Here is a 57,348-nt window from a genome sequence, read left to right as displayed (position 1 = left end):
GTTGTCGAAACCGCCGTGGCTGGTGCTCCGACTGAGGGGGTTGCGGGTGTCTGCCACCACCAGGGTGCTGCCGGACGGCTGCTGGGGCGGTTGGAATTTCTGCATCCCGAGCAGCGGCACCCGCCGCAGCTTGTCTTCCAGCGCGTTGGAAACCAGATACAACAGCGATTTGCGGTAGGCCCCGGCAACGTTGTCTTCCTGCTCGGCCTGATCCGACAGGACGAGCAGGGTCTGCTGGCGAATGCCCTTTCCCAGCGCCTTCAGGAAGGTCGATTGGTACAGGTCCAGTGTGCAGGCCGGTGCGAACAGCACCAGGTTGTCGATGACCGGACCACCCAGCGCCAGCCAGCTCCGCAGCAAATGGGCGTGCCAGATGGAACCTGCGCTGTGGCCTACCAGGTGGACCTTCGGCGCCCCGGCACCCTGTGCTGCCAGCCAGCCCAGCAGACGTTTCAGCACCAGCTGCCCGGCGGCGCGGGGCTGGAACGCCCGCTCGGCGTCCAGCTTCATCTCCTGCCAGAGGGCAAAGCCCAGTGGCTGGACCAGGCATTCCATCTGGTTGTCCCACCAGGAACTGACCCCGCCAACCCGCTCACCCACCAGCGGCAATTTGCTCAGCAGGATGTCGCCCAGCTCGGCCAGCAAGCCGGTTTCCCAGATGAAGTGCAGTTCGTGGACGCCGTTGTCACGGAAGGCCGGCCGCCACTTGAAGGCCCGCATGGCCGAACCGTTCACGCTGTTCAGGCCGCCATGGGCGTAGAGCATCAAGTGCCTCGGTTTGCTGTGCTGCAATTCTTCGATGATGGCCTCCACCTGCGCCAGATCGGAGGCGTATTGGCCCAGGCCGTCGAACTGGCCGTTGTCGATATGCAGGTAATGCAGGTAGATCGCTTCCTGCGGCGGCCCGACCAGCGCGAGGCGCGCGGTGCCGCCGTCGGCAACGTATCGCGTGGCGGTGTTGGTCACGTCGTGATTGACGCTGACTCCCAACTGCGCGACCCAGACATCCCAGACATTGCATTCGAAGTCCGCGTAGCTCCACAGCGCAACGCCGGCGTGGGTCTGCTTGTCGCGGCTGTAGCCACCCCAGTCGCTGCCCCAGGAGTTCTGCACAAGGAAGCCGTCGCGGGTGTAGCCGACGATGGCGAAGGCGTGCCCGCCGCCCACATCCAGCGCATCCGGCTTCCAGTCGATCACGCCCCGACGCGGCGAGCGCCAGCCGTCGTGGGTCCTGGCCGACGCGAAGAGCACCCCCACGTCGCGCAGCGCCGCCTGTACATCGTTGATGCGCGAGAAGACCCGGAAATAGGCGCCCAGTGGGATATCCAGTGCCTCCTGCTGGATGACCGGGTTCAAACCACCCTTGCGCTTCAGCGGCCAAGTCGCTTCCAGGCAGACACCGTGCTTGTGCCAACCCTTCATCGCACCCCGCGCGCTGCTGAAGTCGTAGTTCTCCCCCGGCCACTGGTCATAGCGCCGCGCCATGGCGAAGAGCATCGCCGGGCTGGCCCGGCCGGGCAGCGCGCGTCGACTGCGCAGGTAATTGACCGTCGCCGCCAGGCCGAAGCCCGTGCACGCACCTTCTTCACCCTGGTCGAGGATGTGCAGCAACGGCCAGTCCGGGAAGAGTTCGTCGGGCAAGGGCGCCAGGGATGCGGAATAGGTGAGGTCACGAAAATCCATGGAGTCGCGGCGGACATCCAGTTGCCTGGGCGCAGCTTTCCTGCGGGGCTTCGTCGTGGTGGTGCGCTTGGCCATGCTGACCTCCCTGTCCGGGTCCGGGCGACACAGGAAGGATTGACCGCTTTCAACGCCTGGGAGGGATTGCTGACGAATGGCGATGCGAGGCGATTCGCCCGCTGTGAGCGAAGATGCGCCTGAAAAACCTGCAAGGCACTGATTGAAAAAGGCTTTTTACATCATCAATAGCGTCGATGTTCTCTATCTAGAGTGATCACTTTTTAATCGACCCTCCATCCGTAAGATTGGCTCCGTACCCAGTTTCAGCCCCTATTGAGGAGCCCACGATCATGAAAACCCACGCCTTCGCCGCCCTGTTCATCGCCAGCCTGAGCACCAGTGTCTTCGCCCTGCCGTCCGACTCCCAGCCGGTGCTGGGCGAGTCGAAGGAAGGCGCTTACATCCAGGTCGTCGAGCCGGTTGCCGCCGAAGGCAGCTTCATGGTCCTGGACCGTGTGGCCGAAGGTGGCTCTGATCGCCTGCTGCAAGCCCAACGCGCCAGCTGATCGCCGTACGCGGCCTTGTAGGAGCTGGCTTGCTAGCGAAAAAGGGCCATTCGCTGGGCAAGCCAGCTCCTACGGGCAATGCAGCTACTTGCCCGCGTAGCGGCCTGTAGGTTGGTCCGAGCGAAGCGAGGCCCAACGAGGCAACGTCCAATCCCGCATTGAGGCTCAGAACAGGCTCAGCTGATCCTGTCCGGGCGCCGCTGCCGGCGCTGCCGCGGGTGGGTTGTCGGCCTGTTCAGTCACGCCCAGGCGCTCCGCCAGTCCGGCCGCCCGCTCGGCGCGGGTCGATACCGCTTCCGTCAGACGTGCCGGCAGTCCCCAGATCTCCACCTTCTTCTTCGCCCGGGTGATGCCGGTGTAGAACAGCGCGCGGCTGAGCAGCGGGCTGGGCTGCTCCGGCAACGCCAGCAGCACCTCGGTGAATTCCGACCCCTGGCTCTTGTGCACGGTCATGGCGAAGGCGCTGTCGTGGCTAGGCAGCCGCGCCGGCGCGAAGGGGCGATAACCCTCGTCGCCTTCGAAGAACACCCGCAGTCCGTTGGGCGTGGCCAGGCACAGGCCGATATCGCCGTTGAACAGGCCGAGGGCGTAGTCGTTCTGCCGCACCATCACCGCCCGGCCGGGGTACCAGCGCTCGCGGGACGGTACGCCCAGCCGACGCTTGATGCGGGCCTCCAGGGTCTCATTGATTCCACCCACACCCCAGGGACCTTCGCGCTGGGCGGTCAGGGCGCGGAAACCGTTGAAGGCGGCGAACGCGGATGCCGGGTCGGCGGCGCGCACAGCCGCGAAGTAGGGCGCATAACCCACCTCCAGCCGCTCCAGCAAGGCAGCCGGCGTAGGGCCGGCGTTCCAGACCAGGTCCGGATGGCCGCCACGCAGCAGCTCCAGGGTGCCCCGGGAATCGCCGCCATTGATGCGTCGCGCCAGTTCGCCGATGCCGCTGTCGCCGGCAAAGCGGTGGCTATGGGTCAGCAGCACCACGGCATCGCCCAGGCGCGAACGGGGTTGCTCCACCGGCACTGGCTGGCCGGTGATGCGCGTGAGATCGGCCGCCGCCACGGAATCCAGGCCGCGTCCTTCGCAGAGTTCGGCGAACACAGCACCGGCTTCCACCGCCGCCAGCTGGTCCTTGTCGCCCAGCAGGATCAACCGGGCGTTGGGGGGCAGGGCCGCGAGCAGCTTGGCCATCAGCGCCAGGTCGACCATGGACGCTTCGTCCACCACCAGTACATCCAGGGGCAGCGGATTGTCAGCGTGATGACGAACCTGCGGCGTATCGCCCCGGCTACCGAGGAGACGGTGCAGGGTCCGCGCCTCTTCGGGAAGGGCTGCCTTGATGGCGTCGCTCACCGGCAGTTCGGCCTTGGCGTTTCGGATGGCCTCGGCCATGCGCGCGGCGGCTTTGCCGGTGGGCGCCGCCAGGCCGATGGCGAGCCGCTCGCCGCCCGGCTGTTCCAGCAAGGCGGCGAGCAGACGCACCACCGTCGTGGTCTTGCCGGTGCCGGGGCCGCCGGAGATCACCGCCAGGTTACGGCGCACCGCCTGGGCTGCGGCCAGGCGCTGCCAGTCCGGTTGCTGCGTATTGCGGGCGAACAGCCGCGCCAGGGATTCACTGAGCTGCGCTTCGTCCACTTCCGGCCGCGCGGATGCCCGTCGCAGCAGGTTCTCCGCCAGCTGTGCCTCATAGGCGTGATAGCGGCTGAGGTAGAGGCGGGCACCATCCAGGGTCAGGGGCGCATAGCCGCCGGGCGTCGCCACCAAGGGCGATGCCTGCAGCGCGGTGAGCCAGTCGGGCAGGGCGGGGGCCTGGACACCGGGGCCGCTCTCGACGAACAGCGATTGCCCGGCCCAGCGCGCCAGCGGCAGACAGACATCGCCTTCCCCCAGCGCCTGGCAACACAGCGCGGCAGCGGCCAGTACGCAGTCCGGCGCCTGCGGGTCGAGGCGTTGCAGGCTCTCGGTGAAATGACGCTCCAGCGGCCCCAGGGACCAGTCGGCCAGGCCCATCAACGGCCCTCCTCGAACAGCAGGTCCAGCGCATCCAGCAGGCTGTCGGCAGGACGATGGAAGAACACACCCGCGTCCGGCATTCCACGCAGGAACAGGTACAAGGCACCGCCCAGCTGCTCGCTGGAAAAGCCGTCCAGGCGCTGGCGCAGGAAGCGTCTCAGGGCCACCAGATATATCAGGTACTGCAGGTGATAGTGCTCGGCGGCAATGGCTTGTGTCAGCCGCTCGCCGCCGTAGTAGCTGGCATCCGGGCCCAGCCAGTTGGACTTGTAGTCGGCAATGTACCAACGGCCGTCATGTTCGAAGGTCAGGTCGATGAAGCCCTTCATGAAGCCTTTCAAGGTGTCGAACTCCAAACGCTCGGCGGCCACGCGCATGGCATCCGGGAGTGCGTGGACAGGGTCGGCGAGGATCGCCCGCAGACGTAAGACATCCAGCCCAGCCACCGGGAAAGTGAAGCCCAGCTCCGGCAGTCGGCGGTGGGCGGCGAGGGCGGACAGGCGCAGGCCCCTGCCGTCCAGATCGGCATCCAGCACCAGCTGTAGATGGGCGCTGGCGATCTCCGCCCAGCTATCCGGCAAGCCGTGACCCTGCAAATGCCTCTGCACCAGAACCGGCAACTCGCTTTCGCCGCGCATCCAGTCTTCCAGCACCGCGTGCAGGCAGGTACCGGCACGAGCGCCACGGGGAAAGGCGAAGAAGCCGCTGCCCGGCTCGGTGGCCGGCGGTATCACCAGACCATCGCGATCGGGCGCTTCCATATGCAGGCCAGCGGCAAGTCCCGAGAAGCTGCCCACCCGCCAGGCACTGGCCAGCGTTCGCTCCAGGGTGGCGAGATCGGCCGGGGGCAGGGCACGGGACTCGCCCTGGGCGCTGGCCTCTTCGTCGCGCGGTGCGACAACGGCGATCTGACCTTCGCTGGCGGCGGCCAGGGTTTCCAGCTCGACGCGCAGGGCAGCGCCGTCGCGACTGGCCAGATGCTGGGCGAGGGCGGCCAGCACATCGGCTTCGTCCAGTTCGCGGCCATGCAGCAGCCAGGCGAGGGCGCAACTGTGCAGGCCGTCCTCCGGCAACTCGCCATCCTTTTTCGCCTTGGGCAGCGCGACAGGGCCCCAATGCAGCCAGAGGCGATCGCGGGCGCGGGTCAGGGCCACGTAGGCCAGACGCAAACGCTCGGCAAAGCGTTCGCGACGGGCAGTGGCGCGGTGGCTGTCGAAATCCTCGCCACCCAGGTCGAGCAACGGCGTGCCGTCCTCGGCATGGCAGGTGATGTCCTCATCGCGGCGCAACAAGGCGCCGTCCCAGAGGTAGGGGCAGAACACCAGCGGATACTCCAGGCCCTTGCTGGTGTGCACGGTGACGATCTGCACCCGCTCGGCATCGCTTTCCAGGCGCAGCAGCGCATCGTCGCCATGGCTCTCGGCGGCACGCTGGGCGTTGAACCAGGCCAGCAGCGGCTCCAGGCCGGGGCGCTGGAGACTTTCGGTTTGCAGCAATTCGGCCAGGTGGAGGAGGTTGGTCAGCCGGCGCTCGCCGTCGGGCAGGGCGATCAGGCGTTCGGCCACGCCCTGCTCATCAAGCCAGGCGCGGAAGGCACGCATGAATCCCTGTTGCTGCCAGAGCTGGTGATAGCGCTCGGCGTTCTCGCGCTCCTCGTCCCAGGCGTGTTCGTCGTCCTGGCAGCGCGCCAGTTGCTGGGCGTCGCGGCCCAGCAGGCGGGTGGACAGGGCGTAGCGCAGCACGCCTTCGCGCCCCGGCTCGGCGTAGGCAGCCAGCACCGCCGCCAGCTCGTCTGCCTCTTCGCTGTGCCAGACGCTGTCTCGCCCCCGGCGCACGCTGGGTACGCCACGGGCGGCCAGTTCGGCGGCCACATCACCTGCCTGGCGGTGACTAGCCACCAGCACGGCGATGTCCCCACCCTTGAGCGGCGAACAAACACCCTCCTCATCGAAATAGGCCTCACCGCGCGCACTCGCCGCCAGCAAGCCGGCGATACGGCGCGCGGTATCCGTGGCCACGGCGCAGCCCGCTTCACCCTTGCCGAGCGGCTCATCGCCCAGCCACACGAGCTCCAGCGGTGCACCGGCTTCAGGCAGCACCAGTTGGGCGCGCGCCTTGCTGCTGGCGCCCACCGGCGGGTAGTCGAGACCGGGTTCTGCGAAGGGCAGGGGTCGGTCGAAGACCCGGTTGAGGGCCGCGATCAGTTGCGGCGTGGAACGGTGGTTGGTGTCCAGACTGTATTGCCGCGCAGCCTCGTCGCGGGCCTTGAGGTAGGTGGCCAGGTCGGCTCCACGGAAGGCGTAGATGGCCTGCTTGGGATCGCCGACGAAGCAGAGGTCGCCCTGTTCTTCGTATACCCGGTGGAAGATCGCGTACTGCACCGGGTCGGTGTCCTGGAATTCGTCGATCAGCGCCACCGGGTAGCGCTCGCGCAGAGCCTCGCCCAAGGCGTCGCCGGCCGAGCCACGCAGGGCATCGTCGAGGCGATTGAGCAGATCGTCGAATGCCAGCAGGCGCTGGGCCGCCTTGCGCGCCGGCAGTTCGCGATTGAGGGTGTCCAGCAGGCGGACCTGCAGATCGATCAGGCGGGCCTCGCCGGCGGGAGCGGCTTCGGCCAGGGCATCGAAGAGCCGTTGCAGCGCGGCGCAGACGGCATGGTCCGGCGCATCGAAGCCCTTTTTGGTGGCCTTCTCCAGTGCCTCGGTGCCGAGCTTTTCCAGGCCCGTGGGTGCGGCGAAGAGGGCGGCCGGATCGGCGAAGTAGGCGTCCAGTTCGGTCTGCCAGAGCGCGAACCTGGCAGCGTCGTAACTGCGCTTGTTGAGTCCGTCGAGCTGGGCGAGGAGGGCCACGCATTCGGGACCCTGGCGCTGCCAGAAACCTTGCGCATGGCTCCAGGCTTCACTCGCGACGGACAGGTCACCCCCCTGCAGTTCCCTCGGCTCGATCCGCAGGTAGGGTTTGCCGAGGTGCGAACGCAGGCGCTGGCGCAATGAAGCAGGGGTGATCCGCTTCTGCGCGAGGAAGCGCGCCCAGGCCGGTTCGGCTTCCGCCAGCTCGCGCCGCCAGAGATCGGCGAGCAGCGCATCCAGCACCTCGCGGTCGTCGGTGGCCAGTTCGCTGTCGAAGTCGCCTCCGGCTTCGAACGCGGCGTCCTGCAAGGCACGTTGGCAGAAACCGTGGATGGTGAAGATCGCGGCCTCGTCGAAACCATGCACCGCGAGCAGCAGGCGGCGGTGGGCGTCTTCGCCGGGGTACTGCGCGTGGAGCCCGGCCAATACCGGATCGGCGGCCGGCGCGCCCTCGTACATGGCGAGCAACGCCGCGAGTCGCGCGCGAATGCGCTCACGCAGTTCAGCGGTGGCGGCGGTGGTGTAGGTCACCACGAGAATCTGCCCGACGCCGAGCTGGCGCTCCAGCAACAGGCGCGCGTACAGGGCGGTCAGGGTCCAGGTCTTGCCGGTACCGGCGCTGGCCTCGATCAGGCTGCGGCCGGTGAAGGGGTCCTTGAGCAGGTCGAGGCTCATGGGCGTTCCTCAGTCGACAGGCCTGCGGCCTGCTTCGCGAATGAATTCGCCCCCACAGGGTGAACACCTGATTCAGCGAGGCACGGAGAAAGCTCCCTCTCCCTCGGGGAGAGGGCTGGGGTGAGGGCGATTTGTGTTGGCACGGCATCACTCCTCATCGTCATCTCCCGACAGGGCATCCAGTGCCGGGCCGTAGAGGGTTTCGGCCAGTTGTTCGAAGCGCTCGCCCAGGGGTTCGCGGTCGCGGAAGGCGAGGGCGTACCAGGGGTCCTGGGATTCGCCGAGCGGGCCGAAGTCGATCCCGTCCCAGGCCACCCGTGCCTTGGAGCGGGCAGCCTCGATCGGTTCCTTGCGGCCGGGTTTGCGCAGACCGTGGGCGAAGCCGTAGCTGGCCTTGGTCAGCAGCGGCAGCGGCGCGCAGAGGGCTTCGCGATAAGCGTGCAGCCAGGGCTCCAGCAATTCTCGGGCGTTGGGCAACGGGCCGGCCTGCCAGTCGCCAGCCGGAGAGAGCAGGCGGCTGTCGCGCGCTATGCCCGGCGTGGCGGCGAGGTTGAGGAGCAGGTGGCGCAGCCAGAACGGGGCAAGCTCCCATTCGCCGAGGCGGTTCAGGCGCCAGCCGAAGAGGCCCTCGGGCGTCACCCCGTCGAGCCAGCCGTGGATGCGCACCCCGGCCAGTTCGATATCCACCAGCAACGGTTGCGGCACAGCCTCCGGCCGCGCTTCGAACAGGCGCGGCGCGAAGGCGCGTACCGGGCCTCGCAACTGGCCCCACAGGGCGTGGCCCAGTTCGCCGACCGGCAACCAGCCGGCGGCGCGGGCGATGCGTTTTTCGTCGGACTCTGACCAGTCGCGCTCCACCGCATCCAGGGCGAGCTGACGCAGGCCGCGCCAGGCCGGACCTTCGAGACTGAAGGGTTCGTCGCTGGCCAGGGCTTCCTCCGTGTCCGCCAGGCGCAGGCCCAGACGTTGCTCGAGCAGGAAACGCGCCGGGTGGCGGAAGCACTGGATCAGCTGTGAGGGCTCCAGGGTCAGCCAATCGGCATCGGGTTCCGGCAGCGGCAGCGCAAAGGGCGCGGCGGCCGCTTGCGGTGTTTCCGCCAGGCGCTGCGCCGCGCGGAACCAGGGTGCGGCAAAGCCGACCTGCTGGCCCCCGGCGAAGTTGCCCGAGGCGAAGGGCTGCAGCGGATGCATCACCAGCACGCGCTCGCTCGCCTTGTGCTCACCGGCGATGGCGGTGAGGTCGATGGTTTCCAGCAGTTCGCTGACCAGCACGGAGGGCGGCAGGTGCGCGTTGTCGCGCGGGTCGCGGCCGACGAAGCTGAGGTAAAGGCCATCGCGCGCCGATTGCAGGGTTTCCAGCAGCAGGTAGCGATCATCCAGACGCCGGGCGCGGTCACCGCGCCGGGGTTTGCGGCTGATCAGATCGAAGCCGGCCGCCGGGGTGCGGCGCGGGAAGGCGCCGTCGTCCAGGCCGAGCAGGCAGACCTGGCGGAACGGCAGGCTGCGCATGGGCACCATGGTGCAGAAGGTCACCGCGCCGGTCAGGAAACCGGAAGCGCCGCTGCCCTGGTCCAATGCCGCCACCAGGTGCTGGCGCACCAGGGCCAGTTCCAGAGGGCGTTCGATGCCGGCGGCTTCGGCCTGCTCGCGCAAGGCACCGCAGGCCTGGGACAGCAGCAACAGGGTGTCGCCGGCTTCGCGCTCATCGAACAGCAGGTCGATCAGCCCCTGCAGCGTCTCCGCCCACTCCGCCAGCGGTCGCGGCCGGGCCATGTCATCCGCAAGGACGCCAAGGCGCTGGACGAAGCCCGCCAGACGGCCAAGCAACTGCGCGCGTGCCCCTTCCAGGGCATCCAGCGGCCAGTTGTCACCAAGCAGGGGCGGGGCATCCCCGGCCAGTTGCGGTGGCGCGGCGAAACCCAGCAGCAGGCGGTCCAGCCCCTGCCGCCAGCTGAAGGCGCCTTCCTCCGGCAGGCCAAGGCGCGCGCGGTGGGCGCCATCGCGGCCCCAGCGCACGCCGGCGTCGCGCAGCCAGTCGCGTAGCAGGGGCAGGTCTTCGTTCTCGATGCCGGCACGCGCGGCCAGGGCCGGCTGTTCCAGCCAGGCCAGCAGTTCCTCGGCGGCGAAGCGGCTTTGCGGCAGCTCCAGCAGGGCGAGGAAGGCCTCCACCAGCGGCAGTTCGGCGCGCAGGCTGCGGTCGGCCAGGCTGAAGGGGATACGCGGCACGCCTTCACGGGGGGCGAAGACCGCTTCGATATAGGGGGCGTAGCGCTCGATGTCCGGCGTCAGCACCACCACCTGGTCGGGGGTAAGCCCAGGGTCGGCCTTGAAGCGCGCCAGCAGCTGATCGTGCAGCACCTCCACTTCGCGCAGGGGCGAGTGGCAAAGGTGCACTTCCAGGGAGCGGTCGTCCTCACGCAGGCTCATGCGCTCGTCGGGGTGGCGGGTACGCAGGCGCAGGATGTCGTTCTGCACGGCGCGCAGCAGGCTGCTGTCGTGCAGGTCGTCGTCCTCGGCATAGACGCCGATGTCCTGGCCGCCCAGGGTGAACAAGGCGTCGAAGAAATCGCGGCCCTGCTTGCCGAGGCTGGCCAGCAGCGGGTGGCCGACGTCCAGGTACCAATCGTCGATGCCCGGTTCCGGCAACCTGGCCAGCTCGCGGATGTCGCGAATGTCGCCCCACGCCTCGCGGCACGGGTTGAGGGCAAAGAGGATCACCTGGCAATGCCGTGCGAGGCCTTCCAGCACACGCATGTGATGCGGCGGCAGGCTGCTGATGCCGAACACCACCAGGCGTTCCGGCAACCCGGCGATGGCGTCGCCGGCGTGCAGCCGCGCCAGGAGGTCGCCCAGCAGGCGCGCACGGTGCGGATGGCCATCGGCGGTGAGTTCACGCCAGAGCAGGGCCTGCCACTCTTCATCGGCGCCCAGTCCCAGCAGCTCGCCGCGCTCCCAGGCGTCCAGCCAGTCGTCGCGATAGAGCAGGTACTGGTCGAAGACATCGGCGATACGCGAGGCGAGAGTCAGGCGGCGGCGTTCGTCGCCGCCCTCCAGGTACTGCGCCAGGCGGGGCGCCTGGGCGAGGTTGTCGGGTTCGCAGAGCCAGTCGTAGAGGCGCCAGCCCAGGGTGACGGGGTTGAACGCGGATTGCGGCGGCAGCTCGCCCAGCACCAGGCGTGTGACATCCCAGACGAACCGCGCGGGCAGCTGGATATCCAGGTGCATGGCGATGCCTTGCTTGCGCGCCAGCTGCAGGGTCAGCCAGCGGCCCATGCCCTGGCTCGGCACGACCACCCGCGCAGGCGCCAACGGGTCTTGCTGCGGTTGCGCGAGCAGCGTGCAGGCCAGCTCGCCGAGGCTTTCCAGGTCGTTGGCGTGGTAGAGGTTGAGCATGGGAGCGCCGATGTCTGAAGGTGGGCACAGGTTAGCAGCCGACCCGGCCGCAGGTCGCCCCCGTCACAGGTGACGCGCATCTGCGAAACCCCATTGAAATCACCTCAGCTTGCTGCGCCAAGCCATTGATCGGTAATGAGCAAAATGTCCTGAAAGCGTCTTTACTTGTCATCAGGTGCCATACCAGTCAGGCAAATAGCTGCAATCAGCCCGGACCATGAAGGTCCAAAGACAATCGTGTTACCCAACGCCTGACCGCGCCGCCGTTTTCCTGCGCATGGATACGGCGGCCTTCAAGATCGCCAGGAGGGCCACCATGCTGACGCTGCTCAATCTGCTCTCGGCCGTCGCCTTGCTCATCTGGGGCACGCACATCGTGCGAACGGGCATCCTCCGCGTATACGGCGCCAACCTGCGCCGTCTGCTCAGTCGCAGCGTGCACCGCCCGCCCATGGCCTTCGCCGCCGGGATCGGCGTCACGGCGCTGGTGCAGAGCAGCAATGCCACCGCCCTGCTGGTCAGCTCCTTCGTCGCCCAGGGGCTGATGATGCTGGCCCCGGCGCTGGCCATCATGCTTGGCGCCGATGTCGGCACGGCGCTGATGGCGCGGGTGCTGACCCTGGACCTGTCGTGGCTGTCGCCTTTGCTGATCTTCTTCGGAGTGATCTTCTTCCTCTCCCGCAAACAGACCCGCCTGGGGCAACTCGGGCGGGTCGGCATCGGGCTCGGACTGATCATCCTCGCCCTGCAGCTGATCATCGCCGCCGCCGAACCCATCACCACCGCCAAGGGCGTGAAGGTGCTGTTCTCCTCGCTGACCGGCGATGTGCTGCTGGACGCCTTGACCGGCGCGCTGTTCGCAATGATTTCCTACTCCAGCCTGGCCGCCGTGCTGCTCACTGCCACCCTGGCCGCCTCCAAGGTGATCTCCCTCAAGGTGGCGCTCTGCCTGGTGATCGGCGCCAACCTCGGCAGCGGCGTCCTCGCCCTGCTCAGCAGTAGCCTGCAGAACCCCGCCGGGCGCCGCGTGGCCGTGGGCAGCCTGGCGTTCAAGCTCGCCGGCTGCATGCTCGTGCTGCCCATGGTGGGTCCCCTGGCCAGCTGGATCGACACCTGGCCCATCTCCAACGCCGAACTGGTGATCGCCTTCCACCTGCTCTACAACAGCGTGCGCTGCACGCTCTTCCTGCCCCTGACAGTGCCGATGGCGCGCCTGTGCAACTGGCTGCTGCCGGATCGACCGCAGCCGGACGATGTCGCCAAGCCACGGCATCTCGATCCGGCAGCCCTGGATACCCCTAGCCTGGCCCTGGCCAATGCCGTGCGCGAAACCCTGCGCATGGGCGATATCGTCGAGCAGATGCTGAACAATCTGCTGCACCTCCTGCGTGGCGGCGACCCGGGGCTGGGCAAGGACATCCACCGCCTGGATGACGATATCGATGCGCTCTACACCGCCATCAAGCTCTACCTGGCACGCATGCCCCGCGAGGACCTGGGCGAGCGCGACAGCCGGCGCTGGGCCGAGATCATCGAGCTGACCATCAACCTGGAACAGGCCGGCGACATCATCGAGCGCATGCTTGACGACGTGCAGAGCAAGAACAGGGCCCAGGGCCGCGCCTTCACCGACGAAGGACTGGGAGAGATCGTCAATCTCCACGACCAGGTGGTGGAAAACCTGCGCCTGTCGCTGTCGGTGTTCCTCAACGGCGACCTGGAAAACGCCAAGCGCTTGCGCCGGGCCAAGCAACGCTTCCGCATCCTCGAACGCCGCTATGCCCACGCCCACGTTTCGCGGCTGCACCAGCAGGTGGTGCAGAGCATCGAGACCAGCGCCCTGCACCTTGGCCTGATCAGCGACATGAAGCGCATCAACTCGCTGTTCTGCGCCATCGCCTATGCCGTACTGGATAACCCCGATGCTCAGGAAAACGTGGAGGAAGAACGTCTGCTGGAAGAGCCGCAAGCTTATTTCGAACCGCAGATCGGCTCCCATCGCTGAGGCTCGCTCTTCCCAGCGTGCGGGCCGCTTGGGCAGAATCCGGGGATGACGCCACACGACCCCTCCAGCGCCTCGGTCAGCGCCAGCCTGACCCAGGCGATCCTGCACGCCGCAACCCAGCTCGGCCTTGGCCGCGACGAGTTGCTGCGCGCCAGCCAGCTCGACGAAAAACGCCTGGCCGACCCGGATGCCCGCATCCCCTTCAGCACCCAGGAGGCGCTCTGGGCGACTATCCACGCCCGCCTGCCGCACCCCGAACCAGGCATTGCCATCGGCCGGGCCCTGGCCCCCGGGCAGTTCAGCGTGCTCGGCTACCTGTTGCAGAGCAGCCCGACCCTGGGCGAAGCCCTGGAGGCCGAGCTGCGCTACCAGCGCCTGGTGGGAGAGGGCGGCAGCCTGGCGCTGGAAGTGCGCGGCGATGAACTCTGGACCCTGTACCGCCCGCTGCACCCGAAACTGCCGGCCACCCGCGCGCGGGTGCTGGCGCTGATGGTCTTCTGGCTGGAACTGATGCGTCCGCTACTGGCGGACTTGCGCCTGCTGCGGGCCTGCTTCGTGCACCCGGCACCGGCGGACACCACGCTCTACCAGCAATGCTTCGCCTGCCCGCTGCAGTTCGACGCGGAGGATTACGCCCTGGTGCTGCCCCTGGCGCTGCGCTCGGCCCCGTTGAAACAGTCCAACCCGCCTCTGCAGGCCGTGCTGCGCCAGCACGCCGAAGCCTTGCTCGCGCGCCTGCCCAGCGAAGGGCTGCGGGCGCGGGTGGTCGCGCTGCTCGGCGCGCAACTGGCGCGCGGCGAACCCGACCGCGGCGCCCTGGCGTCAGCCCTGGGAATCAGCGAACGCACGCTGCAACGGCGCCTGGCGGACGAGGGCAGCAGCTACCAGCACCTGCTCAACGACACCCGCCGCCATCTCGCCGAACGCCACCTGCAGGAAGGCCGCCTGCCCATCGCCGATATCGCCGTACTGCTCGGCTACTCGGAGCCCAGCGTGTTCTTCCGCGCCTTCCGCCAATGGACCGGGCTGACGCCGGGCGAGTATCGGCAGAAGCATCGGGACTGATCGGCTCCCGTTTTGCTCTTTGTGGGAGAGAATTCATTCGCGAAGCAGTCCGCATGACTGCCAACAACCCGGGGCCACTGCGTGGCCTTTTCGCGAATAAATTCGCTCCTGCAGGAAAGGCGTCACTCTGCGTTCGCGCTTATCCCCCGCGCCTTGAGAAATGCCAGGAACGCCTCGCGGCTGGAGTACTTCGGCCGGTAGCCGAACTCTTCCTTGAGCCGACGGTTGTCCAGCACCGGGCGGTAGCGAAGGAAGTCCAGCTGCTCCGGGCCGTACTGGGTCAGACCCAGCGGCTTGAGCAGTGCCAGGGCGGTGCGCAGCAATCCCGCAGGGAGGGGGCGGTAGGGTTTGCCAAGGATGTCGGCGATCTCCGCCATGCTCAGTGCGCCATCGCCGGCGAGGTTGTAGATCCCCCCGGCGCCGCGCTCCAGGCCTTCGCGGATGATCGCCACGACGTCCTGGTCCCAGATGAACACGAAGCGGCTGTCATGCCCCTTGATGCCCAGCACCGAACGTTTCTGGAACAGTTCGGTGATCTGGTTGTTCACCTGCTCGCCGAGGATGGTGCCGGGGCGCAGGACGAGCTGGCGCAGCTGCGGATGTTGCTTGCGCGCGTCGGCCAGCAGCAGTTCCACCTCGCGCTTGTGACGGGCATAGGCGAAGAGGTCGTGGCCACGCAGCGGATGCTGTTCGTCGATCCACTCCGCGTTCTCCGGGTAATAGCCATAGGCAGCGCCGGAACTGGTGACGACCAGTTGGCCTGTGCCGTGGGCGACCGCCGCATTCAGCACGGCGCGGGTCCCACCGACGTCGATGGCGTGCAGGCGCGCCTCGCTCATCCCGCGGGGCGGAGTCACCACCGATGCCAGGTGGACGATGGCGTCGGGTTTCCAGCGCTCGACGCAAGCGTCCACTTCGCGGGGCAGGCTGATATCCAGCGACACCGGCTCGATGTTGGGCTTGAGCCCTTGATGGCTCAGCGGGCGGATGTCCGCAGCCACCAGGGTCCAGTCCGGGTGACGCGTGGCCAGGTCGTTCAAGACCTGCTGGCCGATGAAACCCGCCGCCCCGGTAATCAGGACGCGCATGGCATTTCCTCCTGGACACGGGGTGCGCGGCGCCGCCAGACGACCACCAGCAACAGACCGGAAATGATGTGCCAGATCCCCCAGAAGCCGGCCACCAGGGCCATGTCCAACTGGCCGCCGAACTGGGTCAGGATCAGCCCGAGGGCGAGCCCGGAGTTCTGCATGCCGACCTCGATGGTCAGCGCACGACGGTCAGCTTCGGCCAACCCGGTCAGGCGCGAGGCGCTCCAGCCCAGCAGCAGGGCGGAGGCGTTGTGGCCGACCACCACCAGCAGGACCAGGCCGGCGTTGGCCACCAGCAGTTGCCAGTTGCCCGCTGCCGCCACCACCAGGAACACGCCGAACGCGAGCAGGGAAAAGCGTTTGAACCAGGGCAGCACGCGGGCACTGAAAGCCGGGGCCAGGTTGCCCACCAGCATGCCCGCGAGCAGCGGCAGCACCAGCAGGACGACCAGGCCGCCAATGATGCCGCCGGCATCGACATCCAGGCTGCTCATCTGCCCATGTAGGAAGGCGGCGGTTTCCGGGTTGAGGCTGGCGGTGGCGGCGAAGTTCAGCGGCAGGCTGATGATGGCCAGCAGGCAGGAAAGGCTGGTGATGCTCACCGACAGCGCGGTATTGCCACGCGCCAGATGGGTGATGACGTTGGACAGGTTGCCGCCGGGGCACGCGGCCACCAGCAGCATGCCCAGCTCCAGGCCGGGGCGCAGGTCGAGGAAGAGGGTGACCACCAGGGTCATCCAGGGCAATAGCAGGCACTGGCAGAGCAGCCCCACCAGGGCCGGCAGCGGCCGTTTCAGGACCAGGAGGAAATGGGCCAGGCGCAGCTCCAGCGCCACGCCGAACATCAGCGCGGCGAGCACCAGCCCGAGAATCAGTTGCTGACTGCTGTCGTAGTTCATCGATGGGTTCTCTTGTTGTTCTTCTGCGGCCATTGGCAGGCGCAAGGCGAGAGCAGCTTAGCCGCCCGACCTGGCGGCAACAGTGGCCGACATCGCCAGCGCGAGTGGCCAATCGCGACAACTGATGCGGATCAATATTTGCCCACAGTCTCGTGGATAAAGTTGATGGCCAATTGACATCAGGTCGCCCCGCCATGCCACCCATCCTCCCGCCCCTGCTGCTGATCAGCGATGACCGCGTGCTCGCCGACCAGGCGCGCCAGCTGCTGACATACAACTTCCTGGAATGCACCGTGCTGACCACCAGCAGCGACTGCTCGAGGGCGCCACTATGCCGCTGGCTGAAGGACGCGCCGCTGAACCATGCCGGGCGAGTGCATGCCCTGCTGGGGGAAGCGGTGGAGGTGCTGGAGCGCACCCGCCACGCCTTCCGCTCCAGTGAACTGGGCCGCCTGCGCAAACGCCTCGAACAGGCACTGGGGGAGTTGCCGCCTCCCGAGGACTGAGGTAAAAACGGGGCCGCAAGGTTCCGCCAACGCGGAAGCCGGCTTTGCCGGGCAGGACGCTAGGGGCCTGCAAGACAAAGCGCCGTGATCAGCAACTCCTCCGGGGGATGCCGATCACGGCGCTTTTTTTATGCCCGCAGAAAACATCCAAGGGAGGATGCATGGGCCTGGAACGACAACTCGAAGGAATGCTCGACCGCATCGGCCTGTCACGCGCGGAAGTCACGATGCGCTGCCGCTACCTGGACTGGCAGGACAAGGACGCGGCGCACCTGGCCAGCCGGGGCGCGAGCCTGGATCACTGCCACCAGGCCTTCGTCGAACGCCTGTACGACCATCTGGCGCAGTTCGAGTCCATCGCCGGCATCCTCCACGATCCCGTCACACTTCAACGTCTCAAGCACAGTCAGCTCGACTACTACCAGCGCCTTTGGCGCGGCCCCTACGACCGTGGCTACGTGCTCGACCGGTTGCGCGTGGGCCTGGTGCACCAGCACGTGGGGGTGGACCTCAAGTGGTACCTGGGCGCCTACCGCCTGTACCTGGACCACATGCTCGGCGCAGTGCTGGGCGAAGACGAGGACCAAACGATCTACGCCAGCCTGCTGAAGGCGGTGTTCTTCGACATGACACTGGCCATCGACACCTACAGCAGCGCACAACGCCAGGCCCTGGAGGACAGCGAAGCGCGCTTCGCCCGGGCCCTGCGCGGGGCCAACGACGGCCTCTGGGACTGGGACCTGGAAACGGACCGGATCTACCTCTCCGAACGCTGGGCGGCGATGCTCGGCCTCGGCCGCGACAGCCTGGGTGAAGGCAGCGCCAGCTGGTTCGGCCGGGTTCATCCAGACGACCTGCCGGGCCTGCGCCAGTCGGTGGATGCCCACCTGCGCGGCGACACGCCCTGGCTGAATCACGAGTACCGTATCCGCCGTCGCGACGGCGCCTACCTCTGGGTACTGGTGCGCGGCGTGGCGGAGGAAGGGCGCATGGCCGGTTCGCAGACCGACATCAGCCAGCGCAAGCTCTCCGAACAGCAACTGCGACACGCCGCTCGCCACGATCCCCTGACCGGCCTCGCCAACCGGCTGCGCCTGGATGAATTGCTGCAACAGGCACTGCAACGGCGACAGCGCCCCGGGGCAAGGGAGGCTGGGCTGCTGTTCATCGACCTCGACCGTTTCAAGTTGATCAACGACAGCCTCGGCCACGCCATGGGCGACCGCGTGCTGGTGGAGGTGAGCCAGCGCCTTTCCCGCTGCCTGCGTCCGGGAGACCACCTGGTGCGGTTCGGCGGTGACGAGTTCGTGGTGTTGCTGGACGACCTGGCGTGCCTGGCCGACGCCGAACAGGTGGCCCAGCGCATGCTCGACAGCCTGCACCAGCCCCTGCACCTGGACGACCACAGCCTGGCGGTCAGCGCCAGCATCGGTATTACCGGGCTGCTGGCCGAGGGACAGGCAGTGGATACCCTTCAAGCGGCCGACCTGGCCCTGTACCGCGCCAAGGAAGCCGGCAAGGCTCAGTTCGCCCGCTACAGCACCGAACTGCAGGCCGCTGCGCAGAAGCGCCTGGACCTGCACAACGCCCTGGCCCGCGCGCTGGCCCGCGAAGAATTCGAACTGCATTACCAACCGATCTGCCGCATCGATGGCAGCCGGCCACAGGTCACCGCGGTCGAGGCCCTGCTGCGCTGGCGCCGGAACGGTCGGCTGGAATCGCCACTGCATTTCATTCCCGCGCTGGAGGAATCCGGCGAGATCATCGCGGTTGGCGACTGGGTGCTGCGGGAAGCCTGCCGGCAGACCCGCCGTTGGCAACTGGCCGGCCAAGAGGACCTGAGTTGCTCGGTGAATCTCTCCAGCCGACAGCTGCTACAACCGGGATTCGCCCAGCGGGTCGCTGCCATCCTGCGCGAGAGTGGGCTGCGGCCCACCAGCCTCGTGCTGGAGATCACCGAGAGCCTGCTGATGCAGGACAGCGCCGAGACCCTGGCGTGCCTGCGCGAACTGGCCGTGCTCGGGGTCCGCCTCGCCCTGGACGACTTCGGCACCGGCTATTCCTCCCTCGGCTACCTCAAGCGCTTCCCGCTGCAAATCCTTAAGGTGGACCGCAGCTTCATCGGCGGCGCGCCGGACGACCCCGAACTGAACGCCATCTCCCGAGCCATCATCGGCCTGGGCCGCAGCCTCGGCCTGGAAGTGGTGGCCGAGGGCGTCGAAGACCCGGCGCACCTGGACTTCCTGCTTGGCCAGGACTGCCGCTACGCGCAAGGGTACTGGTTCAGCCGCCCACGACCACCGGATTTGCTCGAACCGCTGCTGCAGGGCGAGGAGGGGTTCGAAGGCGAAGGATGCCTGCCAGGCCCGGCCACCAGGACCCGCGAAGATAGCCAGGGGAGCAGCCGATGAAGATCAATTTGCCGGTCAGCGGCCGGGCGGTCGAGTTCGACGCCAATGCCAACATCCTCTCCACCACGGACCTGAAAGGGATCATCACCCACGTCAACGACGACTTCCTGGCCATCAGCGGCTTCGACCGCGAGGAACTGCTGGGGCGCAGCCACAACCTGGTGCGTCACCCGGACATGCCGCCGCAAGCCTTCGCCCATCTCTGGCAGACCCTCAAGGGCGGCCGCAGCTGGATGGGGCTGGTGAAGAACCGCTGCAAGAACGGCGACCACTACTGGGTCAGTGCCTATGTCACGCCAGTAGTGCGAGACGGCAAGGTGGTGGAATACCAGTCGGTGCGGACCCGCCCCGACCCCGATCAGGCCGCGGCTGCGGAACGACTCTACGCGAGCCTGCGGGAAGGGCGCCAGCCAGGCGCCCTGCGGCGCCCGCTCCTGAGCCTGCGTGCACGCCTGCTGGCGGGTTGCGGAGCCGCCGGCCTCTCCGGCCTTGGCCTCGCCCTGATACTCGACGGCATGCTGCCCTTCGCCGAGGTTCCCGCTGCCCTCGCTAGCCTGGGGGCCTGTGGTGCCTGGATCCACTGGCAGCTGCGCCCCCTGAGTGCACTACTGGACAAGGCCAGGCGCATCGCTGACAACCCTATCGGCCAGTGGCTCTATTGCGGCCGGACCGACGAATTCGGCGAGCTCGACTTCGCCATGCGCATGCTGGAAACCGAAGCGGGCGCCGTGGTCGGGCGTATCGCCGAATCCGCCCGGCAACTGGCGGGCCATGCCCGCCACCTGGCGTCGTCGGTGGCCAGCACCAGCCAGGCGACTCGCCGCCAGCAGCTGGATACCGAGCATGTCGCCAGTGCCATCGAGCAGATGGCCTGCAGTGTCCAGGAAGTGGCGCGCAGTGCCCAGCAAGGCGCCACCGCCGCCGACCAGACCGACGCCGCCGCAAGCGTTGGCCGGGAGGAAGTGGATGCCACCCGCCTGCACATCGCCAGCCTCGAAGAAGAGGTTCGCCAGGCCAGCAGCACCGTGCAGGCACTGCGCAGCCACAGTGGCGATATCAGCCAGATCCTGGAGGTGATCCGCAGCATTGCCGAACAGACCAACCTGTTGGCCCTCAACGCCGCCATCGAGGCGGCCCGCGCGGGCGAGGCCGGCCGGGGATTCGCGGTGGTCGCCGACGAGGTGCGTGCCCTGGCGTCGCGGACCCAGCACTCCACAGCAGAAATTCACACACTGATCGCCGGACTCCAGCAGGGCGCCGGCGTTGCCGTGGAAGCGATGCAACAAAGTTGCCGGCAGGCATCCGAGAGCCTGCAACAGGCGTTGCGCGCCAGCGACTCCCTCGCCCTGATCAACGGCCAGGTCAGCGAAATCAGCAGCATGAGCCTGCAGATCGCCAGCGCGGTGGAGCAGCAGAGCGCCGCCAGCGAGGAAATCCAGCGCAGCCTGGCGAGCATCCGCATCGCCGCCGACAGCAATGCCGAAAGCGGTGGACACAGCCAGCACAGCGCCCAGCAAGTGGCCGAGCTGGCAGCGGACCTGCAGGCGCTGGCCCAGCAATTCTGGGAGAGGCGCCACCGGCACGGTTGAGGCATTGCCAGACAACGAGACGTGGGCGAGAGTGCCAGCTCTTTCCGGGAGCAGGTGCCCATGTCGATCAGGAAACTGCGCATCAGCGATATCGAGGCCTTGCACCGGCTGCTCGCCGAGGTCAGCGCCGAAGGCGAGTACCTGTTGCGCGCCGAGGCGCCGCCCCTTGAGCAGATGCGTGCGCTGCTCCTGCGCTCACTGCCGCTGGACCTGCCGCAGTTCGTCGTCGACGCCGAAGGCGACCTGCTCGGTTCCATCGAAATCTTCCCGGCCAGCCTGTGCTACATGGAAGACGGCTCGGGGGAAGACTTCGGCGTGCTCGGCATGCAGGTGAGGAAGGCCCATCGCGGCCGGGGCCTGGGTGGGCAGTTGATGGAGGCGGCCCTCGCGCATTACCGTCGACAACACATGCGCCGCGTGGAGCTGGCCGTGCTGAAATCCAATGAAGCGGCGATTCGCCTCTACCAGCGCTTCGCCTTCCATTGGGTCGAAGACCTGCCTCCCGTCACCTTGCCCAACGGACGCCCCGACCAGCCACAGAAGATGCGCTTGCTGCTGGACTGAGCGGCAGGCCGTCAGCGCAAGTCCAACGCGCCTTCTCAGGGCTTCCGGCGGACAGTATCCTGCCCGCCTCCCCCACGTCCTGTTGCGACCGATGCTGCTGTCCACCTTCAAACCCCACGTGCTGAAGCTCATCGAGCTGCTGCAACGCCATCCCCGGCTGATCGCGCTGTACGGCTTCTGCTCCGGCATGGCGAGCTTCTTCCTGGTGGAGCGGGGTGCGCGGGTGGCCAAGGTGATCGCCATCCTGCTGCTGGTGAGCTGGCTCTGGCTGATGCTGGAGAACATTTTCCGGCGCGGCATCGAGCGAGTCTTCGGCGTCGAGCTGCCACCCCCCTTGATGCGTTTCCTGACCCAGCTGATCCACCAGGAAAGCCTGTTCTTCGTGCTGCCGTTCTTCGCCATCACCACCAGTTGGAACAGCGGCCAGGCCTTGTTCACCGGGCTGCTGGGCGTGGCGGCGATCTGCTCGATCACCGACCCGATCTACAACCGCCATCTGGCACCGCGCCGCTGGCTGTTCCTCGCTTATCACACGCTGACCTTGTTCGCCGTGCTGCTCGCGGCGTTGCCGCTGATCCTCCAGCTGACCACCGCGCAAAGCTACCGTTGGGCACTGGGCACCGCCGTCGCGCTGTCCTTCGTCAGCCTGTTCGGGGTGATCCGCGGGCAGCGCTGGTGGCGCGTCGTGGGGCTGCTGGGATTGACCCTGGCCCTCGGCGGGCTGGGCTGGGTCACGCGCATCTGGGTGCCGCCCGCGACCCTCTGGCTGACCGAAGTGGCGGTGACGCCGGACCTGGATAACCACCAGCGCACACCGGGCGATGGTGTGGAAGAAGTCAGCGCCGCCGAGCTGCGCAGCAAGGGGCTTTACGCCTACACCGCCATCAACGCCCCGCGCGGGCTGAATGAACGCATCTACCACGTGTGGCGCTTCAATGGCCGCGAAGTGGACCGCATTGCCCTGAACATCCACGGCGGCCGCGAAGCCGGCTACCGCGCCTGGACCCACAAGCAGAACTTCCCCGGCAATCCGGCGGGGCGCTGGCAGGTTCAGGTGCTTACCGAGGCGGGGCAGATGATTGGCACCCTGCGCTTCAAGGTCACGCCCTCCGAGCTGCCGCCCAAGCCGCATTGAGGGCCAAACTTGTAGGAGCGAGCTTGCTCGCGAACGGTCCGAGCGCGGTCTTTCGCGAGCAAGCTCGCTCCTACACAAAGCGTCACCGCCAGCGGTAACCCACCGGTCAGCCAAAGAACCAATAGCAGACGCCGATGGACGCGATGACGCCGGCCAGGTCCGCCAGCAGGGCGCAGCCCACGGCATGGCGGGCGCGCTGGATGCCCACCGAGCCGAAGTACACGGCCAGGACGTAGAAAGTGGTTTCGGTGCTGCCCTGCATGGTGGCGGCCACCAGCGCGGGGAAGCTGTCGACGCCCTGGGTCTGGATCGTCTCGATGAGCATGGCGCGGGCGGCACTGCCGGAGAAGGGTTTGACCAGCCCCGTCGGCAGTGCCTCGACGAAGCGGCTGTCCAGTCCCAGTCCTTCGACCACCCAGCGGATCCCGTCGAGCAGTTGATCCAGCGCGCCCGAGGCCCGAAGGGCACCCACGGCGCAGAGCATGGCGACCAGGTATGGCAGGAGGTTCTTCGCTACGTCGAAGCCTTCCTTGGCACCTTCCACGAAGGCTTCGTAGATCGGCACCTTCTTCAGCGCGCCCATCACCAGGAAGCTGAGGATCAGCGCGAACAGGGTGAGGTTGCCGAGTAGGGAGGACAGCGCCGTCAGCGCGGTCGCCGAAAGACCGGCCAGCACCGCCATGAAGCCGCCGAGCAGCAGCGCAGCGCCGCCGAACCAGGCGAGCAGAACCGGGTCGGTCAATTTGATCCGCTGCATGAAGGCCACCGACAGCAGCGCCGTCATGGTGGAGATCGCGTTGGCCAGGAGGATCGGCAGGAATACCAGGGCGGGGTCGCTGGCACCGGCCTGGGCGCGGTACATGAAGATGGTCACTGGCAGCAGCACGAAGGAGGAGGCGTTCATCACCATGAACAGCACCTGGGCGTTGCTCGCCGAGGTGCTGCTGGGATTCAGCTCCTGCAACGCCTTCATCGCCTTGAGGCCGATGGGCGTGGCCGCGTTGTCCAGGCCAAGGCCGTTGGCGGTGAAGCTCAGGGTGACCAGGCCGAGCGCCGGGTGGCCACGTGGCACCTCCGGCATCAGGCGTGCGAACAGCGGGCCGAGCAGGCGCGCGAGAATATCCACCAGGCCGGCCCGCTCGGCGATGCGCAGGAAACCCAGCCACAACGTCAGCGTGCCGAACAGCAGGATCATCACATCGACCGAGAGCTTGGCCATGGCGAACAGGCTTTCCACCATCGCCGCCCAGACACCCGGATCGCCACCGATCCAGCGTCCCAGTGCGGCCACCGCCGCCACCAGGAAGAAGCTCAGCCACAGGCCGTTGAGCATTTGCAGTCCCCCAGAAAACAGTGAGGCGGATTCTAGCGGGGCAGCCCGTACAGCGGCGAATTCAATCTGCCTTCAAGTCCGTGCAATACCTATCAACCCTCACCCCCGGCCCCTCTCCCAAAGGGAGAGGGGTGACTCGCGATTGGCAAATTCGTGTCAGCCTGCACGATCAGCTCCCTCTCCCTCTGGGAGAGGGCTGGGGTGAGGGCAGTCGAGCCCCCGCTGGAATTTGAGCCAGCACCCACAAAAAAGCCCCGATCAAGTCAGGGCTTTCTCATTCAGCGCGGCGCGATCTCAGTCAATGACCGCACGCCCCTTGGGCGAAACTTCGGCGCTCGGCAGAGATGCCAGGTAGCGCTGGCCCTTCTCCGCGTCGTACATGCCTTCCCACTTGGCAATGACCAGCACGGCCAGGGCGTTGCCGATCACGTTCAGGGCAGTACGGGCCATGTCCATGATGCGGTCGACGCCGGCGATGAAGGCCAGGCCTTCCAGGGGGATGCCGACGCTGCCCAGGGTGGCCAGCAGGACGACGAAGGAAACGCCCGGCACGCCCGCGATGCCCTTGGAGGTGACCATCAGGGTCAGCACCAGCAGGAGCTGCTGGCTGATGCTCAGGTCGATGCCGTAGAGCTGGGCGATGAAGATGGCCGCGATGCTCTGGTACAAGGTCGAACCATCGAGGTTGAAGGAGTAGCCGGTGGGGACCACGAAGCTGCTGATTGCACGCGGTGCGCCGTAGGCTTCCATCTTCTCGATGATGCGCGGCAGCACGGTCTCGGAGCTGGCGGTGGAGTAGGCGAGGATCAGCTCGTCCTTGAAGATGCGCATCAGCTTGATGATGGAGAAGCCGAACAGGCGAGCCACCAGGCCGAGCACCATGAAGGCGAAGAAGGCGATGGCGAAGTACACCAGCACCACCAGCTTGGCCAGCGGCAGCAGGGAGGCGAAGCCGAAGTTGGCCACGGTCACGGCGATCAGCGCGAACACGCCGATGGGGGCGTAGGCCATGATCATGTGGGTGACCTTGAACATGGTCTCGGAGACGCCCTGGAACACCTTCACCACCGGCTCGCGGGTCTCGCTCGGCAGGCTCGACAGGCCAAGGCCGAACATCACCGAGAAGAAGATGATCGGCAGCATCTCGCCCCGGGCCACGGCGGCGAAGATGTTGGAGGGAATCAGGTTCAGCAGGGTCGAGATCAGCGCGTGGTCGTGCTGCACTTCCTGGGCGGTCTGCTGGTACTTGGAGATGTCCACCGTGCCCAGGGTGCTCATGTCGATGCCGGCGCCGGGCTGGAAGAAGTTGGCCAGCAGCAGGCCGACGACGATCGCCACCGTGGTGATGATCTCGAAGTAGAGGATGGTCTTCAGACCAATACGTCCCAGCTTCTTCGCGTCACCCACGCCGGCGATGCCGACGACCAGCGAGGCGATGACGATCGGAATGACGATCATCTTGATCAGGCGGATGAAGATGTCACCGGCCGGTTGCAGGACGTTGGCAATCCACCAGGCCTTCTCGGCACTGAAGTGGTTGAGCAGGGCGCCAATGGCGATACCCAGCACCAGCCCGATGAGAATCTGCCACGCGAGGCTCAGTCTGGCCTTGGTCATAGTCGTCACCCTCTGATTTCTTTTGGAAGTCGGGAGTACGGCACCGTCCGGGATGGCCGAGCGGGCCGCAAAAAGGGGCGACATGATTCATAGGGAGCTATCGATCGTCTAATGCCGGAACCGCCTACCCCATGCCGAATCGGCATAGCCAAAACGAGATGGAACCATGGTTCCAGCGTGATCCAACTGACATTTCCGGCATGGCAATTTCCCGCCAAGGGCGGCGGCAAAGTGCGTGCATGCCATCTAGGCTCACTGGGTCCGGCCCGATCGGGCTGCCAGTCTGCGGATGAATGGAGAGCGGCAATGAAGAAGGTCCTGGTGCTGTATTACTCGATGTACGGTCATATCGAACGCATGGCGGAATCCGTCGCCGAAGGTGCCCGTAGCGTGTCCGGGGTGGAAGTGACCCTCAAGCGCGTGCCGGAAACCATGCCCGAGGATGTAGCCCGTAAAGCCGGCGCGAAGCTGGACCAGGCCGCACCCGTGGCGACCCCGCAGGAACTGGCGGACTACGATGCGATCCTGTTCGGCACGCCGACGCGCTTTGGCAACATGAGCGCACAGATGCGCAGCTTCCTCGACCAGACTGGCGGTCTCTGGGTGAAGGGCGCACTGATCGGCAAGATCGGCAGCGTCTTCACCTCCACGGGTACCGGCGGCGGCTCGGAAACCACCATCACCTCGTTCTGGCACACGCTGGCGCATCACGGAATGCTGCTCGCCGGGCTGCCTTACTCGGCACCCGAGCTGAGCGATATCAGTGAGCTGCGAGGCGGCTCGCCCTATGGCGCGGCCACGGTGGCCGGTAGCGACGGCTCGCGCCAACCCAGCGCCAAGGAGTTGTCCCTGGCGAAATTCCAGGGCGCCCATGTGGCGACATTGGTAAGCAAGATGAAATGAGGCGAGACCTTTGTGGGGGCGAATTCATTCGCGAAGGGCAACAGGGTTGCCCCCTGGGAACCTGTCGAGCAGTCCTTCGGCCTGCATAGCGATTGAAATCGCCCCCACAAAAAGAAGGCCGAAGCGTTCATTCCGATGAGAAACTCTCCGCTGCCCACCGGGAGCTGGAGTAATTCCAGCTCCCGGCAGCAGCTCACCCGACCTGGCCCGCTGGGTTGCGGAGGCACCCCTTCTGCCCCTGGGTCACGCCGCTCCAGAAGACGCGGAACAACCCGGCCCCTTGGTCAATCGGCCCGTCGCCAGGCCTTGATCCTTCGAGTCCTCAGTACCAGTTCGGGTCCGCTTTCAATTGCTCGTCGAGAATGCGTCGGACTTCTTCGTCCGGCTCGCCGAGCCAGCGGTAACTGGCATGTCGACTGGGCGACTTGTCGGATGGCAAGCCGTCCGGCAACTGCACATAGAGTGCCCAGGCGTCTTCCTTGTTCCAGCTGAAGGCAACATAGAGTCGCTGGTTGAAGCAGTTGTTGGCTTCACACAGTTCACCCACTAGAAACTTGTCGCCCTCGTCTTCCACCGCCTTCATTGGCGATGCAGTACCTGAAAGGTTCATTACCCATTCGGGCAGCCGGCTTTCGTCTCGCACCAACTCCTGCCAGGTGTCCTGATACTCAGGGTCGCTGCCGAGCAGTTCGTTGAGTCGGTGCTGCGCATCCGTGTCGGCGGCCAGCGCTTGAGCGCTGGCCAGCCCCAGGAACAAGGCGGCAACCGCCTTGATCGAGTTGTCCATGAAACCTCCTCAAGGGGCTCGCCGGCCCATGATGAAGGACACCACGAACAGCACCAGGAAGACGACGAACAGTATCTTCGCGATACCCGCGGCGGTCCCGGCAATACCGCCGAAACCAAGCACGGCGGCGACGATTGCGATGACCAGGAAAGTAAGTGCCCAACTCAGCATGGTCTTTCTCCTTTGTGGCTTCGGTGTTGTCTGCGCAATTGCGCAAGAACCACCGGCACGACGCAGGACGCAGCGTCGGTGGGTGTTGCACACTGTTGGCGAACGCTGCGCAACATGGCGATGCAACACAGCGCGGTAGTCAGGGCGAGGGCAAGGCTCCACATCACGATGCCTCCCAGATCAGAAGACCCAGCGCGGCTGAGCGCGGGATTCGGTCCACATTGGCTGACTCACTTCATGCAGCGGCCCATCGGCGCGAATCGGCGCCGGGCGGCTGCTTTGTTCCGCAGCTGGAACCTGTATGGGCGCAGGCTGGACCCGTTCGCGCAGGTGATGCTCGACGAACATGCCTAGCACCACGGCCAATCCGATCAGAAGGGCCATCAACCATCTGGACGATAACCACTGGAAACCTTTCATCCTCGAATCCTCCCTCGGGTGGATTTGTGGCCTCGTGACTCGGATGCATGGCTCGCGCCATCCGCGGCCCTTCGAAAACCTTCAACCATTCAATGGGTTATTTCAGCGTCCCAAGGACTCTTGCAGGCACTTTGCACGGTCCGGATCTGCTCCTCGGGCAAATTGCATGCTGATAAAAGGCCCGGAACCTCCTTGTCCCAGGCAGAGTCCTCCTGAAGGGTGCACGGGTCACAAGAGGTAAAAAGGCCAATGCATCTTCAGGTATCGGGACTATCGCAAGGGCTGTGCCAGCCTCATCCAGGAAGAGATTCTCTTGCTAATCAACCTGTTAGCGTTTCCACCCGAGCTTCCTACACTTGCATGCTGCAATGCCTGTAGGAAAAACACGTGCAACTTGCACGACAATTCTTGGACTAACTTTCTATGACTCGGAAATGGAGTGAGAGCATGGAACAGGTAACCGAGAACCAGGGACGAATCCTGCTGGTGGATGACGAAGCCGCCATCCTCAGAACCTTTCGTTACTGCCTTGAAGACGAAGGCTACAGCGTCGCCACGGCAACGAATGCAGCGCAGGCGGAGGCGATCCTGCAGCGACAGGTCTTCGACTTGTGTTTCCTCGACCTGCGCCTGGGCGAGGACAACGGCCTGGACGTGCTGGCCCTCATGCGGGTGCAGGCGCCATGGATGCGCGTGGTGATCGTCACCGCACACTCGGCGGTCGATACGGCGGTGGATGCGATGCAATCCGGCGCGGCCGACTACCTGGTCAAACCCTGCAGCCCGGACCAGTTGCGCATGGCCGCAGCGAAGCAGCTGGAGCTACGACAGCTGACTGCACGCCTGGAGGCCCTGGAAGGTGAAGTACGCCGTGCGGGCGACGGATTGTTTTCCCAGAGCCCGGCGATGATGGCCGTGCTGGAAACGGCGCGACAAGTCGCGGCCACCGACGCCAACATTCTCATCCTTGGCGAATCGGGCACGGGCAAGGGCGAACTGGCTCGCGCCATCCATGGCTGGAGCAAACGCGCGAAGAAGGCCGTCGTCACCATCAATTGTCCTTCCCTTTCCGCCGACCTGATGGAAAGCGAGCTGTTCGGACACAATCGGGGCGCCTTCACCGGTGCCAACGAAAGTACCTTGGGCCGGGTGAGCCAGGCCGATGGCGGGACGTTGTTCCTCGACGAGATCGGTGATTTCCCCCTGAGCCTGCAGCCCAAGCTGCTGCGTTTCATCCAGGACAAGGAGTACGAACGGGTGGGCGACCCGGTGACTCGCCGGGCCGATGTGCGCATCCTCGCGGCCACCAACCTCGATCTGGACGAGATGGTTCGCGAAGGCCGCTTCCGCGAGGACCTGCTCTATCGCATCAACGTGATCGCCCTGAGCCTGCCGCCCCTGCGCGAGCGCCACGAGGACATCCTCGACCTCGCCGAGCGCTTCCTTGCACGCTTCGTCAGCGACTATGTGCGCCCGGCGCGGGCCTTCAGCGATGAAGCGACAGCGGCGCTACTCAGTTATCGCTGGCCGGGCAACGTGCGCGAACTGCGCAATGTGATCGAGCGCGCCAGCATCATCTGCAACCAGGAGCGGGTCGAGGTCAACCACCTCGGGCTGGGCGACACACCCACCGCCAACTCGCCCCGGGTAGGGGGGCCGCTGAGTCTGGAAGACCTGGAGCGCGCCCATATCGCCGGCGTTCTGGCCAGCAGCGAGACGCTCGACCAGGCCGCCCGTACACTCGGTATCGATGCCTCGACCCTGTATCGCAAACGCAAGCTCTACGGCCTCTGAAGGGGCCGCCGCCATGCGATTGCGCACACGGCTGTTCCTGAGCATCTCCGCGCTGATCACCGTTGCCCTGGTGGGCCTGCTGTTGGGCCTGGTGAGCGTGATGCAGATGGCCGGGTCCCAGGAGCGAGTGATCAACCAGGCCTTCGCCACCATCGATATCAGCCTGCGAATGCGCCAGCACCTGGGCGACCAGATGGTCAACCTGATGGGCAAGGACCTGGACCTGCCCGCCTTGCAGGCCTCGCAGCAGAAATTCCTCGCCGCACTGGAAGAGGGTCTGAACTCGACGACGGACGAGCAGACGCGCGAGCATTTCCAGCGAATCGCCGCGTCCTACAAGGTCTTCCTCGACGTCGTCCAACAACCCGCCAGCTTGCGCTGGAGCCTGCTGGACGACAACGATTTCAGTCACTCGCTGGACATCCTGCGCACCAGCATGGTGGAGCTGCAGCGCCATTCGCTGACGACGGTGGGGGAAGCCGAAGGCGCGGCCCGCAGCCGGGCATTGCTGGTCGCCAGCCTGCTCGGGGTGCTCGGCCTGGCGGTGCTGGTGGTGGGTTTCATCACGGCCCAGAGCATGGCCCGCCGCTTCGCGGAACCGATCGACGCTCTAGCCAGGGCCGCCGACCAGGTGGGCAAGGGCGATTTCCGGGTCACCCTGCCGCTGTCGCCGGTGAATGAGGTATCCACCCTGATCCGTCGCTTTGGCGTGATGGCCGACGCGTTGCGCATGTTCAAGGAAACCAATGTCGATAACCTGCTGGCCGAGCAGCAGCGCCTGAACGCGGTCCTCAACAGCATCGACGACGGCTTGCTGATCCTCGATCGCATGGGGCGCATCCAGCACGCCAACCCCGTGGCGCAGCGACAGCTTTCCTGGGACGAAGTCACCCCTGGCCAATCGCTGTCGCAGGCCCTTGGCCGGCCGGAGATGGACGAGCTGGCGCAGCGGGTATTGCGCGGCGAGACCCTGGACGAAGCGCCCGAGGACCTGGAAATAAACGCCGACGGTGAGCAACGCCTGCTGAGCTGGCGACTGGTCCCGGTGGTTCTGGACGAAGAACGCCTGCAGGGCGGCGTGATGGTGCTGCGGGATGTGACCGAGGAACGCGCCTTCGAACGGGTGCGCAACGAATTCGTGTTACGTGCCTCCCATGAGCTGCGCACGCCAGTCACCGGCATGCAGATGGCGTTCGGTCTGCTCAACGAGCGCCTGCACTTCGATCCCGATGGCCGGGAGGCGGATCTGCTGAAGACGGTGGATGAGGAAATGCAGCGGCTGGTGCGGCTGATTAATGATCTATTGGACTTCTCCCGCTACCAGAGCGGCGTGCAGGTGCTGGAACGCGTGTCCTGCGACATTCAAGAGCTGCTGGCCGCGCTGCGCCAGCGCTTCGAGCCGCAAGCCAGCGAACACGGTATCGAAATCGAACTGGACCTGCATCCGCCGTTGCCTCGGATGAATCTCGATCGCCTGCAGATCGAGCGTGTGCTGGACAACCTGGTGGGGAATGCGCTCCGCCACAGTCCCAACGGGGGGCATATCCGCCTGCAGGCCAGGCGCCACGGCGAACGGGTGCTGGTGAGCGTGGCCGATGATGGCGAGGGCGTGCCCTACAGCCAGCAATCGCGAATCTTCGAGCCGTTCGTGCAGGTTGGCCATCGTATGGGCGGAGCCGGCCTCGGCCTGGCGCTGTGCAAGGAGATCGTGCAACTGCATGGCGGGCGCATCGGCCTCTATTCACGCCCTGGCCATGGTGCGCAGTTCTATATGACGTTGCCGGTGTGATCCCAGCCTAGCTATTGCCGACCGGGACCTGTGGGAGCGAATTCATTCGAATTCGGTAAACCGCTTCCCGGTTTTTCTGTAGGAGCGAGCTTGCTCGCGAACGGCCCGGGCAGGATCTCTTCGCGAGCAAGCTCGCTCCTACAATGAATTCGCCCCTTGCCGCATCCCATTGAGCACGAGCAGCAGGGCGGCGGTCTCGGCGTCCGGCTGGCCGTCGAAGAGGCGCTGGCGATACTTCATCTGGAAGGCGGCGATGACATTGCGGGTTTCCTTGTCCAGCACGCCAGTCTGCGGCGTGCTGTAACCCTGGCGAATGAGCTGTTGCTGGAACCAGCCGATGGTAGGCAGGGCCGTGGCAAAGCGCGACTGTTCACGGGCCACCGCACGGGCGTCCGGCCAGGGCAGCAGGCCCGCGTCGGCCAGGCGCTTCCAGGGGAACAGCGGGCCCGGATCGACCTTGCGCTGGGGCGCGATGTCGCTGTGGCCGATGATGCTGCCCTCGGGCAGGTTGTGCCGCTGCACGATGTCCTTCAGCAGCAGGATGAGCGCATCGATCTGCTCGTCGCTGAAGGGTTGGTAGACGCGCCCGGCCGGCGTATCGCGGTAGCCGTCGTTGACCAGTTCGATGCCGATGGTGCTGGCATTCAACCAGGTACGCCCCTGCCATTCACTCTCGCCCGCATGCCAGGCGCGGCGATTCTCATCCACCAGGCGATAGACCTTCGCCGGTCGGTCGCCGATCAGGTAGTGGCTGCTGACGCCGTCACGGGTCAGCAGGCGCAGGGAGTTCTCCATGTTGGTGGAGGTGTAGTGCAGCACCACGTACTGCACACGGCTGCTCTGGCTCACGGAGGTGTGGCTGTCATCGATGCTCAGCCCGCCGGCGCAGCCACCGAGCAGTAGCAGGGCGAGGCTCAGGAAAAAGGTTTTCATGGAGTCAGGTGAAGGATGCTTTGCAGGTTGTCGAGCAGCATGTCGACGCTGAGCATGATCAGCAGCATGCCGGTCAGGCGTTCCACGGCCATCAGGCCACGGTCACCGAGAAAGCGTTGCAGGAAGGCCGCCTGCAGCAGGATCAGGGCGGTGCAGGCCCAGGCCAGCAGGACGGCGACATAGAGTTCCCAGAGCGCGCCCTCGTGGGTGTTGCGCAAGGTCATCAATACGGCGAGGGCCGACGGGCCGGCCACCGCCGGCGTCGCCAACGGCACCAGCATCGGCTCGCCGCCGGGCAGGTCGCCGAGCACCCCTTCGGGACGCGGGAAGATCAGGCGCAGCGCGATGATGAACAGGATGATGCCGCCGGCGATGGCGATGGACTCGCGGGAAAGGCCGAGGCCACTGAGGATCTTGTCGCCGAAGGTGAGGAACAGCATCAGCAGGGCCAGCGCGAACAACAGTTCGCGCAGGGCCACCCGCAGACGGCGCTCGGGGGCCACACCCTTGAGTGCGGCAATGAAGATGGCGATGTTGCCGAAGGGGTCGGTGACCAGAAAGATCAGGACGGCAATGCCTAGGATTTCCATGGGGGGCTCCCCTCAACCAATGGGCAGAAGTGTAATGGGCGGTTGCGCCGGCGTCTGCGCGCAGTCCCCGGGGCGGGTAGTGAAGCTGTTGCGAAATCTTCTCCGGACACAGGCCCCGGAAGAAAAAGGGCGCGGATTATAGCCGAATGCCACTGCGGTTATCGGACATGGGGCCTACAGGCCGGGATGAACGGCGAGGTGGAAATGGTTGCCGCAGGTAATGTTGTAGATAAGGGAAATCCCCGCCGAGGAAGACCGCCATGCGCCGCGCGCTGCTCTGGTTCAAGCAGGATCTCAGGCTCGATGACCACCCGGCGCTCCAGGCCGCGCTCCAGGCAGACCGTCTGTTGCCCCTGTACGTCTTCGACCCTGCACTGCTCCGTCCCTCGCCTTTGGGCCCGCGCCGTCTGGGGGTGCATCGCGCGCGCTTTCTCCTGGAGAGCCTGGCAGCTCTGGATTCCGGCCTGCGCCAGCACGGCTCACGGCTCCTGGTGGTGCAGGGCCATGCGGAACTGGTGATTCCCACCCTGGTGGACCACCTGGGCCTGGACGAAGTCCTCACCCTGGATGAAATGGCGCCCTTCGAGCTCGATGAGATGCGCCGCGTCCGTCATGCCCTGGGCGTGCCGTTCACTGCGCTGCCGGGGAACAATCTGCTGCGCGAGGAAGAACTGCCGCGGCCACTGATCGAGCTGCCTTCGGTCTTCAATAAGTTCCGCGACCTGATGGATGAGCGCCTCTACGTCTTCCAGCCGCGTCCCATTCCGCACACGCTGCCGCCGTTGCCCAGCGGCGCGTTGAGCCTGATGGAGCCGCTGCCGACGCTGTCCCGCCTGGGGTTGGGCGAGCCGCTGGGGACGCCGGCCACCGCATTCCCTTTCGCCGGCGGCGAGCCTGCCGCGCAAGCGCGGCTGCGCGACTATCTCTGGGAATCCCGGGGTGTGCACCAGTATCAGGAAACCCGCAACGGCATGATCGGCAGCGAATACTCATCCAAGCTGTCGCCCTGGCTGGCCAATGGCAGTCTGTCGCCACGCCGGGTGGCTGCCGAACTGCACCGCCTGGAAGCGCAGCATGGCCGCAGTGAGTCGACCCAGCAGTTGTGGATGGAATTGCTCTGGCGCGAATTCTTCCGCTGGACGCTGCTGCGCTTCGGCAGTGCCCTGTTCCGCGCAGACGGGCTGAAGGCCACCGCCCGGGCGCCGAGCAATCTCGACGAGCGCTACCTGCGCTGGTGCAACGGTCGCACCGGCATGCCGCTGGTGGACGCCAACATGCGCGAGCTGATGATGACCGGCTGGATGTCCAGCCGCGGCCGGCAGGTGGTGGCGGCTTACCTGGTCAACGATCTGGAGCAGGACTGGCGCTACGGTGCGGCCTGGTTCGAAGAACACTTGCTGGATTACGACCCGGCGAGCAACTGGGGCAACTGGGCCTACCTCGCCGGCGTGGCCAGCGACCCGCGTCGCGCGCGGGCCTTCAATGCGCTGCGCCAGGCCCGGCAGTACGACCCGGATGCCGCCTACGTCAGTCTCTGGCTACCCGAACTGCGTGGCCTGCCGATCGAGCAGCGGCACACGCCGTTCATGCTCAGCGAACCGCAGTTCGCCGGACTGGATTACCCACGCCTGGAACATATTCCGGAAAACTGGAAGCCCTATATCTCAAGCGCCGCCTGACGAACTCAGCCCGGTTGCGGCAACCCCTGCGGGTCGGGTGCGCTGCTTCCTGCCAATGGCTTCGGCAGGGACAGCTCGATGCGATTGCGCCCCTGGTGCTTGGCCCGGTAAAGCGCCTCGTCCGCGCGCTGGAAGGCGACGTCGCTCGGCTCACCGGGCAGCAATGATGTCAGGCCGGCCGAGAGGGTGATGGACACCCGTTCGCCCTTGAAGTGGAACGGGCAGGCCTCGATGGCCACGCGCAAGCTTTCCATCAGCTGCTCGCCGCCATCCACAGGGGTAGCAGGCAGCAGCAGGACGAACTCCTCGCCACCAAATCGGGCGATGAAGTCGGTCTTGCGCAGGCGCCGATGGAGTTCGCCGGCGATGATCTTCAGCACCTTGTCGCCGGCCAGGTGGCCGAAGCCATCGTTGATGCGCTTGAAGTGGTCGATGTCGATCACCGCCAGCAGCAGGTCACCTCCGTAGCGCTGCTGCCGCGCCAGTTCGATTCCCAGACGTTCGTTCCAGGCCGCGCGGTTGGGCAGCCCGGTGAGCGGGTCCTGCAGCGCCTTCTGGCGCTGTACCTCAAGGTTGTCCTGGAAGGTCTTGGCCTCCTCTTCCATGGCCGCCACCCGCGTCATCAGCACCTGCAATCGCTCGCCGACCTCGTGCTCGCGGGTCGAACGCTGCTGCTGGTAGCGGTTCATGGTGTCGAGCAGACCGTCCAGGCGCTGCTCCAGGCTCTGCTTGAGGTGGGTGAGGTCCGTGGCGTCCTGCACGCTGGCCTGCAAACCGCTGACCTGCTCGCGCAGTTGGTCGTCGAGGGCTCGGGCACTGTCCAGTGACTCGGAATAACCTTCGTGCGCCGTGCTCAGGTGCTCAAGGAACAGCGCCAGGCGCTGGTTAAGCTGTTTCAGGTAGCCGGCGAATTCGCGGTGGCCGCTGTCGGTCATCGCCAGCACAAGCACACCCAGATCATCCAGAACCGGCACCAGTTCATACCAGTTCAGTCCACCTTCCAGTCGTTGGCGCAGTGCCGCCGCCTGCGGCTGGTGATGTTCCGGAAGGTCCAGTTCGTCCAGCAGTGAACGCAGGCTGTCAGCGACATGGGGGGCGATGGCGCTGTAGCCCGGCTCGGGCAGGCTGGGGAGGGCGTATTCGGGGTTGCCGTCACCGGTGAGGATGGACGCGGAGAGCGGCAAGCTGTCCAGACCGCTGATACGCACGGGGACAGGGGCGGCGACTGCCTGTACGGATTCGACCGACGCAATGGGCGCCGGGGTACGCACGGGATCGATGGAGGTGGCCGGTATCCGCGCTTCGACCTCAGGCTCGCTTCCAGCTTCCATGGCCGGAGCGGGTACTGGCGCCTGACGCTGTTCCACTTCGGACGTCGCTGCCTCTGAGCCGGCTTCTGATGCATCCTCGCGGTTGCTGCCGAAAAGCCGCTGCAGCAGACCGGGCTTGGCAACCGATGCGTCTTCATTGGATAGCGCTTCCAGCGCCTGGCCCTGAAGCATCCCGAGTTCGGCAAGCAGGGCCGGCAACTCGCGGGAATGGCGCGCGCGCTCATCGATGCGCCTGGAGAACTGCTTGATCCCCTTGCGCACCTCACGCGGCAGATCGAGTGCGAGCAGGCGGCCGGCGATCGCGGTGAGGGCGTTGACGTTCTGTTCAACGCGTTGCTGGCGACGCTGCTCGGAGTCCAGTACGGCCTTTTCCAGGCGCGGGATCAGCGCCGAAAGGCCGGCGTCCATCTGCTCGCTACGGATGATTTCCCGCAGCTCCTGCATGCACTGGTCAACTGCCTTGTCGGAGCCCTCGGCAGCCAGGGAGCTGCGCACCAGGCCACGGCGCAGCAGGTCGAGGCGGGCATCCCAGCGCTTCTCGAGCTTCTCCTGCTGTTCAAGGCTTTCCAGGTATTTGGCTTTCCAACGCTGGGCGTCGTCGCTCATGCAGGGATTCCGCGCTAGTTTTCGCTGAGGGCCAGGGGCAGATCGGCCCGCAGTTCAGCGGGCAGGCGAATGTCCACCGCCACGGGCAGATGGTCGGATATGGGTTGGCTGAGCACCGCCACGCGCTCGAGGGTCAGACTGGGGCTGAGCAGGATATGGTCGAGACAGCGTTGCGGCCGCCAGCTGGGGAATGTCGCCTCGACCTGGGGCGCCAGGAGACCGAGGTCGCGCAGGGGCGAGTTCTGCAGCAGGTCGTTGGCGTGGGTGTTCATGTCGCCCATCAGCACCAGATGGCGAAAGCCGCTGACGCGCTCGCGGATGTAGGCCAGCTGGCGAGTACGGGTACGGGCCCCGAGGGACAGGTGCATCATCACCACGGCGAGGGCATTGCTGCCCGAACCGAAGCGCAACAGGATCGCGCCGCGGCCGGGAGGGCCGGGCAGGGGATGGTCTTCCAGCAAACTGGGCTGCAAGCGGCTGAGCAGGCCGTTGCTGTGCTGGGCGATGCGCCCAAGGTTGCGGTTGAGCTGCTGATACCAGTAAGGGAAGGCGCCGAGCTGGGCGAGGTGTTCGACCTGATTGATGTAGCCGGAGCGGAGGCTGCCGCCGTCGACCTCCTGCAGGGCGACCAGATCGTAGTCGCCCAACAGGTCGCCAATGCGCTGGAGGTTTCCGGCGCGGCCCGTGTGCGGCAGCAGATGCTGCCAGCCACGGGTCAGGTAATGGCGGTAACGCTCGGTGCTGATGCCGACCTGGATATTGAAGCTGAGCAGGCGCAGGCGACCGTCGGCGGGCAAACCGCCCCTGTCGCAGTGAGGGTTGACCCGTGCATCGCAGGGGCCTGCCTCCCGCTCACCCACCCAGCGTCGCAGCATCGGGCGAATGCGCCGCTTACTTCGCGGCGCGCTCCTTCTCGATCAGGTGTTCGGCGACTTTGAGGGTCTGCTCCGGGCCGCCCGAGGAGCTGATGTCGAAGCGGTATTTGCCGTTAACCACCAGGGTCGGTACGCCAGTGATCTGGTAGGCCATGGCCAGCTTCTTGGCTTTCTCCATCTGGCCTTTGACCGCGAAGGAGTTGTAGGCCTTGAGGAAGGCGTCCTTGTCCACGCCCTGGCCGGCGAGGAACTCAGCCATTTCTTCCGGGGTAGCGAGTTTCTTGCCTTCCTTGTGGATGGCATCGAACACGGCCTTGTGGACCGAATGCTCGACTTTCATGCTTTCCAGGGTGATGAACAGCTGGCCATGGACATTCCACAGGCCGCCGAACATGGCGGGAATGCGCACGAAGTTGACATCTTCCGGCAGTTTCTCGGCCCAGGGATTGAGGGTCGGCTCGAACTGGTAGCAGTGCGGGCAGCCGTACCAGAACAGCTCCACCACTTCGATCTTGCCGGGAACCGACACCGGAACCGGGCTGTTCAGTTCGACATACTGCTTGCCAGCCTCGATGTCGTCAGCCTGGACGGCGCTCATGCCCAGCAGGCTTGCGCCAGCAAGAACGGCGGAAAGAATCAGGTTACGCATGCTTCACTCCTTGAGGGGTAATAGGGCCGCGAAGGCCATGTTTCGACCTGCGGCGACACAGCGGGTTCCGGCCATTGTAGCGGCCCGAAGAACGAAAAAGGGTGGCCTAAGCCACCCTCTTTCAGATTCCAGACAACGGGTCTCAGTGCAGGCCCTGGATGTAGCTGGATACCGCTTCGATGTCCTTGTTGCTCAGCTTGGCGGCGATGCCGCGCATGATCATGCTGTCGCCATCGTTGGTGCGGTTGCCTTCGCGGAAATCGGTCAGCTGCTTGGCCACGTACTGGGCATGCTGGCCACCCAGGTGCGGGAAGCCGGCAGCCGCGTTGCCGGAGCCGTCGGGAGCGTGGCAGCCGGTGCAGGCCGGCATGCCCTGATCCAGCTTGCCGCCGCGGAAGAGCGCTTCACCACGGGCGACGACTTTAGGATCGGCTGCGCCGACGCTGCCCTTCTGGCTGGAGAAGTAGGCGGCGATGTCAGCCAGGTCCTGGTCGCTGAGGTTGTTCAGCAGGCCGGTCATTTCCAGCACGGTACGGTTACCGGCCTTGATGTCCTTCATCTGCTTGAGCAGGTAGCGCTCGCCCTGGCCAGCCAGTTTCGGGAAGTTCGGGGCGGCGCTGTTGCCGTCCGGGCCATGGCAGGCACCACATACTGCGGCCTTGGCCTGACCAGCCTTGGCGTCGCCAGCGGCGTGGGCCATGCCGGTGATGCCCAGGGTCAACAGCAGACTCACGATTACTTTGTTCATCAGCTAATCCAACTACGGCTAAAGGGTAAAGGTGTTATGCGCCGGGCTACTTTATTGGCTCATCCATTGGATGACGGCCTTGTAGTCCTCGGCACTGCAATCCATGCACAGGCCTTTCGGCGGCATGGCGTTCAAACCATTGGTGACGCTCTGTACCAGAGTGTCCATGCCCTTGGCCAGGCGCGGTTCCCAGGCAGCCTTGTCGCCCTTCTTCGGCGCCATCGGCAGCTGACCAGTATGACAGGCGCCACAGGCCCGGTTGAAAACCGCTTCCGGATCCTGGGCCGCTTGCGCGACGAAGGACAGCGCCGCAAGGCTAGCAGCGAGCAGTACTTTCTTCATGATCAACCTCATCGGGGGGGCTTCGCCGCGCATTCTGTCGTGCGTCGGTCATGCCGTGGACACTCTAGACCCTGGGGATAAAGCGCACACTAAATCTGCGGCATTATATACTGGCGATGCATAAACGGAAACGAAACCGCCCTATGCGACACCGCGTCGCACCCCTGGATTCCCAATGTCATCGAAGAACCCGATTCTCGGCCTGTGCCAACAAGCCCGCTTTCTCATCAGTGCCGCCAAGGTCGACCAGTGCCCGCCGGATAGCGGCCTGGAAGTGGCTTTTGCCGGGCGTTCCAACGCCGGCAAGTCCAGCGCGCTGAACACCCTGACCCACGCCAGCCTGGCGCGTACCTCGAAAACCCCGGGTCGCACCCAGCTGCTGAACTTCTTCTCGCTGGACGAAGAACGTCGCCTGGTGGACCTGCCCGGCTACGGCTACGCCAAGGTGCCGATCCCCCTCAAGCAACACTGGCAGCATCACCTGGAGGCCTACCTCAGCAGCCGCGAAAGTCTCGCCGGGCTGATCCTGATGATGGACATCCGCCACCCGCTGACCGACTTCGACCGCCTGATGCTGGATTGGTCCAGCGCGGGCAACATGCCCCTGCACATCCTGCTGACCAAGGCCGACAAGCTGGCGTTCGGTGCAGCGAAGAACGCCCTGCTGAAGGTGCGCCAGGAGATCCGCAAGGGTTGGGGCGAAGGTGTGAGCATCCAGCTGTTCTCCGCACCCAAGCGCCAGGGCATCGAAGAAGCCCACGCCGTGCTCGCGCACTGGTTGCAGCTGGACCTGCAGGACGACGAAGCCGAAGCCTGAATTGCGGGCAAAAAAAACCCCGGACTTCGTATGGGGAGGGGGAAGTTCGGGGTCTAAGTCTGAACCGCTAGGGCGGGGTTCAGATATCTGCCAACACTAAACACAGCAAAAGGAGCATCGAAAGGCTTCACCAGCCATTCATGTGTGTGACTCCCCTGATTCGCAGAAAGTTCAGACTTCTTTCAAAAACTCTTTGCTATCAAAAGAAGCATGTTTATTCGATCAAGAAATAAACACCTGTTTCACTGCTGATACAGATTCCGCCCCGAAGGCGCACTCAGTGCGCCTCATCCCAGTTGTCACCTACGCCCACTTCCACCACCAGCGGAACATCCAGCTCAGCGGCGCCGCTCATGAGTGGGCGAATCTGCGCGGATACCTGCTCCACCAGATCCTCACGCACCTCCAGCACCAATTCGTCGTGAACCTGCAGGATGACGCGGACATCCAGGCCACTCTGCTGCAGCCAATTGTCCACGGCGACCATGGCGCGCTTCATGATGTCGGCCGCTGTACCCTGCATCGGCGCGTTGATCGCGGTGCGCTCGGCGCCCTTGCGCATGGCCTGGTTCTTGGAATGGATTTCCGGCAGGTACAGGCGGCGACCGAACAGCGTTTCGACGAAGCCCTGCTGCGCGGCCTGCTCGCGGGTGCGCTCCATATAGGCCAGCACGCCGGGGTAACGGGCGAAATAGCGATCGATATACGCCTGTGCTTCCTTGCGCTCGACGCCGATCTGCTTGGCCAGGCCAAAGGCGCTCATGCCGTAGATCAGGCCGAAGTTGATCGCCTTGGCACTGCGTCGCTGGTTGTTGCTGACTTCTTCCAGCGCGACGCCGAACACCTCGGATGCAGTGGCGCGGTGCACGTCGCGATCATGCCGGAAGGCGTCGAGCAGGCCTTCGTCCTTGGCCAGGTGGGCCATGATGCGCAGCTCGATCTGCGAGTAGTCCGCCGCCAGGAGCTTGTAGCCCTTGGGCGCGACGAAGGCCTGGCGGATGCGCCGTCCCTCGGCGGTGCGGATCGGGATGTTCTGCAGGTTCGGGTCGGTGGAAGACAAGCGCCCGGTAGCCGCCACCGCCTGGTGGTAGGACGTATGAATGCGTCCGGTACGCGGGTTGATCTGCTCCGGCAGCTTGTCGGTGTAGGTGCTCTTGAGTTTGCTCAGGGAGCGGTACTGCATGATCACCTTGGGCAGCTCGTAATCCTGCTCGGCGAGATCGGCAAGCACGTTCTCGGCGGTAGAAGGCTGGCCAGTCGCCGTCTTGGCCAGTACCGGCAGGCCGAGCTTTTCATAAAGGATGGCGCCGAGCTGTTTGGGCGAACCGAGGTTGAACTCCTGTCCGGCCAGCTCATAGGCCTGGCGCTCCAGCGCCACCATCTTCTCGCCCAGCTCCAGGCTCTGCTGGCCCAGCAATTTGCCGTCGACGTAAGCGCCGTTGCGCTCGATGCGCGCCAGCACCGGCACCAGCGGCATCTCGATTTCCTTCAACACCCTGGCCAGGGACGGGATGGTCTCCAGCTTCTGCCAGAGGGTCTGGTGCAGGCGCAGGGTGACGTCCGCGTCCTCGGCCGAATAGGGGCCGGCCTGTTCGATGGCGATCTGATCGAAGGTGAGCTGTTTCGCGCCCTTGCCGGCGATGTCCTCGAAGCGGATGGTGCTGTGGCCCAGGTATTTGAGGGCCAGGCTATCCATGTCGTGGCGGGTCGCGGTGGAGTCCAGCACATAGGACTCGAGCATGGTGTCGAAGGCGATCCCCTGCACGGCGATGGGGGTGGAGGCATTGGCCAGGACGTTCATGTCGTACTTGGCGTGCTGGCCGACCTTCGCTTTGGTCGGGTCCTCCAGCAGCGGCTTGAGGGCCTTGAGCACGGCATCACGATCGAGCTGCGCGGGCACGCCCATGTAGCTGTGGGCGAGCGGCACGTAAGCCGCTTCACCGGCCTCGACCGAGAAGGAAACGCCCACGACCTGCGCCTGTTGCGCGTCGAGGCTGGTGGTTTCGGTGTCGAAGGCGAACAGCGGAGCCGCTTCGAGCTTCTTCATCCAGGCATCGAACTGAGCCTGTTCCAGAACGATCTCATAGCGTTTCTCGGCCGCGGCGACCGGAGCTTCTTCCAGTGCCAGCTGCTCGCCGCCGGACTTGGCCGCCTGGCGCTGAAGATCGTCCAGCCAGGTCTTGAATTCCAGGGTGCGATACAGCTCGGCGAGGGCCTCACGGTCCGGCTCGCCAGGATGCAGGGCGTCGATCTCGACGTTCAGTTCGACGTCGCATTTGATGGTGGCGAGCTTGTAGGACAGGTAGGCCATGTCCTTGTGCTCTTCGAGCTTCGCCGGCAGGCCCTTGGCTCCACGGATCGGCAGCTCAGGTACTTTTTCCAGACTGGCGTAGAGCACATCGAGGCCGCCACCGACACCGGTGAGCAGGCCGAGGGCGGTTTTCTCGCCGACGCCGGGCACGCCCGGAATGTTGTCGACCTTGTCCCCCATCAGCGCCAGGTAGTCGATGATGAGTTCAGGACCGACACCGAATTTCTCCTTCACGCCATCCACGTCCAGCGTGCTACCGGTCATGGTGTTGACCAGCGTAATGTGCCCGTCGACCAACTGCGCCATGTCCTTGTCGCCCGTGGAGATCACCACCGGGCGGCCACCCGCCGCGCTCTGCCGGGCCAGGGTGCCGATCACGTCGTCAGCTTCCACGCCTTCCACGCAGAGCAACGGCAGGCCAAGGGCGCGCACGCTGGCGTGCAGCGGCTCCACCTGCACCCGCAGTTCGTCCGGCATCGAGGGGCGATTGGCCTTGTACTCGGCGAACATCTCGTCGCGGAACGTGCCGCCTTTGGCGTCGAATACCACCGCGAAGGGGCTGTCCGGATACTGCCGACGCAGGCTCTTGAGCATGTTCAGCACGCCTTTGACCGCGCCCGTAGGCAGGCCGGCCGAGGTGTTCAGCGGCGGCAGGGCATGGAAGGCGCGATACAGGTAGGAGGATCCGTCCACCAGGACGAGGGGGGCTTGGCTCATGCGTGAATTCAACCTTTATTCACCGGACCCGAAGTAGAATGGACCGATCATTGACGAGAAGGGACAAGGTTACCATGCGCGCACTGAACCGCCTTTTGCTGGCCAGCCTGCTGGCCATCGCTCCAGTCGCCACGTTCGCCGCTGATGAGCCGTCCGCCGAGCCGGACGTCACCATCCGCCAGGAAGGCGACAAGACCATTCAGGAATACCGCGTCAACGGTTTCCTGTACGCCATCAAGGTGACGCCGAAGAACGGCAAGCCGTACTTCCTGGTTCGCGCCGATGGCGAAAGCAACTATGTTCGCTCGGACAACCCCGACATGCTCATCCCCGCGTGGGAAATCTTCAGCTGGTAGCGCCGCACGCAACCCCGTAACAAGGTAGTCCAATGTCCGTATTCACTCCGCTCGAACGTCCGGAACTGGAAACTTTCCTCGCCCCCTACGGGCTTGGTCGGCTGAAGGATTTCCAGGGCATTGCCGAAGGCTCCGAGAACAGCAACTTCTTCGTCAGTCTGGAGCGGGGTGAATTCGTACTGACCCTGGTGGAGCGTGGCCCCAGCCACGACCTGCCGTTCTTCATCGAGCTGCTCGATGTGCTCCACGAAGCGGACCTGCCGGTCCCTTTCGCCCTGCGCACCGAAGCGGGAGAAGCCCTGCGCGAGCTCGCCGGTAAGCCGGCACTGCTGCAACCGCGCCTGCCGGGCAAGCATGTGCACCTGCCCAACGCCCACCATTGCGCGGAAGTCGGCGCATTGCTGGCGCGCCTGCACCTGGCAACGCGCGAGCGCGTGCTGGAGCGCAAGAGCGATCGCGGCCTGGACTGGATGCTCAATGAAGGCCCGACGCTGGCCCTGCAACTGGACGAAACGGCCCTGCCGCTGCTGCGGGATGCGTTGAAGGAAATCGGCGAAGTGAAACAGCGCTTCCTCGCCCTTCCACGCGCCAACCTGCATGCGGATCTGTTCAAGGACAACGCGCTGTTCGACGGTACTCACCTGTCCGGAGTGATCGACTTCTACAACGCCTGCTCCGGGCCGATGCTCTACGACCTGGCCATCTGCCTGAACGATTGGTGTTCCGATGCCGATGGCCATCTCGACAAGTCGCTCGCCCGCGCGCTGCTGGCGGCCTATGCGGCCCTACGCCCCTTCACCGCCGCCGAGGCCGAACTCTGGCCGACTGCCCTGCGCATCGCCTGCGTACGCTTCTGGCTTTCGCGCCTGATCGCCGCCAATGCCTTCGCCGGGCAGGACGTGCTGATCCACGATCCCAATGTGTTCCAGCTGCGGCTGGCGCAGCGGCAGAAGGTGGAATTGCCGCTGCCATTCGCGCTCTGAGAAGGACGCGAGTCCTTCGCTTTTCCTGTGGGGGCGAATTCATTCGCGAAGGACAGCGCAGCTGTCCCGACAGCCGTCAGGGCAGACCTTCGGCCTGCATGGCGAATGAATTCGCCCCCACAAGGTTCGTTCCAGCCCGACGATATGTGCGCGTTCTGTACGGGCTCACCCGCACTTCGAGTGCCCGCAGTTCAGGCAGGTCGCGCAACCATCCATCTGCACCACCGCCTGCGTGTTGCACTTGCCGCAGAGCTGGGCACCGGCAGGGAAACCCTCTCCGGGTTCGGCCGTGGACGTGCCCAGGCTAGCCTCGTAGGCAGCGCGCTTCTCGGCGAGGTAGAGCTTGTGCTCCTCATCCACCTTCTGGCCCTCCATCAACCCGATGGCCACCAGGTGTCGCTCCAGCACGGCGCCGATCTCGGCCACCAGTGACGGCATGTAGACGCCGCCGCGCTTGAGATAACCGCCGCGCGGATCGAACACCGCCTTCAGCTCTTCCACCAGGAAGGTGCAATCGCCCCCCTTGCGAAAGACCGCCGACATGATGCGGGTAAGGGCGACGATCCACTGGAAGTGCTCCATGCCCTTGGAGTTGATGAAGATCTCGAAGGGCCGACGCTGCTCGAAGGCGGTGCCCGGGTTGAGCACGATGTCGTTGATGGTCACGTAGAGCGCGTGCTCGAACAGGGGCGACTTGATCTTGTACGTCGCACCGACCAGGGTTTCCGGACGCTGCAGCGTCTCGTCCATCTGCACCACGGCAGCCGCTTCCTCAGCGGCCTTGCGGGCCTTCTCCTGGTCCAGGTCGACCAGGCTGAAACCCTTGATCTTCTTCTCGATCTTGATGGTCATGACGGCCTCCGGGCGTTCAGTACCTGCCGTAATAGCCTTCCTTCAGCGCGTCGAAGAGGTTGGCGGCGGTGTGCACCTCGCCGTCGTATTCCACTTCCTCGTTGCCACGCAGCTCCACCAGCGTGCCGTCTTCCAGTTCGAAGCGGTAGACGGTCCTCTCCAGGTCCGAGTCCTTCACCAGCACGCCCTGGAAGGCGGCCGGGTTGAAGCGAAAGGTCGTGCAGCCCTTGAGTCCCTGGCGCCACGCCTGGAGGTAGATGTCCTTGAAATCTTCGAACCGAAAATCCGTGGGCACGTTGGCGGTCTTGGAGATGGATGAGTCGATCCAGCGCTGCGCCGCCGCCTGCATGTCCACATGCTCCGCCGGGCTGATGTCGTCGGCACTGACGAAGTAGTCGGGCAGGCGCTGCGCCGGATGATCGGCATCGGGCCGCGCCTGGGCGTTGACCAATGCGCGGTACGCCAGCAGCTCGTAGCTGCAGACGTCGATCTTCTCCTTGGTCTTGCGTCCGGGCCGGATCAGGTTGCGCGAATACTGGTGGGCGTAGCTCGGCTCGATGCCGTTCGAAGCGTTGTTGGCCAGGCTCAGGCTGATGGTGCCGGTCGGCGCGATGGAGCTGTGATGGGTGAAGCGCGCGCCCACTTCGGCCAGCTCGGCCACCAGCTCCGGCGCATGCTCGGCGATGCGCTGCATATAGCGGGAATAGCGAGCATGCAGGACACGGCCGGGCACCCGGTCACCGACCTTGTAGCCGTCATCCGCCATTTCCGGCCGCTTGCGCAGCATGGCGGCGGTCACCTCGTAGTCCTGGGTCAGGATCGGCGCCGGGCCTTTCTCCCGCGCCAGCTCCAGCGCAACCTGCCAACCGGCCAGGGCCATTTCCCGCGCCACCTCTTCGGTGAATACGCAGGCCTCGGTGCTGCCGTAGCGCAACCGCAGCAGCGCGAGGGCCGAGCCGAGCCCCAGGAACCCCATACCGTGGCGGCGCTTGCCGAGGATTTCCTCGCGCTGGCGAGCAAGCGGCAGGCCGTTCACTTCCACCACGTTGTCGAGCATCCGGGTGAATACCCGCACCACCGCGCGGAAGCGCTCCCAGTCGAAATGCGCCTCGTCAGTAAACGGGTCCTCGACGAAGGCCGTGAGATTGATCGAGCCGAGCAGGCAGGAGCCGTAGGGGGGTAGCGGCTGTTCGCCACACTGCCCGGTCACCAGGCCATTGAATACCACCGCATTGCCGTCGGGTTGGGTGGTATCGAAAACCGGCTCGTCGGCCAGGTAGTCGATGCACCGCACGGCTGAGGAAAAGCGCTGCGTCTTGCGCAGCAACCTGCCCTGCCGCCAGACCTGATAGCGCGCTTCCTTGGCCGGGAGCAGAAAGCCGATTTCCGCCATGAAGCGCTCTCGCGACTCGCCGTCGATGATGAGCTCGAAATCCGCTGAGCACTCGAAATCCCGCGTACCACCACGTCCGTCCGGCATCGTCCGCGTGCCTGCTTGCCGCCGCTGACGAATGCTGCAAAAGATGCCGAAATTGGCCAGCAGTTGCTGAACTTCCCGAAGCAATTGGGTCTGGCTCGACGCCAGTCGGATAGAGCAGCTCTGGCTATTGCTGGAAACATTCACCGTACCGTCGCACTGGAACAAGGCCCGCAGGTAAGCCCTGACGCAAACCTCACTGCCGCGCCAGATCACCTCTGGCACGCGTGCCTTCGTCGCGGCGGAGAACCCAAGAAAAGCAAGGAGCCGCGCCAGCAGCACCGAACGGATGAACACCAGCTGCCGCTCGGGCACCGCAACAGGGCGGACCTGATAGACCCGGCCACGACTCACACCGGCGCCAATCAAGCTGTTGATGTAGGCGGCGAGCTCATCGGCCAGAGCCCGTTCCTCGCCCCACAAGCTGATGACCGCAGCCTGCTGATCGTCTCCCCGGTTGGTGAAATGTCCATCACCGGTGATCAGACCCAGCAACTGGCCAAGGGATGCATCGCCCAGCTCACCGAACTGCCCTTTTCCGGACTGCACCAGTAGCCGATCGCCCACCTTGAGGTCGCGCAGCTTCACCCTGCCGCGTTCGGTGTGAACGTCGTGCCATTCGGTGGCCTTGATTTCGTAGCCATCGTCCGTCGTCACGCGGTACACCGGAGCCCGCACCGCACTAAGGAAGGCCGGTTTTGCCGTGCGGATCTCCACGCCACGCCCCTCCAGACCGAGGGACCGCCTATCGACCGTGACCTCGAGCGGAGTCCCCCGTGCATACAGCTCGCCGATCGGCACCAGGCCGTACTGGGTCGCCAGTCGAGTGTCAGCAGTCACGCACGGATTGGTCGCGCGGATCGCCTCGCACCACCAGTTGTTGTTCAGCTCGTTGACCCGGTCGATGAGGATGAAGCCCGGCTCGGCGAAGTCGTAGGTGGAGACCATGATCATGTCCCAGAGGTGCCGGGCCTGGACGCGGCCGTAGACCTTGCAGGCCACCAGGCCGTCTTCGCGGACGATATAGCCCTCGTGCACCGGCCAGTCGCGCCAGATCACCTGCGTCGGATCGCCGAAGTCCAGCTCGTCCCGTTCCTTCGGGTGTACCGGGTAGAGCAGCGGCCATTCGGTGTCGTTCTCCACCGCGTGCATGAAGGCATCGCTGACCAGCAGACTGAGGTTGAACTGGCGCAGGCGCCCGTCCTCGCGCTTGACGCGGATGAACTCGCGCACATCCGGATGGCAGACATCGAAGGTGCCCATCTGCGCGCCCCGGCGGCCGCCGGCCGAGCTCACGGTGAAACACATCTTGTCGTAGATATCCATGAAGGACAGCGGCCCGCTGGTTTGCGCGCCGGCACCGGAGACGTAGGCGCCGCGTGGGCGCAGGGTGCTGAACTCGTAGCCGATGCCGCAGCCGGCCTTGAGCGTCAAACCGGCTTCATGGACCTTGCCGAGGATGTCGTCCATGGAGTCGAGGATGGTGCCGGAGACGGTGCAATTGATGGTGGACGTGGCGGGCTTGAAGTCCTGGGCGCCAGCATTGGAGATGATCCGCCCGGCGGGAATGGCGCCATTGCGCAGGGCCCAGAGGAAGCGTTCATACCAGTGCTCGCGAGCCGCGGCATCGGCTTCCACCTCGGACAAGGCGCGCGCCACGCGTTGCCAGGTAGCGTCCGGGGTGAGATCGAGGGGCGTGCCGTCCTTGTGCTTGAGACGGTATTTGCTGTCCCAGATATCCTCCGACGCCGCCTGCAAGGCGATGCCGTGATTGCCCTGGACCTGCTTGGGCGTTCCCGTCCTGGCCATCCGCTGCCCTCCCGCAATGAAGAGTCCAGACTAGTCCGACCACGAATGCCGGCCGCTGATTCACATCAAGCGGCCCGCGGCCCCTCTCTCACATTAGCAGTCCGTGCGGAATCGCCCGGTAGGGTGGGCTTCAGCCCACCGGAGGCTCCGTAATGCACAAACGCGAGTGAGCGATGGTGCACGCCAGCCCTCACCCCCAGCCCCTCTCCCAGAGGGAGAAGGGAGCAAAGATCAGAGCGCCTCCAGACACCCCGCCAGGCCGTCGCCCAGATTCTGCAGCAGGGTCTCGTAGCCGTTCGCGGCCACCGGGGCATTCATGCCCAGGGCGTCCAGTTCGGCCAGGCGCACCGAAAGGCCCGCCGTCAGGGTGTCGGCCAGGCGCGGGCGCACCGGCGGTTCGCTGAACACGCAGCTCGGGCCGGCCTTCTGCAGGCGCTCGCGCATGGCGGCGACGTGGCGGGCGCCGGGCTGCACTTCGCTGGCGACGCTGAACACACCGGCATGACGCAGGCCGTAGGCGGACTCGAAATAGTCGAAGGCTTCGTGGAAGACGAAGAACGGCTTGCTGGCGACCTTGGCCATGCGTGCTTTCAGGCGGGCGTCGAGCTGGTCGAGGCGGCCTTCGAAGGCCTTCAGGTTGGTCTGGTAGCGCACGGCGTTGGCCGGGTCGGCGGTGGCGAGGTCAGCCGCCATGCGTGCGGCGATCACCCGCGCGTTGGCCGGCAGCAGCCAGAGATGGGCGTCGATGGAGCCGGGGCGATGGTCATGATCGTGCTCGTGTTCGTCGTGCTCGCCTTCGTGCTCGTCGTGCAGCGCCTCGAAATGGCGCAGGGTCAGGCCAGGCTCGCCCTGCAGCGCCACGCTGGGCTTGTCGCGGCCCTGCAGCACGCGGGGCAGGAAACCTTCCAGATCGGGGCCGACCCAGTAGAACAGGTCCGCCTCGCGCACCCGGCGCACGTCGGACGGACGCAGGGCGTACTGGTGCGGCGAAGCACCCGGCGGCAGCAGCACATCGGGCTGGCCAGCGCCGTCCTGCACGGCAGCAGCGATCAGTTGCAGCGGCTTGATGCTGGTCAAAAGGCGCACATCGGCCTGTGCAGACAGGGCGCAGGCGCTGAGGAACAGGGAGACGAATAGACGGAACACGGCACAGACTCGGCGATAAAAGAGTTATAGAATAACGTCTCTTTCCCCAGACGTCGCCGCCGCCATGCTCAAGCCGATCAGCGCAAAAGCCCCCCTGGCCTGTCGCCCCCACGACCACTCCCATTGCGTGGCCAACGCCCTGGCCGAGGCTGACGCCATCTGCAGCCGCCATGGCCTTCGTCTGACCGCACTGCGCAAGCGCGTGCTGGAACTGGTCTGGCAGAGCCACAAACCGCTGGGTGCCTACGACATCCTCGGTGTGCTGACGGAAGAAGACGGTCGCCGCGCGGCACCGCCCACCGTCTACCGCGCCCTGGACTTCCTCCTGGACAACGGCCTGGTGCACCGCATCGCCTCGCTCAACGCCTTCGTCGGCTGCAACCATCCGGGCGAGTCCCACCAGGGTCAGTTCCTCATCTGCCGCAATTGCCAGACGGCCATCGAGCTGGAGCAGTCGAGCATCAGCCAGGCCATCGTCGACAGCGCCAAGTCGGTCGGCTTCGTCGTTGAAGGCCAGACCGTCGAAGTCGTCGGTCTCTGTGCCAGCTGCCAGGTGGCTGCATGAGCGACGTCCTGATCCGCCTCGACAAGATCGGCGTCGACTTCGCGGGCCAGCCGGTGTTGCAGGATGTGCACCTCGCGGTGAAGGCGGGGGAAATCGTCACCCTGATCGGCCCCAACGGCGCCGGCAAGACCACCCTGGTGCGCACCGTGCTCGGCCTGCTCAAGCCGGACAAGGGCGAGGTCTGGCGCAAGCCGCGCCTGCATATCGGCTACATGCCGCAAAAGCTCCAGGTGGACGCCACCTTGCCGCTCACCGTGCTGCGCTTCCTGCGCCTGGTACCCGGTGTCGACCGCAAGGCCGCACTTGGCGCGCTGGATGAAGTCGGGGCCGCCCAGGTAATCGACAGCCCGCTGCAGAATATTTCCGGCGGCGAGTTGCAGCGTGTGCTGCTGGCCCGCGCCCTGCTGCGCGAGCCCGAACTGCTGGTGCTGGACGAGCCCGTGCAGGGCGTCGATGTCGCCGGCCAGGCCGAGCTCTACCGCCTGATCAGCCGCCTGCGCGACCGCCATGGCTGCGGCGTGCTGATGGTCTCCCACGACCTTCACCTGGTGATGAGCGCCACCGACCAGGTGGTTTGCCTGAACCGCCACGTCTGCTGCTCCGGCCACCCGGAACAGGTCAGCGGGGACCCCGCCTTCGTCGAGCTGTTCGGCCAGGACGCCAAGAGCCTCGCGGTCTATCACCACCATCACGACCACGCCCACGACCTGCATGGCGAGGTGGTGAAGCAACCTTTCCCCAGCGGCACCCGTTTCACTCCCGTCCACCAGCACGGCCCCGACTGCAACCATGGCTGATTTCCTGCTCAACGCACTGCTCGCCGGCCTCGCCCTCGCCCTGGTGGCCGGTCCGCTCGGTTCCTTCGTGGTCTGGCGGCGCATGGCCTACTTTGGCGACACCCTGTCCCACGCCGCCCTGCTCGGCGTGGCCCTCGGCCTGATGCTGGACGTCAGCCCGACCCTGGCGGTGACCGTCGGCTGCGTGCTGCTCGCCGTGCTGCTGGTGACCCTGCAACAACGCCAGCCGCTGGCCTCGGACACGCTGCTGGGCATCCTCGCCCACAGCACGCTGTCCCTGGGTCTGGTGGTGCTGAGCTTCATGAGCGAAGTGCGCATCGACCTGATGGGCTACCTCTTCGGCGACCTGCTGGCGGTGAGCCGCACGGACCTCGCCTGGATTCTCGGCGGCAGTGCTCTGGTGCTGCTGGTGCTGATCCCGATGTGGCGGCCGTTGCTGGCGATCACCGTGCACGAGGAACTGGCGCGTGTGGAAGGCCTGCCGGTGGCGGCCATTCGCCTCGCCCTGATGCTGCTGATCGCCATCGTCATCGCCGTCGCCATGAAGATCGTCGGCGTGCTGCTGATCACTTCGCTGCTGATCATTCCGGCCGCTGCCGCCCAGCGCCATGCGCGCAGCCCCGAGCAGATGGCCCTGGGCGCCAGCCTGCTGGGACTGGTGGCGGTCTGCGCGGGCCTCGCACTGTCCTGGTTCAAGGACACCCCGGCCGGCCCGTCCATTGTCGTCTCCGCCGCCAGCCTGTTCCTCTTCAGCTTTGCCCTGCCGCGACGCGCCTGAGGTCGGCGAGCACCAGGGCGGCGGCCTTCTCCGCAATCATCAGGGTCGGTGAGCAGGTGTTGCCGGAGACTATTTCCGGCATCACCGAGGCGTCGGCAATGCGCAACCCGGGAATGCCGTGCACCTTCAGCTCGGCGTCCACCACCGCTTCCCGATCCTGCCCCATGCGGCAGGTGCCCACCGGATGGAAGATGGTGGTGCCGATGTGGCCCGCCGCCTCATGCAACTCTTCTTCGCTCTGCAGCGCCGGGCCTGGCAGGTATTCCTCGGGCCGATAGCGCGCCAGCGCGGGCGCTGCGGCAATACGTCGGGTCAGGCGAATGGCATCGGCGGCAACCCGCAGGTCCTCGGCATCACTCAGGTAGTTGGGTTGGATCAACGGTGCGGCCCGATGGTCGACAGAGCGGATATCCACCCGGCCACGACTCTGTGGACGCAAGTTGCACACAGACGCGGTAAAGGCGGGGAAGGGATGCAGCGGCTCCCCGAAACGCTCCAGTGACAGCGGCTGCACGTGATATTCCAGGTTCGCCCTGGCCTGCTCGGGACCTGAACGCACGAAGGCGCCCAGCTGGCTCGGCGCCATGGCCAGCGGACCGCTGCGCGTGGCGAGATAACGCAGTCCCATGCCCAGCTTGCCGCGCAGGCTGCCGGCGAGGTGGTTAAGGGTCGGCACCCCGGTCACCTTGAAGATCAGGCGCAACTGCAGGTGGTCCTGAAGGTTGCCGCCCACGCCGGCCAGTTCGTGGCGCACGCCGATGCCCAGGCGCTCCAGCAACGGCCGCGGACCTATTCCAGAGCGCTGCAGCAACATGGGCGACCCCACGGCGCCGGCACTGAGGATCACTTCGCGGCGTGCGCGGAACTCCTGCTGCAGGCCTTCCCAGCGTCCGATCACACCCACCGCACGGCCCTGCTCCAGCAGTACGCGGTCCACTTCCACGCCCGTGCGGACAGTCAGGTTCGGCCGGTGCAGCACCGGGCGCAGGAAGCCCTTGGAGGCATTCCAGCGCACACCGTTTCGCTGGTTCACCTGAAAGTAGCCGCAGCCTTCGTTGTCGCCGGTGTTGAAGTCGTCCACCGGTGCGATCCCGCATTCGCCAGCGGCCAGCCGGAAGGCGTCGAGGATTTCCCAGGACAGGCGCTGGCGTTCGACTCGCCACTCGCCGGCATCGTTGTGGAATTCGCTGGAACCGCCGAAATGGCTTTCGCTCCTGAGGAACAGGGGCAATACGTCCTTCCAGCTCCAGCCCGTATTGCCCAGAGCCTCCCAGCGATCGTAGTCGGCAGCCTGGCCGCGCATGTAGATCATCCCGTTGATCGAGGAGCTGCCGCCCAGCACCCGCCCGCGCGGGTAACCCAGGCTGCGACCATGCAGGCCGGGCTCCGCCTCGGTGCGGTAGCACCAGTCGGTGCGCGGGTTGCCGATGCAATAGAGGTAGCCGACAGGAATGTGAATCCAGGGATGGTTGTCGCGGCCGCCTGCCTCCAGCAGCAGAACCCGCACCCGTGGGTCGGCTGAAAGCCGATTGGCCAGCAGGCAACCGGCGGGGCCGGCACCGACGATGAGGTAATCGAATTCTGGGTGAGCAGCGTGCATGGCAATCCTCGCCGTTCTTGTCGTCATGGCTGGTCATAGTGCAGCAGCCGCTCCGTGAACTGGAGCCTGGAAAGCACTTCCAGGGCCGATTGGATGCCTCCAGAAATGCCATCCTCGCGGCCGATTTGCCCCTACTTTTTGTCCTGAACGATGCCGCCGTGTAGAATCGCGCGTTTTTTGAGCAATCAGAGACCTGCCGGAATGAAGCTGTTCGCTACTCGTTGCCTGCCTGTTGTCGCCTTTTCCCTGCTGCTGGCTGCCTGCCAGACTGCCCAGCAAGTGGCCGACGTGCCGACGGACGCACTCGTGAGCAGCTTCCAGCATCTCGATCGGGACCTCGCCGAAGGCAAGCTCACCGAAGCGGAGGCCCGCCTCGAGGCGCTCGAGACCAGCGCAGCCGGTGACACCCGACTGGAGCAGTACCAGCGCCAGCTCGCCGACGCCTGGCTGCAGCGCGGCCAGGCCGCCTTGCAAGAAGGCGACCTGGACAACGCCGCCAAGGCCCTCAGCCATGCCCGCAGCCTGATGCCCCAGGCACCGGCCCTGGCTACCGGCCTGGACGGCGCCATCGACAAGGCCCGTGAAGACGCCGCAACCCGCGCCGAGCAGACCCGCCGTGCCAGCGAGGCCGCAGCCGCCAAGGAAAACGCCGCGCGCCTGGAGCAGGCCCGTCAGCTGCGCGAAGCCGCCGAGCGCCAGGCTGCCGCCATCCAGGCGAGCGCCACGCTGCCCAATGCCCCCGAAGGTGAAAAAACCGTCGTCCAGGCCGCCAAACCGCTGCGCGCCCTGACGCCGCTGGTGGAAATGCCCCAACTCGACCGTGACGACAACGAGAACCTGCGCCGCCTGCTGGATGGCGTGGCCGCCGATATCGTCGCCCACGATTGCGCCGTGCAAATCCAGGTGCGCGAGGCCAAGGACTATCCCTGGGTCGCCGCGCTGCTGTCGGCTCGGGTGAAAAAGCTCGATCCCGACTTCAAGGCGCAGTACAGCCAGGCCCTGAAGCCCGACCAGGTGCCGCGCCTGGTGCTCAGCCCCCGCCACTGAACGCCCCCGGTTGATGGCGACTAGACTGGACGAAGTCCGCCTGTCGCTTATTCCCCATTGCTATAGCCATAGGTCCACAAAGATTTTCTGTGCCTATGTGCCAGCAGGTAAACTTGCCGGTTTTTAGCCGATCCGGCTAACGACGAACCCACAAGGTTTCCGCAGTGATCGAATTCCATAACGTCCACAAGGCGTACCGCGTCGAAGGCCGCGAAATCCCGGCCCTGCAGCCGACCGACCTCGCCATCCAGAGCGGCGAAGTGTTCGGCCTGATCGGCCACTCGGGTGCCGGCAAGAGCACCCTGCTGCGCCTGATCAACCGCCTTGAAGAACCCACCGGCGGTCGCATCGTGATCGACGGCGAAGACATCACCGCCCTGGACAGCGAGGGCCTGCGCCTTTTCCGTCAGCGCGTCGGGATGATTTTCCAGCACTTCAACCTGCTGGCATCCAAGACCGTTGCCGAAAACGTCGGATTACCGCTGAAGCTGGCCGGTGAGTTGTCCCGCGCAGAGATCGATCGCCGCGTCGCCGAACTGCTGGCCCGCGTCGGCCTCAGCGACCACGCCCGCAAGTACCCAGCGCAACTTTCCGGCGGCCAGAAGCAGCGCGTCGGTATCGCCCGCGCCCTGGCCACCCAGCCGAAGATCCTGCTCTGCGACGAGGCCACCAGTGCCCTCGATCCGCAAACCACTGCCTCGGTGCTGCAACTGCTCGCCGAGATCAATCGCGAGCTGAAGCTCACCATCGTCCTCATCACCCACGAGATGGATGTGATCCGCCGGGTCTGCGACCGCGTGGCGGTCATGGACGGCGGTGTGATCGTCGAGCAGGGCGCGGTGGCCGATGTATTCCTGCACCCGCAACACACCACCACCCAGCGCTTCGTGCTGGAAGACGAACAGGTGGACGAAGGCGAACAGCATGACGACTTCGCCCACGTCAGCGGCCGCATCCTGCGCCTGACCTTCCGTGGCGAGGCGACCTACGCCCCGCTACTGGGCACCGTCGCGCGCCAGACCGGCGTCGACTACAGCATCCTTGCCGGGCGCATCGACCGCATCAAGGACACCCCCTACGGCCAGCTGACCCTGGCCCTGACCGGCGGCGACATCGATGCCGCGCTTGGCTGCTTCCGCGAGGCGGACGTGCACCTGGAGATCCTGCGCTGATGGACGCCCTGCTCGCCAATATCGACTGGTACGAAATCTGGCTCGCCACCCTCGACACCTTCCTGATGCTGGGTGGCTCGCTGCTGTTCACCGTGCTGCTCGGCCTGCCGCTGGGCGTGCTGCTGTTCCTCACCGGCCCACGCCAGCTGTTCGAGCAGAAGACCGTTTACGGTCTGCTGTCGCTACTGGTGAACGTGCTGCGCTCGCTGCCCTTCATCATCCTGTTGATCGTGATGATCCCCTTCACCGTGTTCATCACCGGCACTTCACTGGGTGTCGCCGGCGCCATCCCGCCGCTGGTGGTGGGTGCCACGCCGTTCTTCGCGCGCCTGGTGGAAACCGCCCTGCGTGAAGTGGACCGCGGCATCCTCGAAGCCACCCAGGCCATGGGCGCCACCACCCGCCAGATCATCTGGAACGCCCTGCTGCCGGAAGCGCGGCCGGGCATCTTCGCCGCCATCACCGTCACCGCCATCACCCTGGTGTCCTACACCGCCATGGCGGGCGTGGTGGGTGCGGGCGGCCTCGGCGACCTGGCCATCCGCTTCGGCTACCAGCGCTTCCAGACCGACGTGATGGTGGTCACCGTGGTCCTGCTGCTGGTGCTCGTACAGATCCTGCAAACCGTCGGCGACAAGCTGGTGGTGCACTTTTCCCGTAAATGACCTGGTGCCGGCGCCATCCGCGCCGGCCCGATGACTGCCCACAAGGAGCCGTTCATGAAGAAATTGCTGGTGGCCTTCGCTGCCCTGACCGCCCTCTCCGCCCAGGCCGACACCCTGAAAGTTGCCGCCACTCCGGTGCCCCACGCGGAAATCCTCGAGTTCATCAAGCCGCAACTGGCCAAAGAAGGTGTGGACCTGCAGGTGAAAGTCTTCACCGACTACGTCCAGCCCAACGTGCAGGTGGCCGAAGGCCGCCTGGACGCCAACTTCTTCCAGCACCAGCCCTACCTGGACGAGTTCAACAAGGCGCGCCAGACCAAGGTGAAACTGGTTTCCGTCACCGGCGTGCACGTCGAGCCCTTCGGCGCCTACTCCAGCAAGGTGAAGTCCCTGGCCGAACTGCCCGAAGGCGCCCAGGTGGTGATCCCCAACGACGCCACCAACGGCGGCCGCGCCCTGCTGCTGCTGGACAAGGCCGGCGTGATCAAGCTGAAGGACAACACCAGCATCACCGCCACCCCGAAGGACATCGTCGAGAACCCGAAGGGCATCAAGGTGCGTGAACTGGAAGCCGCCACCCTGCCGCGCGTGCTGAACCAGGTCGACCTGGCGCTGATCAACACCAACTACGCGCTGGAAGCCAAGCTGAACCCCACCAAGGACGCCCTGGTGATCGAAGGCAGCGACTCGCCCTACGTGAACATCCTCGTTGCCCGTGAGGACAACAAGACCAGCGCCGACATGCAGAAACTGGCCAAGGCCCTGAACAGCCCCGAGGTGAAGAAATTCATCGAGGAGAAGTACAAGGGTGCCGTGGTTCCGGCGTTCTGATCGCTTCGTGCTGAATGAAAAAGCCCGCTCAATGAGCGGGCTTTTTTGTGGGCGATTGGGAGTCCCTGCCTGGTCAGACTTCCCTCACCCCCGGCCCCTCTCCCGAAGGGAGAGGGGTGACACAGACCCCACCACCTGCGCGGACTGCCCCCTCTCCCTCTGGGAGAGGGTTGGGGTGAGGGCAGTGGGATATTGCAGGGAGTCGAATAAACCGCTCAGCTCTTCGGCGTCACCAGCCCCAGCAGTTGTTCCTTGAGCTTCTGGTTGCTCAACGGCGAACGGATGAAGCCGCGCGTGTTGCGCCCACCCATTTCATTGGAAACGCCAGCACAGCATAAACGGAAAAAGCACTCTCCCGATTAAGAAGCCTCTGATAGTTCCCCCGAGCGCTGCCATGTCAGCCTTCCAAAGCCCCAG

Annotated in this window: 45 protein-coding genes and 1 pseudogene (1 of these 46 running past the window's edge); 23 read left to right on the top strand and 23 right to left on the bottom strand. The window is 65.6% G+C overall.

The window, feature by feature from the left end; translation table 11 throughout:
- Positions 1-1,758, bottom strand: the 5' portion of a protein-coding gene (locus DM872_RS22800; RefSeq protein WP_179061558.1) for a C1 family peptidase. The gene continues 90 nt to the left of window position 1, outside the view; the window shows 1,758 of its 1,848 coding nt (coding positions 1-1,758); it begins with the start codon at positions 1,756-1,758; its stop codon lies beyond the left edge, outside the window.
- Positions 1,759-2,030: 272 nt separating this feature from the next.
- Between DM872_RS22800 and DM872_RS22795 the strand changes: the two genes are divergently transcribed.
- Positions 2,031-2,246, top strand: coding sequence for a hypothetical protein (locus tag DM872_RS22795; protein ID WP_256873454.1), 216 nt, complete (start codon positions 2,031-2,033; stop codon positions 2,244-2,246).
- A 165-nt stretch (positions 2,247-2,411) separates the two neighbouring features.
- Here DM872_RS22795 and recD read toward each other — a convergent pair whose 3' ends face one another.
- The 3 genes from recD to recC all read right to left on the bottom strand — a co-directional run bounded on the left by recD (position 2,412) and on the right by recC (position 11,176).
- Positions 2,412-4,256, bottom strand: coding sequence for an exodeoxyribonuclease V subunit alpha (gene recD, locus DM872_RS22790; protein ID WP_179061557.1), 1,845 nt, complete (start codon positions 4,254-4,256; stop codon positions 2,412-2,414).
- A complete protein-coding gene (gene recB / locus DM872_RS22785; RefSeq protein ID WP_179061556.1) occupies positions 4,256-7,783 on the bottom strand; it encodes an exodeoxyribonuclease V subunit beta in 3,528 nt (1,175 codons plus the stop codon). The genes recD and recB overlap by 1 nt, the downstream gene beginning before the upstream one ends.
- 147 nt (positions 7,784-7,930) lie before the next feature.
- Positions 7,931-11,176, bottom strand: coding sequence for an exodeoxyribonuclease V subunit gamma (gene recC, locus DM872_RS22780; protein ID WP_179061555.1), 3,246 nt, complete (start codon positions 11,174-11,176; stop codon positions 7,931-7,933).
- Positions 11,177-11,492: 316 nt separating this feature from the next.
- Here recC and DM872_RS22775 point away from each other — a divergent pair, with 316 nt between their 5' ends.
- Together DM872_RS22775 and DM872_RS22770 are read left to right on the top strand one after the other, a co-directional pair.
- Positions 11,493-13,181, top strand: a complete 1,689-nt coding sequence (locus DM872_RS22775) for a Na/Pi cotransporter family protein (protein WP_179061554.1) — start codon at positions 11,493-11,495, stop codon at positions 13,179-13,181.
- 45 nt (positions 13,182-13,226) lie between these two features.
- Positions 13,227-14,246, top strand: coding sequence for an AraC family transcriptional regulator (locus DM872_RS22770; protein ID WP_179061553.1), 1,020 nt, complete (start codon positions 13,227-13,229; stop codon positions 14,244-14,246).
- Between the two features lie 122 nt (positions 14,247-14,368).
- Here DM872_RS22770 and DM872_RS22765 read toward each other — a convergent pair whose 3' ends face one another.
- Positions 14,369-15,334 (bottom strand): SDR family oxidoreductase, encoded by a 966-nt coding sequence (locus tag DM872_RS22765; RefSeq protein WP_179061552.1) that lies wholly within the window; start codon positions 15,332-15,334, stop codon positions 14,369-14,371.
- Entirely contained in the window at positions 15,322-16,236 is a 915-nt protein-coding gene (locus DM872_RS22760) for a bile acid:sodium symporter family protein (protein WP_179061551.1), read from the bottom strand. The genes DM872_RS22765 and DM872_RS22760 overlap by 13 nt, the downstream gene beginning before the upstream one ends.
- Before the next feature lie 194 nt (positions 16,237-16,430).
- Between DM872_RS22760 and DM872_RS22755 the strand changes: the two genes are divergently transcribed.
- From DM872_RS22755 to DM872_RS22735, 6 genes and pseudogenes are all read left to right on the top strand, one after another.
- Positions 16,431-16,742, top strand: a complete 312-nt coding sequence (locus DM872_RS22755; protein WP_179061550.1) for a hypothetical protein — start codon at positions 16,431-16,433, stop codon at positions 16,740-16,742.
- Between the two features lie 161 nt (positions 16,743-16,903).
- The gene (locus tag DM872_RS22750; RefSeq protein WP_179061549.1) at positions 16,904-19,153 is read left to right on the top strand and encodes a putative bifunctional diguanylate cyclase/phosphodiesterase; all 2,250 of its coding nucleotides are present in this window, start codon (positions 16,904-16,906) and stop codon (positions 19,151-19,153) included.
- Positions 19,150-19,479: pseudogene (locus tag DM872_RS30965) on the top strand (PAS domain-containing protein); the annotation flags it as partial. The gene DM872_RS22750 and the pseudogene DM872_RS30965, both read left to right, overlap by 4 nt.
- Positions 19,480-19,668: 189 nt before the next feature.
- Positions 19,669-20,742, top strand: coding sequence for a methyl-accepting chemotaxis protein (locus tag DM872_RS22745; RefSeq protein ID WP_373273734.1), 1,074 nt, complete (start codon positions 19,669-19,671; stop codon positions 20,740-20,742).
- 60 nt (positions 20,743-20,802) lie between these two features.
- Entirely contained in the window at positions 20,803-21,306 is a 504-nt protein-coding gene (locus DM872_RS22740) for a GNAT family N-acetyltransferase (protein ID WP_179061547.1), read from the top strand.
- A gap of 91 nt (positions 21,307-21,397) precedes the next feature.
- A complete protein-coding gene (locus DM872_RS22735) occupies positions 21,398-22,441 on the top strand; it encodes a DUF5924 family protein (protein WP_179061546.1) in 1,044 nt (347 codons plus the stop codon).
- Between the two features lie 106 nt (positions 22,442-22,547).
- Here the strand turns inward: DM872_RS22735 and DM872_RS22730 are convergent, their stop codons facing one another.
- A complete protein-coding gene (locus DM872_RS22730; protein WP_179061545.1) occupies positions 22,548-23,774 on the bottom strand; it encodes a nucleoside recognition domain-containing protein in 1,227 nt (408 codons plus the stop codon).
- 294 nt (positions 23,775-24,068) lie between these two features.
- On the bottom strand, positions 24,069-25,391 hold the full coding sequence (gene gltP / locus DM872_RS22725) for a glutamate/aspartate:proton symporter GltP (protein WP_179061544.1): 1,323 nt from the start codon (positions 25,389-25,391) through the stop codon (positions 24,069-24,071).
- 306 nt (positions 25,392-25,697) lie between these two features.
- Here gltP and wrbA point away from each other — a divergent pair, with 306 nt between their 5' ends.
- Positions 25,698-26,294 (top strand): NAD(P)H:quinone oxidoreductase, encoded by a 597-nt coding sequence (gene wrbA, locus DM872_RS22720; RefSeq protein WP_179061543.1) that lies wholly within the window; start codon positions 25,698-25,700, stop codon positions 26,292-26,294.
- A 322-nt stretch (positions 26,295-26,616) separates the two neighbouring features.
- On the opposite strand, the gene DM872_RS22715 is transcribed toward wrbA, so the two are convergent.
- The 3 genes from DM872_RS22715 to DM872_RS22705 all read right to left on the bottom strand — a co-directional run bounded on the left by DM872_RS22715 (position 26,617) and on the right by DM872_RS22705 (position 27,672).
- On the bottom strand, positions 26,617-27,081 hold the full coding sequence (locus DM872_RS22715) for an inhibitor of vertebrate lysozyme family protein (RefSeq protein WP_179061542.1): 465 nt from the start codon (positions 27,079-27,081) through the stop codon (positions 26,617-26,619).
- A 9-nt stretch (positions 27,082-27,090) separates the two neighbouring features.
- Positions 27,091-27,252, bottom strand: a complete 162-nt coding sequence (locus DM872_RS22710) for a DUF1328 domain-containing protein (RefSeq protein WP_077527587.1) — start codon at positions 27,250-27,252, stop codon at positions 27,091-27,093.
- A 180-nt stretch (positions 27,253-27,432) separates the two neighbouring features.
- A complete protein-coding gene (locus tag DM872_RS22705; protein ID WP_179061541.1) occupies positions 27,433-27,672 on the bottom strand; it encodes a hypothetical protein in 240 nt (79 codons plus the stop codon).
- Positions 27,673-28,119: 447 nt separating this feature from the next.
- Here DM872_RS22705 and algB point away from each other — a divergent pair, with 447 nt between their 5' ends.
- Together algB and DM872_RS22695 are read left to right on the top strand one after the other, a co-directional pair.
- Positions 28,120-29,466 carry a sigma-54-dependent response regulator transcription factor AlgB gene (gene algB / locus DM872_RS22700; RefSeq protein WP_179061540.1) on the top strand — a complete coding sequence of 449 codons (1,347 nt, stop codon included), beginning with the start codon at positions 28,120-28,122 and terminating at the stop codon, positions 29,464-29,466.
- 13 nt (positions 29,467-29,479) lie between these two features.
- The gene (locus tag DM872_RS22695; protein ID WP_179061539.1) at positions 29,480-31,255 is read left to right on the top strand and encodes a KinB sensor domain-containing domain; all 1,776 of its coding nucleotides are present in this window, start codon (positions 29,480-29,482) and stop codon (positions 31,253-31,255) included.
- Between the two features lie 138 nt (positions 31,256-31,393).
- Here the strand turns inward: DM872_RS22695 and DM872_RS22690 are convergent, their stop codons facing one another.
- A complete protein-coding gene (locus DM872_RS22690) occupies positions 31,394-32,188 on the bottom strand; it encodes an N-acetylmuramoyl-L-alanine amidase (RefSeq protein WP_179061538.1) in 795 nt (264 codons plus the stop codon).
- On the bottom strand, positions 32,185-32,778 hold the full coding sequence (locus DM872_RS22685) for a MarC family protein (protein WP_179061537.1): 594 nt from the start codon (positions 32,776-32,778) through the stop codon (positions 32,185-32,187). Before DM872_RS22685 ends, DM872_RS22690 begins: the two co-directional genes overlap by 4 nt.
- Positions 32,779-33,038: 260 nt before the next feature.
- Between DM872_RS22685 and DM872_RS22680 the strand changes: the two genes are divergently transcribed.
- Entirely contained in the window at positions 33,039-34,457 is a 1,419-nt protein-coding gene (locus DM872_RS22680; protein WP_179061536.1) for a DASH family cryptochrome, read from the top strand.
- Positions 34,458-34,462: 5 nt separating this feature from the next.
- Here the strand turns inward: DM872_RS22680 and DM872_RS22675 are convergent, their stop codons facing one another.
- The 5 genes from DM872_RS22675 to DM872_RS22655 all read right to left on the bottom strand — a co-directional run bounded on the left by DM872_RS22675 (position 34,463) and on the right by DM872_RS22655 (position 39,008).
- Positions 34,463-36,394: a GGDEF domain-containing protein gene (locus tag DM872_RS22675; RefSeq protein WP_179061535.1), complete on the bottom strand. Its 1,932-nt coding sequence runs from the start codon at positions 36,392-36,394 to the stop codon at positions 34,463-34,465.
- A 14-nt stretch (positions 36,395-36,408) separates the two neighbouring features.
- Positions 36,409-37,269, bottom strand: a complete 861-nt coding sequence (locus tag DM872_RS22670; RefSeq protein ID WP_179061534.1) for an endonuclease/exonuclease/phosphatase family protein — start codon at positions 37,267-37,269, stop codon at positions 36,409-36,411.
- Between the two features lie 16 nt (positions 37,270-37,285).
- The gene (locus DM872_RS22665; RefSeq protein ID WP_179061533.1) at positions 37,286-37,918 is read right to left on the bottom strand and encodes a thiol:disulfide interchange protein DsbA/DsbL; all 633 of its coding nucleotides are present in this window, start codon (positions 37,916-37,918) and stop codon (positions 37,286-37,288) included.
- Between the two features lie 142 nt (positions 37,919-38,060).
- Positions 38,061-38,666 (bottom strand): c-type cytochrome, encoded by a 606-nt coding sequence (locus tag DM872_RS22660; protein WP_069081423.1) that lies wholly within the window; start codon positions 38,664-38,666, stop codon positions 38,061-38,063.
- 51 nt (positions 38,667-38,717) lie between these two features.
- The gene (locus DM872_RS22655) at positions 38,718-39,008 is read right to left on the bottom strand and encodes a c-type cytochrome (RefSeq protein WP_077527577.1); all 291 of its coding nucleotides are present in this window, start codon (positions 39,006-39,008) and stop codon (positions 38,718-38,720) included.
- A 175-nt stretch (positions 39,009-39,183) separates the two neighbouring features.
- On the opposite strand from DM872_RS22655, the gene yihA reads away from it, so the two are divergent.
- Positions 39,184-39,825 carry a ribosome biogenesis GTP-binding protein YihA/YsxC gene (gene yihA / locus DM872_RS22650; protein ID WP_179061532.1) on the top strand — a complete coding sequence of 214 codons (642 nt, stop codon included), beginning with the start codon at positions 39,184-39,186 and terminating at the stop codon, positions 39,823-39,825.
- A gap of 277 nt (positions 39,826-40,102) precedes the next feature.
- On the opposite strand, the gene polA is transcribed toward yihA, so the two are convergent.
- A complete protein-coding gene (gene polA, locus DM872_RS22645) occupies positions 40,103-42,853 on the bottom strand; it encodes a DNA polymerase I (protein ID WP_179061531.1) in 2,751 nt (916 codons plus the stop codon).
- 74 nt (positions 42,854-42,927) lie between these two features.
- Between polA and DM872_RS22640 the strand changes: the two genes are divergently transcribed.
- Both DM872_RS22640 and DM872_RS22635 read left to right on the top strand, forming a co-directional pair.
- Entirely contained in the window at positions 42,928-43,209 is a 282-nt protein-coding gene (locus DM872_RS22640) for a DUF2782 domain-containing protein (RefSeq protein WP_069081419.1), read from the top strand.
- Between the two features lie 32 nt (positions 43,210-43,241).
- Entirely contained in the window at positions 43,242-44,192 is a 951-nt protein-coding gene (locus tag DM872_RS22635) for a homoserine kinase (protein ID WP_179061530.1), read from the top strand.
- Positions 44,193-44,357: 165 nt separating this feature from the next.
- Here DM872_RS22635 and DM872_RS22630 read toward each other — a convergent pair whose 3' ends face one another.
- The 3 genes from DM872_RS22630 to DM872_RS22620 form a co-directional block, all read right to left on the bottom strand.
- Positions 44,358-45,044: a TSCPD domain-containing protein gene (locus tag DM872_RS22630; protein ID WP_179061529.1), complete on the bottom strand. Its 687-nt coding sequence runs from the start codon at positions 45,042-45,044 to the stop codon at positions 44,358-44,360.
- A gap of 16 nt (positions 45,045-45,060) precedes the next feature.
- Positions 45,061-48,330 (bottom strand): LAGLIDADG family homing endonuclease, encoded by a 3,270-nt coding sequence (locus tag DM872_RS22625; RefSeq protein WP_179061528.1) that lies wholly within the window; start codon positions 48,328-48,330, stop codon positions 45,061-45,063.
- A gap of 231 nt (positions 48,331-48,561) precedes the next feature.
- A complete protein-coding gene (locus DM872_RS22620) occupies positions 48,562-49,476 on the bottom strand; it encodes a zinc ABC transporter substrate-binding protein (protein ID WP_179061527.1) in 915 nt (304 codons plus the stop codon).
- Between the two features lie 64 nt (positions 49,477-49,540).
- Here DM872_RS22620 and DM872_RS22615 point away from each other — a divergent pair, with 64 nt between their 5' ends.
- The 3 genes from DM872_RS22615 to znuB are packed head-to-tail and all read left to right on the top strand — an operon-like array spanning position 49,541 to position 51,616.
- A complete protein-coding gene (locus DM872_RS22615; RefSeq protein ID WP_179061526.1) occupies positions 49,541-50,041 on the top strand; it encodes a Fur family transcriptional regulator in 501 nt (166 codons plus the stop codon).
- Positions 50,038-50,838, top strand: a complete 801-nt coding sequence (gene znuC / locus DM872_RS22610; protein ID WP_179061525.1) for a zinc ABC transporter ATP-binding protein ZnuC — start codon at positions 50,038-50,040, stop codon at positions 50,836-50,838. The genes DM872_RS22615 and znuC overlap by 4 nt, the downstream gene beginning before the upstream one ends.
- Positions 50,831-51,616, top strand: coding sequence for a zinc ABC transporter permease subunit ZnuB (gene znuB / locus DM872_RS22605; RefSeq protein WP_179061524.1), 786 nt, complete (start codon positions 50,831-50,833; stop codon positions 51,614-51,616). Before znuC ends, znuB begins: the two co-directional genes overlap by 8 nt.
- On the opposite strand, the gene DM872_RS22600 is transcribed toward znuB, so the two are convergent.
- A complete protein-coding gene (locus tag DM872_RS22600; RefSeq protein WP_179061523.1) occupies positions 51,588-53,216 on the bottom strand; it encodes a GMC family oxidoreductase in 1,629 nt (542 codons plus the stop codon). The genes znuB and DM872_RS22600 overlap by 29 nt on opposite strands.
- Before the next feature lie 201 nt (positions 53,217-53,417).
- On the opposite strand from DM872_RS22600, the gene DM872_RS22595 reads away from it, so the two are divergent.
- From DM872_RS22595 to DM872_RS22580, 4 genes are all read left to right on the top strand, one after another.
- Positions 53,418-54,263 (top strand): PA5502 family lipoprotein, encoded by an 846-nt coding sequence (locus DM872_RS22595; RefSeq protein WP_179061522.1) that lies wholly within the window; start codon positions 53,418-53,420, stop codon positions 54,261-54,263.
- A 164-nt stretch (positions 54,264-54,427) separates the two neighbouring features.
- Positions 54,428-55,435: a methionine ABC transporter ATP-binding protein gene (locus DM872_RS22590; RefSeq protein WP_179061521.1), complete on the top strand. Its 1,008-nt coding sequence runs from the start codon at positions 54,428-54,430 to the stop codon at positions 55,433-55,435.
- The gene (locus DM872_RS22585; RefSeq protein ID WP_179061520.1) at positions 55,435-56,100 is read left to right on the top strand and encodes a methionine ABC transporter permease; all 666 of its coding nucleotides are present in this window, start codon (positions 55,435-55,437) and stop codon (positions 56,098-56,100) included. Before DM872_RS22590 ends, DM872_RS22585 begins: the two co-directional genes overlap by 1 nt.
- Before the next feature lie 54 nt (positions 56,101-56,154).
- Complete coding sequence (locus DM872_RS22580; protein ID WP_179061519.1) at positions 56,155-56,931, top strand: MetQ/NlpA family ABC transporter substrate-binding protein; 777 nt, start codon at positions 56,155-56,157, stop codon at positions 56,929-56,931.
- The last annotated feature ends 417 nt before the right edge of the window (positions 56,932-57,348 follow it).

The organism is Pseudomonas taiwanensis (assembly GCF_013393345.1).
GTDB classification, from domain to species: Bacteria; Pseudomonadota; Gammaproteobacteria; order Pseudomonadales; family Pseudomonadaceae; genus Metapseudomonas; species Metapseudomonas resinovorans_C.
The sequence above is the reverse complement of the archived record's forward strand: the minus strand, read 5'-3'. Positions and strand labels throughout refer to the sequence as shown.

Bases quoted from the DNA above. Each gene is read 5' to 3' on its own strand.
- DM872_RS22585 (WP_179061520.1), top strand. From the start codon at position 55,435: ATGGACGCCCTGCTCGCCAATATCGACTGGTACGAAATCTGGCTCGCC.
- wrbA (WP_179061543.1), top strand. From the start codon at position 25,698: ATGAAGAAGGTCCTGGTGCTGTATTACTCGATGTACGGTCATATCGAA.
- recD (WP_179061557.1), bottom strand. From the start codon at position 4,256: ATGGGCCTGGCCGACTGGTCCCTGGGGCCGCTGGAGCGTCATTTCACC.
- DM872_RS22730 (WP_179061545.1), bottom strand. From the start codon at position 23,774: ATGCTCAACGGCCTGTGGCTGAGCTTCTTCCTGGTGGCGGCGGTGGCC.
- DM872_RS22770 (WP_179061553.1), top strand. From the start codon at position 13,227: ATGACGCCACACGACCCCTCCAGCGCCTCGGTCAGCGCCAGCCTGACC.
- DM872_RS22615 (WP_179061526.1), top strand. From the start codon at position 49,541: ATGCTCAAGCCGATCAGCGCAAAAGCCCCCCTGGCCTGTCGCCCCCAC.
- algB (WP_179061540.1), top strand. From the start codon at position 28,120: ATGGAACAGGTAACCGAGAACCAGGGACGAATCCTGCTGGTGGATGAC.
- DM872_RS22715 (WP_179061542.1), bottom strand. From the start codon at position 27,081: ATGGACAACTCGATCAAGGCGGTTGCCGCCTTGTTCCTGGGGCTGGCC.
- DM872_RS22595 (WP_179061522.1), top strand. From the start codon at position 53,418: ATGAAGCTGTTCGCTACTCGTTGCCTGCCTGTTGTCGCCTTTTCCCTG.
- DM872_RS22755 (WP_179061550.1), top strand. From the start codon at position 16,431: ATGCCACCCATCCTCCCGCCCCTGCTGCTGATCAGCGATGACCGCGTG.
- DM872_RS22760 (WP_179061551.1), bottom strand. From the start codon at position 16,236: ATGAACTACGACAGCAGTCAGCAACTGATTCTCGGGCTGGTGCTCGCC.
- DM872_RS22580 (WP_179061519.1), top strand. From the start codon at position 56,155: ATGAAGAAATTGCTGGTGGCCTTCGCTGCCCTGACCGCCCTCTCCGCC.
- polA (WP_179061531.1), bottom strand. From the start codon at position 42,853: ATGAGCCAAGCCCCCCTCGTCCTGGTGGACGGATCCTCCTACCTGTAT.
- gltP (WP_179061544.1), bottom strand. From the start codon at position 25,391: ATGACCAAGGCCAGACTGAGCCTCGCGTGGCAGATTCTCATCGGGCTG.
- DM872_RS22745 (WP_373273734.1), top strand. From the start codon at position 19,669: ATGCTGCCCTTCGCCGAGGTTCCCGCTGCCCTCGCTAGCCTGGGGGCC.
- DM872_RS22625 (WP_179061528.1), bottom strand. From the start codon at position 48,330: ATGGCCAGGACGGGAACGCCCAAGCAGGTCCAGGGCAATCACGGCATC.
- DM872_RS22705 (WP_179061541.1), bottom strand. From the start codon at position 27,672: ATGAAAGGTTTCCAGTGGTTATCGTCCAGATGGTTGATGGCCCTTCTG.
- DM872_RS22665 (WP_179061533.1), bottom strand. From the start codon at position 37,918: ATGCGTAACCTGATTCTTTCCGCCGTTCTTGCTGGCGCAAGCCTGCTG.
- yihA (WP_179061532.1), top strand. From the start codon at position 39,184: ATGTCATCGAAGAACCCGATTCTCGGCCTGTGCCAACAAGCCCGCTTT.
- DM872_RS22640 (WP_069081419.1), top strand. From the start codon at position 42,928: ATGCGCGCACTGAACCGCCTTTTGCTGGCCAGCCTGCTGGCCATCGCT.
- DM872_RS22655 (WP_077527577.1), bottom strand. From the start codon at position 39,008: ATGAAGAAAGTACTGCTCGCTGCTAGCCTTGCGGCGCTGTCCTTCGTC.
- DM872_RS22660 (WP_069081423.1), bottom strand. From the start codon at position 38,666: ATGAACAAAGTAATCGTGAGTCTGCTGTTGACCCTGGGCATCACCGGC.
- DM872_RS22775 (WP_179061554.1), top strand. From the start codon at position 11,493: ATGCTGACGCTGCTCAATCTGCTCTCGGCCGTCGCCTTGCTCATCTGG.
- DM872_RS22600 (WP_179061523.1), bottom strand. From the start codon at position 53,216: ATGCACGCTGCTCACCCAGAATTCGATTACCTCATCGTCGGTGCCGGC.
- DM872_RS22635 (WP_179061530.1), top strand. From the start codon at position 43,242: ATGTCCGTATTCACTCCGCTCGAACGTCCGGAACTGGAAACTTTCCTC.
- znuB (WP_179061524.1), top strand. From the start codon at position 50,831: ATGGCTGATTTCCTGCTCAACGCACTGCTCGCCGGCCTCGCCCTCGCC.
- DM872_RS22740 (WP_179061547.1), top strand. From the start codon at position 20,803: ATGTCGATCAGGAAACTGCGCATCAGCGATATCGAGGCCTTGCACCGG.
- recB (WP_179061556.1), bottom strand. From the start codon at position 7,783: ATGAGCCTCGACCTGCTCAAGGACCCCTTCACCGGCCGCAGCCTGATC.
- DM872_RS22670 (WP_179061534.1), bottom strand. From the start codon at position 37,269: ATGCTGCGACGCTGGGTGGGTGAGCGGGAGGCAGGCCCCTGCGATGCA.
- recC (WP_179061555.1), bottom strand. From the start codon at position 11,176: ATGCTCAACCTCTACCACGCCAACGACCTGGAAAGCCTCGGCGAGCTG.
- DM872_RS22685 (WP_179061537.1), bottom strand. From the start codon at position 32,778: ATGGAAATCCTAGGCATTGCCGTCCTGATCTTTCTGGTCACCGACCCC.
- DM872_RS22765 (WP_179061552.1), bottom strand. From the start codon at position 15,334: ATGCGCGTCCTGATTACCGGGGCGGCGGGTTTCATCGGCCAGCAGGTC.
- DM872_RS22710 (WP_077527587.1), bottom strand. From the start codon at position 27,252: ATGCTGAGTTGGGCACTTACTTTCCTGGTCATCGCAATCGTCGCCGCC.
- DM872_RS22695 (WP_179061539.1), top strand. From the start codon at position 29,480: ATGCGATTGCGCACACGGCTGTTCCTGAGCATCTCCGCGCTGATCACC.
- DM872_RS22680 (WP_179061536.1), top strand. From the start codon at position 33,039: ATGCGCCGCGCGCTGCTCTGGTTCAAGCAGGATCTCAGGCTCGATGAC.
- znuC (WP_179061525.1), top strand. From the start codon at position 50,038: ATGAGCGACGTCCTGATCCGCCTCGACAAGATCGGCGTCGACTTCGCG.
- DM872_RS22795 (WP_256873454.1), top strand. From the start codon at position 2,031: ATGAAAACCCACGCCTTCGCCGCCCTGTTCATCGCCAGCCTGAGCACC.
- DM872_RS22735 (WP_179061546.1), top strand. From the start codon at position 21,398: ATGCTGCTGTCCACCTTCAAACCCCACGTGCTGAAGCTCATCGAGCTG.
- DM872_RS22690 (WP_179061538.1), bottom strand. From the start codon at position 32,188: ATGAAAACCTTTTTCCTGAGCCTCGCCCTGCTACTGCTCGGTGGCTGC.
- DM872_RS22630 (WP_179061529.1), bottom strand. From the start codon at position 45,044: ATGACCATCAAGATCGAGAAGAAGATCAAGGGTTTCAGCCTGGTCGAC.
- DM872_RS22675 (WP_179061535.1), bottom strand. From the start codon at position 36,394: ATGAGCGACGACGCCCAGCGTTGGAAAGCCAAATACCTGGAAAGCCTT.
- DM872_RS22750 (WP_179061549.1), top strand. From the start codon at position 16,904: ATGGGCCTGGAACGACAACTCGAAGGAATGCTCGACCGCATCGGCCTG.